Here is a 57671-nt window from a genome sequence, read left to right as displayed (position 1 = left end):
AGATTGGGTTGTTTCTACAGACTCTGCTGTTGTCTCTGCAGGAGTCGCCTGCTCTGTTGAATCCTCCGCACCAGCCTGTGGCAAAACAGGAGTGCTGATCTCTGCAGAATCCTTTGGAGTTTCAGGTGCTACAGTGTCAACTGGAACTACTTCAGAATTATCTATCATCATTTTGCTTGATGCAAATACGTTGCTTACTGAAACCATTACCATAGCTGCGATAGCTGCAAAAACGAACTTCTTCATAATTTTATCTATTTTAAATTGTTACTATTTATTGTTATTTACTCTGTTTTGTGGATTCATTATCGAACCCGCTATTCATAGTTGCAACCTACATGCCAAAAAATAACAGAAAAGATGATAAGCTTGATATTCAGATACTTATAGCTTGTGTGCCAAAAATTACCTCTGTGGAATCTGGGGAACAGGTGTAGAACGATTCCCCAAAAAACTGAGGAATAACAAGATTATGGCACCACGTAATATCATCTATAGCAATAATGCTTCCTTCGATTCAAATATTCCAGGTCTTCTTGGTGAGAATAGGCTTCCTTTTCAAACCTGATGTTGTAATATGCCAGCATCCAATCCCGATATTTGAGATATAAGTACAACCATTCTATGATGTACCAGAGGTAGAATGGGATATACAACAACTCCCTTGCTTGGGCCGTATGTATGAGCTCATGATAGAGTTCCTCTTTAGAAAGCTCTTCGCAAGTAACAATCATGCCAAAGAGATTGATTGCAATGAAGCTTTTCATGAAGGAACGTCTCTTGATTCTGACAATCTTAGTTATAAGCCATAAGATTGCTGAGTTCGTCGAGGAAGTTAATCATCATGCTACCATTGCCTCTAGACATGGAAGCCGCCTTTTCTCCAGCAATTCCCATAGCTTTCATGGCATGAACAGCTGCTTCCAAAGAATCGGAGTTCACAGCAAGGAATGCCCCAACGATACCGGTGGCAGTACATCCCATTGCAGTAACCTTGCTCATCATGGGATGTCCTTCATGAACATAAGCCATTCTTTCGCCATCCGTGATGAAGTCTATGGCTCCAGTTACAACTATGATACAGGAAAGTTGCTGAGCAAGTTTCTTAGCTTGTTTCTCAACCTCATAGGTTTCCTGGTGACTATCCACTCCCTGCATGCCTATCTGGTGAGAGTACAATGCCTGAATCTCACTGGCATTTCCCTTGATGACTGTAGGGTGACACCTGAGGATAATCTGTGATGCTATATCCATACGAAAGCGGGTGGCTCCTACTCCAACCACATCAAATACGATAGGAATTCTTTTTTTCATGGCAGCTTCCCCTGCCAGTATCATTGAGTGAGCAGTAGTGCTTTCCGGAACGCCCAGATTTAGAGCCAAGGCATTGCTCTTGCTACTGATTTCCTCAACTTCTTCCTCGGCACGCGCCATGATAGGTGATGCTCCAATAGCCAATAGGCTGTTGGCAACAAAGTTCATAGCCACATAATTGGTTATGTTGTGTATGAGAGGCTGCTGCTCTTGTATCAATCGTAAATCTGTCTTCATTTGTTTCACTACATTATTAATATATACTATAACCATTGTCCCTGCACCATTGTTTGGCATGCTCAAATCCTTGGGCAGTTGCTCTGTGAATCCATTTGAGTCCCTTGCGCTTGTCCTGTTTAACGCCTGTACCGGTCATATAGAACCATCCGGTAGAGAACTGAGCCTGTGGATCACCTTGCTGACCTGCCATTTCATACCAAAAGGCAGCCCAACTATTGTCCTTCTCTACTCCATCTCCATTCCAATAGTTGGCACCTACATTCTTTTGGCTCTGAAGATGTCCCCTTTGAGCAGCTTTCATCCACCACTGGTGAGCCTTTACGTGGTCTTCTTCAGTTCCTTGGCCCAGGTAAAATGCATTGGCTGCATTAACCTGTGATTGTACATCTCCTTTCTCTGCTGCAATCAGATACCAATGAAGAGCTCTTTCGAAGTCCTGTTCCACTCCATCTCCCTGGTAGTAGCATTCTGCCACATTGTAGCATGCGTAAATATCACCCAGTTCAGCAGCCTTCATGTACCACTGGAATGCCATCTCATGATTCTCCACAACACCGATGCCTTGCGCATAGCAGACACCCATGTTGTTCATCGCCATCAAATCTCCTTCAAGAGCTTGCTGACGATACTTGTTCGCCGTTTCACGTTCCTTTTTCATTTCTGTAATCTCAACTTGGGTGCAAAGGTACAACTTTTATTTTGAATTTCGACACCCTAAAGAAACAAAAAGAAAAGGCAGCTGCAAGCATCTTCACAAACGCCTGCAACTGCCATCTCTATATAATATATATGGAAACTTCTTTCTACAATTCTCTCAAATTTTCATGTGACATCGCCTGTTAAGCGAAGTTCTTCATGTTGGATCTTGCACCATACTCAGCGCATGCTGCAACGACCAAAGCTAAAAACATTCCTAAAATCATCATAATCTTATCCTTTCTCTATATCAATCTGTTATCCTAATCTACATCTTCTTTACCTCATCTAATATCCATTAGGGAAGCTTCATTGGAAGCATCCTATGGATGCCTCTCAAAGCTTGCTTACTTGCCGAGGCTAATCTTCTTGTTTACATTTACAACCTCTGCAAAAAGAGCAGCTACAACTGCTAATGTCATTCCTAATACCATCATAATGTTACCCTTTCTTTACTTTAATTATTCGTTATTCAATCTTTTCGAGTGCAAAGGTAATGCCTTTTTGTGTGCGCACACAATTTTTGGGGAAGAAAATGCAGAAAAGGGTATGATTTCTTGATTTCATTCAAAAACTGTCATGCCAATTGGAGCAAAATGGCATGTTTTCCTTTCAGAAGTCCGACTTTCAACTGCTGTTTCAGCAAAATGATACATCACCATTAAAACTTTTCCCTATTTCTCTTGCTGATTTCTGATGAATTGGCTATCTTTGCACTTGATAAGGTATTCATAACAGTATCTTTATAGAGGGCAATACCTCCGTGAGGCTTAGACGCTGCGGTTTGAAGGGTATTGCCCTCGTTTCTATTGGCAGCTTAATATCATAGTAACACTGCTATGACGAATGAATTCCGAAATCCCATACCATTCTTGCGGTAGTACAACAGTAAGGGGATTCCTTATGTGAATAGTGATTGCAGAGTAGTTGTATGTGTCTATATAATAGCAGTTTTTGTTAAAATTTGAAGTTTTTGTGCTCCTACGCAAAAATACTGCATACCGCTTTTGTAATTTTGCACTAAAAAAGATAGGAGATTAATACAATGAAAGAATTTGCAATGAATGGAACCCCTGTTAAGATGTGGGCAAAGATGTGTGATGCAACGGCTTGGCAACAAATATCGAACCTTTGTAGCCTGCCTTTCGTTTTTCATCATTTGGCATTGATGCCTGACTTACATGGCGGAAAGGGTATGCCTATAGGAACTGTCCTTGCTACCAGGAATGTCGTGATTCCGAATGCCGTGGGTGTGGATATAGGTTGTGGTATGTGTGCTGTTAAAACCAATATCCAGGTGGAGACCATTGAAATGGATGTTCTGAGAAAGAAAATCATGCGAGGCATACGCCACCAGATTCCTTTAGGAATGGAACACCACAAGGTGGCTCAGGATGAGAAGTATATGCCTGAAAATCATGATATAGATGGCATGACTGTCGTTAAGCGTCAATATATATCAGCTACTAAGCAAGTGGGAACTCTTGGTGGAGGAAATCACTTCATAGAACTTCAAAAGGACGATGAAGGATGGCTTTGGATCATGATTCACTCTGGGTCAAGAAACTTGGGCAAACAGGTCTGTGATTATTATAACAGAGTGGCAACCATTCTTGATGAGCGTTACTTTTCTTTGGTTAAGTCAGACCTTAATATGTCATTCTTGCCGCTGAATACCAAGGAGTTTAATGATTATTGGAATGAGATGCAGTATTGTATCGATTTTGGTCTGTGCAATAGAAGGTTGATGATGCAACGAATACAGGAAGTCATATCTGAAGCGATTCCCCATGTTGAGTTTGAGCCGATGATCAACATCGCCCATAACTATGCATCCTGGGAATCCCATTTTGGTGAGAATTGTATCATACACCGAAAGGGTGCAACAAGTGCCCGAGAAGGTGAAGTGGGTATCATACCTGGTTCACAAGGAACGAGTTCATATATAGTGGAAGGCCTTGGCAATCCTCTCAGTTTCATGAGCTGTTCCCATGGAGCTGGTCGTATCATGAGCCGAACTGAGGCAGTAAAGACTCTCAATTTGGCGGAGGAAATCCAAAAACTGGACGAGAAAGGCATCGTTCATGCCATTCGTAGCCAGGAAGATTTGGAGGAGGCCTCTGCTGTCTACAAAGATATAGAACTCGTCATGGCACAAGAATCAGACTTAGTTACAATCAAAACTCATTTGTCACCCATTGCCGTCATCAAAGGGTAGAAAATGAATTTATAGTTCTTGGTTCTCTAGTATTACTGATTGTGTAATGTTAGGGAACTAAGACAACTTTACCGAGATATTTTTACAGCACTTATGTATTTTGCCAAGCGTGGATCGGAATTCTTTTAAATCAGATTGCTTGATGAGTTCATATCCTTCGAGATATTCTGTTCCCCCATAAAAGAAGTCCATTTTAACATTGAGTATTTTGCATATGGATTCCAATAGGCCTGTCTTGATGTCTTTAGCTCTTAGCAGTTGACTAAAGCCACCAGGAGTCATGTTGAGCTGTCTTGCAATGTCTTTTTGCAGGATACCCTTTGATGCTAACAATTCTCTTAATTCTTTTCCGCTCATACTCTTACTTTTGGTTCTTGAATAACGTTGATAGTCTTAATCACCTAGCAATACTAAGGAAATACTAACGACTACATATTTCTGTTGCAAATTTAATAATAAAGAATGGTATTCCTTTTATATTCTTGAAACTTTTAAAATTATTTATGTATTCGTTTGTTCGACACTCAACAGATTTGATACAAAAAGAAGTGGGCTGCCCCCATATATGCACCTCGATAGGCATCGCCAAACGCCTGCAAACACATACACGGATGGCAGCCCATATGTTATGAGCTGCTCCGTGCCTCGTGTTTACATTCTTTTAAAATTTGGCGATTTTATCGAGATGTGAGGCACTTTACATTTATTCCCTCAAAAAACACGTCCCGAAGAACGATGGTGCAAAGGTACAAAAAATAAATCAAATTCTATCATATTTTGAGTTTTTTTATGGATTAGTTTATCTAAATACAGATTTTCTATGTTTTTGATATGCTATTTTACCCAAACTATAGAATATAATATTTTGGTGCAAGTTTACGGATTTATAATTATAAATGAATATAGAAAAAGTCGGAATATGTAGCAAATAAGGATGATAAACTTGTTTTTGTATATAATAAAAGTTAAAATATAGCTAAACTGTTAGTAATATCAAGAAATATTTGTTACTTTTGCAAGAAAATATAAGTTTAGGCTTTTATAGCCTTACTTAATGCGTAGTAGAAATACTAAAGAATATGATGATTAGTTTTAACCGTATAGTAATTTTAATGAAAAGTGACCGATAGAAGATTTATATCTAAAAGCGGCAACAAACTAAAGTAAAGTTACGGTAAATCTCATACATTAAATTTGGATATATAAAAGTCCATTCGTGTTATATGAAGAAATGGTAAAATGAATTTTGGTCAACATCTATAATCATGTATAAAGTAACAAGGAAAGTTCATAGTGAAGCCAAGCCTGATTGGATGGTTGGAGTTTTGTATCAGATACCACCGAAGGTCTATGATTGGCAGGAGTCTTTTGATGCTTGCATGAAGCACCTGATTATTATCAAGGACATATTGGAAAAGTCCTCGGTAAAGTGGCATCGTGGAAGTCGGAACTTGACTCAAATAAGAAATGTAAAAGTAAAAGGAGAGAGTCTGCTTGTTTTAACTAAAGCAGGAAGAAGTAGCCTTTCTTTTCGAATAATAGAGAAATAAGAGATAATAAATACACTATTTCGGGAGGCTTCAAGAGAGTCCCCTAGGGTGTCTTATATTCTCTTTTTTGATATGGAGTTTTAATAGACACAGGCGTAAATGCTTGTGTAAGTGGTCGTATTACCTATATAAAATTACATAAAATGATGAATTTCGCAAACAATTCATGGCTTAAACTTCCTCGAAGTTTTACTTCGTGGAGATGGTATCATGACTCTAAGATGGTACATGTCTATCTGTATTTCCTGTTACAGGCAAATGTAAGGAAGACAGATTATCTTTCCTTGACGGTATATCCTGGCCAGGTCGTGACCAGTCTTGCCATTATTGCTGAGGATACGGGCTTATCCCCTAGAAATATCCGTACTTGCCTTCAAAAATTATCGAAAACCGGTGATGTCAAGGTTCAATCAAACAATAAGGGAACCATTGTGACCTTATGTGACTATAGCCGTTTTCAGCAGTTTTCTGATGAAGATGACACTATTGGCTGGATCAAACTTTACCGTAAAATTACTGAGTGGGATTGGTATCATGATGCGGAAAAGGTCCATCTATTCATTCATTTGCTGCTCAATGCTGTTTTTCAACAACAGGTTGGCTCTTCTCTGAAGCGAGCTCAGCTTGCAGTAAGCAAAAATACTCTTCATAAGGAAACACGTATTTCCCCATCTAAGATAAGTACATGTCTCAATGACTTAGTGCGCACTGGTGAAATTGAGGTTTCCAAGTTCCCTACTCCTCGTCCTAACCTGATTACGGTTTGCAAGTATGAGCTTTATCAAGGCTTTACTTCCAAATCCAGTTTTTTTGATGGTAATTCGCCCCCACTTTCTACTGATTTCGCCCCCATTGTAAGTTCTTGTTGTAGAGAGATATATGGATTTAATGAAAATTTGACCGACAAGCAGCTGACAAACGAGAGACATGTAGTTGACATGCAGGTGTCAAACCATCGACAAGTTATCGGCATGCAAACGACAACTAATATAGAAGGATATAATGTAAAGAATGAAAGAAAATCAACATCAATGCGTGTGCGCACATGTGAAGAGATTTTTGGGGAGGTTGAGAATAGTGGAGCAGAAAAGAAAACAAGCAAAGAAAGCTATTTTTCTCTTCTCTCAAATTCAGACTCTTGGCTTGAAGTAATGAGACTGCGCTTTAAACTGCCTGATCGGTCTAACGTGAAAACATGGCTTGAAACCTTCGAGCTTGACATGACCTGCAGGGGAAAAGGCTCGCATAGGGATTTATCAGATTACCAGAGTCACTTTTGCGATTGGCTAGGCAAACAGGATTTGGAGCACCCCAGGTCGATGTATGGTTCAAAGTTTACACCTAAGTCTTCTCATGGAGGACAACTGTATGGCTCAACATTTTAGTTCTTATATTAATTTTTAAACAAATGGAAGCAGTAATGGATAATTTCCTGTTCAAGGAAGAGAAGGTGATTCACCATATCAAAACAGCCACCACTGGAAAGCGTTTCTTTAAATTGCCGTTGGACTATGTGTTCTGTTATAAAGCCTTATTGCAGGCTGTTATCAAGGCGGTCAATGATGTGAATATCAAATTTGTCTGTATGGAAGGGTTGGAGATGGTATTATGCAATATCTCTCTGGCTGGTAGGTCATAGCCATAAAACTGGCTTGTGGCTGAGTGGTGTAGGTGGTACAGGGAAAACCACCTTGGTGTATGCCATACAGAAGCTGATAATTTCCTTGCGATTGAAAGACCCCATCAAGTCCTCTTCCTGTCAGGTTACAATGGCTGGCCTTGTCATGAAGAGCGCTTGTGAGCTGTGTCACCTCTATGTGGACCACTATGAGCGTTTTTTGGAATATCGCAACGTGGCATTATTGGCTATTGATGATTTAGGCATGGAGCCTGAGCGTATTGTCAAATATGGTCAGGTATGTGATCCCATCAGTGAACTCATTGCCTACCGGTATGAATGTCGCTTGTTCACCATTGTCACGACGAATCTTCCTTCAGGTGATATTCGTCCACGCTATGGGGATAGAACTGCCGACCGCGTGAATCACATGATGCACGTTGTTGTCATGCCTGACTTCAACTTCCGCCTTTGTTCTGAAACCTATCATCACGATTGACATGAAAGAAAAAGATGAGATTTTGGCCAAGACAGATGGAGGACTCGATATCTTTGTCCACTATCTGGGAAAGGAATGCCTGAGGAAAAAGTTCAGAAGTCACATGAGAGAGGATGACAAGCATCCTTCCTGTAAGCTCTATCGTAACCAGGCGCTTGATGGCAGGTCCTACTACTATTTGCATGATTTTGGCGATAGTCGCTTTTCCGGAGATTGCTTTTTCGTGGCTTCGCAGGTCCTGAACATCAATCCTTCCACGGATTTTGTGCATCTGTTGCAAACGATAGATCAGGATATGTGTCTTGGGGTATTTGACCGGCAGACAAATCGCAAGGCGGTTCGTCAAGCATCTCCTATGCCAGGCAGGAAGAGCCCAGATGAAGAAAACCGGCAGCCTCATGGTGTGATTGCCTATCAAGCGCAGGTCAAGGAATTTTCTGACGAAGAGCTTGCATATTGGGCTTCTTATGGCATCACTGAAGATACTCTTGACCGTTTTCAGGTTAGGAGTTTGAGAAGTTGCCTTTTTACGAAGGCTGATGGTCGGCAGTATGGCATCTATTCCACTGCCCTGACGCCAAGCTATGGCTATTTCTTCCAGGAAGGAAAGGGCATCAAGGTGTATCGCCCTCGTGTGGAGAACCGTTTTCTTTATGCTGGAGTGCTGCCAAGTCCTTATATCTTTGGATTGGACCAACTTCCCAGTCGGGGGAATATGCTCTTGATCACTGGCGGTGAAAAGGATGTTCTTTCTCTGAGCAGTCATGGCTTTTCTGCCATTTGCTTCAATAGTGAGACGGCTAAAATCCCCCATTTGGTCATGGACCAGCTTGTGAAGAGATTCGGGCAGATAGTTTTTGTGTATGACGTAGATGCTACAGGAAGAAGAGAATCTGCCCAACGGGTGGAAGAACTCCAGGGGTGCTATCCGGTGAGTCGGATAGATCTTCCTCTTGCAGGCAGCAAGCAGGAGAAAGACGTGAGTGACTACTTCCTGCTCGGCGGCACAAGTGATAGTCTAAAGACATTGATTCTGCAAACATTAAATAACAACAAGAGATAAAAAACTAGTAATGACAACAATTATGAGAGTACAACAACCCGCATTTATCCACGTGGAAGATGGTATTCGTCTTGTCGATTTGAAGAATGATGATGAGAAATACCTCAAGCAAAACGGCTTTTCCAAATTGCCTTCCTGTATCCAGGGCGTTGAATTTTCATGTCTTGGTAAGTATTATCAAGGCTTTGGATTTAGAAATGACATCGGTGGCGTAGAGTTTTTCCATCAGCTATATACCCCGTTTCCTGTCACCTTGAAAAGCTATGCACCAACAACCCTGCGCAGTCCTAAGGCAAAGGAGTATCAGGCATGCTGCCTGTTTTATGATTTTATGGATTATCTGGCATTCTATACCTTGAAGGGTTCCAGGGAATTCCGCCTTCCTCAACATGATGCCTGCATCGTGATGTCTCATGTGAGCAACTACATGCATATGGTGGTGGACAGTGATGATTATGATGAGGTATATATGTTTTTCCCCAATACGGTGGTGGGAAGAACCATAGCCCTTACTCTCAAGAGACGTAACCCAGGAAAGGTCACGGATTACAGCATCATATACAAGGGGCACGCCAATCTGAGAGCGTTTGTACAGGATAAGAATGAAACAATTCATCATGTTTTCAAGTAGGATGAGTAGAAGTTCTATCCTTATCCCCCTGCTTGTCCTTGTCATCTTGATTGCGGTCCTTGCACTGGTCCTGTATTACGACATCAGGCATACGTATCGAGATGGAGACCTATGGAAAAAATGACAGCATGATATGCCCTCACCAATGACGTTGGCACTATCTGTAATGACGATATACTGGGACCTTCTGCTACTGCTGCTGAGGAATAGTTTTAGGGAAAGGTCTTAAAAAAACGATACAAGAAAAGCCCACCGGTCTTCTCACGAGGACCTGGTGGGCTGAGGAGTATATGAAAAATTGTTGAACTTTACCTACTGGCTTATTTATCTGGGTGAAAGGTATCACCGCTATGTCTCATGGCTTTGCCAAATCCCTTGAAAAGCCACATGAAAAACAGAAATAAGAATATTGCTCCCATAATCTTCAGTATTAAAAGTGTAACTTCTGTTTATTGTACAGAGAAGGTAGAGATATGTGTGAAATCTGCTGTGGTCACACCATACTCTCCGGGCTGCAGGTTCAAAATGGTTACCATATATGAACTGGCCCCAATCTTCTTTGCCTCGTAAGGAATGGTATTGAAGGATGTTGTTGCCTTCATGCCGGAAAGTAATCCCGCTTCGGCAAGCGTGAATCTGCGCACTTTCTTCTTGGCCTCAAACTGGAACACTCCAATGGAGTTCTTCGGATCTTCGTTGTGGTCCTTCACTCTTACAATGAGTTGTACCTCTCCCTTGGCTATCTTGTTAGGTGAAGTATCACCTTTTACTCTCAAGAAAGTTTTACCCTTGTCCAGCAAACTGCTTCCCGGAATAGGAATGTATCCAAATCCAGAGGTCTTGGTCTTCATTTCTGCCTCTTCCTTTACCAGGACTACCAGGCTGCTGTCTGATTGCACCAGTGCCACCTGACCGATATACTCAGGTTCCTGGATTCCTTGTGCCATGCTTGTTGTACAGGTGATAAGCATCACCACTGCCATCATTAGATTCTTCATATCATTCAATATTTTGTAAATGTTATTAATATTCTTTCAAAATCCTAAACTATCTGCAATTTCTTTTGCTTTTACAAGATATTTTCTGTATCTTTGCGCTGTGAAACTTCCACATTTCATCTCAAGGAAATTCCTTTGGTTCAGCCTCTTGTATTCCGAAAGGAGTCAAGGGGCTTTATTTGTATCCAACTCACCTAAAAGGCATACTCCGCCTTCAATGCTCTGTCTAAATCGCTCTGATTGATGAGTTTCACGAAACTCTTATCTCCCACATATCGGTATTTTCCCTCCAGGTGGTGTTTCTCAAGCAGTTTCTCTACGATGCTTACATCCTCGGAGTTCATTTCCGCTATGCAACATCCCATCTCTACAAAAGCCATAGCCTGGGCCTTACTGACGGGAAATACCCTCCCCATCATCATCTGTCCCTTATAGGGTTTTCCCTTTGGATATGCGTTTGCACTATGTGGCAAAACGCTTATCTCCTTCCAGATAATCTCTTTTGCTTTCATTCTTTCTATCCTTTTTTGTGCATGCAAAGGTAAGGGTTTTATTCCATATCAACCTCCTCTGCACAATTAAACTTATATTTTAACACTTGTGGAATATACCTACATCATGTGTACGGATGCATACATCATTGCCGTATATTCTCCTCAAAATCTGATGCCAATCCATTTTCGTCCACTCCATCAACCTGTTTGACCCCATATTGATTTCTCTGCCTCTGAACTGACCTCAAAAAGAAAAAATTCTGGATTTCCTGAACACAAGCCTTTTTTCAAACTTGTTCTTCCACAGAAAATCGAACTTTTTTTATGACATTCCGGCATAACCTTCACACCATAGCCTTTTTCGTGCCCCCCATTTGGCTGCTCACAGGCCAGAAAGCCAAGTAATGAAGCTGGAATCTTTCTTGGAATACCCCATTCCGACGGAATTGCGGAAGGCTGCCAAGAAAGATTCCTGCTTCATAGCTCGCATGGAGCGGTACTTGGTATCTGGCAGAGCGGCCTTACCTTTGCACGGAAAAAGCGTATCGGTGAAGGCATGCCACCAGGATATAAAGAGGGTGAGGTTCTCCATGTGGAAGAACAATAACATGATAGAAAAATCACATCACGCTGAGAGCTGCTTCAGTACCAAAATCTTGGTGGGCTTGCTGCCATCAAATTCGTAAATCTCCATTTCTCCCTCCTTGTAACCGACGAAATGCAGTTTTTGAACCCCTTCTCCTTCATCACAGGCAAATAACTCAATCTTCTGAAATCGGCAAGCTAGCAGAATACACCCCCATCTGTTGGCTATACCCTCCTTTCCTTTGCTCTGTATGATGGCAAGCCCACCCAGTTGCTGCCTGATACCGAAGGAACAAGTCTTTCTTAGATAGAACTCGTCTTCTCGTTCCCTCGTTCCTATAATCCTGAAGCCTAATGTCTTCCAGAACTCCAAACTTTCAGAGTTGGCAGCTAACTCGTAATGAGTCTCTTCTCGATGTGTGATAATCCTTGTCATGAGCGTCTATAATTTGTTGTGAATCAAACATATCATCAGAATGTTGCCTGATGAGTCCTATCTTTCTTTTCTGATCTTTGGGAACATAGAGGAGCCTGTTCCTGAAAACAAGAACCTGAATGTCACAAAGATTGGCACCATGCTTCTTCATGATCTTGTCCAGGGTGATACTGTTTATCCAATGGCTCTTTCTTGCATCCATTGCTTCCAGTACTTCCTTTTCAAACTTTTCCATGTCCTTCTTCTCCCATAACTGAAGCAACCATTTCAAACTGATACCCCTTTCCATGTCAAACAGTACGCATCCATAGCCATGAATCTTGCAATATTCCATCAGGGCATACCATTTGCGTTGTACGGTTTGTGTAGAGAAAAGATGGTAAGGCAGCAGCATCACCATCACTACACTTCCATCCTCCAAGACTATCATATAGTCGGGAGTGAATGTAAGCGTGAATTCCTCCTCATATACAATCTCCTCGGGATATTCTACAAACTGCTCAATCCAGCTGCTCTTCTCTGCCATCTTCAAAAACAGTTCCTGCTGCCTATTGTAGAATGGCACCTTTCTATCGAGCTTTTGAGATTCAAATAGCCCGAACTTCATCCAAGCTATTCCATCTTCCATGCGTGGATATAGATAGGAAATATCATACGCCCATACAGAACGCAGACTTCTTCTTTTCTCCCCTGTAAGATGTATGCACTTTCCCGGGAAGATGACCGACTCATACATTCTGAGCATGAGATCGGCCGACTTGCTGTCTTCTCTTTTCATACACTCCTAAAAATTTGATATACTCCGATTTTTGCCTGCAAATATAGACAGAATTCTTGAAGCCGCCAAATCTCATTAAGAGCTGTTATCAGGTACACTTATTGGTAACAGTAAGAAAGAAATAGATAAAGAAAATGTATAAAAGAAAGAGAAAAAGAAAGAAAAAAGTTCTGTTTATTTGACATATTTGCGTTATTTAACTGTTGATTTGTAGAAAAAGGCCATTCATACCCCTTAAAAAGGGCAAATTAATCAAAAAAATAATTCAATGGAGATACTGCATTCATATATTTTTCTTATCTTTGCCTCATAATCGCAACAAACACTTAACGATGAAAATGAAGAAATTATCATTCTTGTTGTTTCTGAGCCTTCAGATTGGGATGGCTCAGGCTCAGGAAAAGCTTGTGGCACTCAGCTTTGACGATGGTCCGAACACAACCACTACAGTTCATATGCTTGATGTGCTCAAGAAACATCAGGTAAAGGCATCCTTCTTCGTGATAGGAAAAAACATCACCCAGGAGAGTGCCAAGGTCATGATTCGTGCTCAAAAGGAAGGACATGATATCGAGAATCACAGTCTCACACATAGCCCCATGTCACAACTCTCTGCTGATTCCATCCGTTATGAAGTGAAGACTACTTCTTCTCTCGTTAAGAAATATGTTGGTAAATCGCCAGTCTTTTTCCGTCCACCCTATATCAATGTCAACCAAGCCATGTATGACAACATCAGTCTAGGGTTTATTTGTGGCGAAGGATGTGAGGACTGGGTATCTTCTGTCTCAGCTGATGAACGAGTAAGGCGAATGAACCAAAGTGTAAAGGACGGACTCATCTTCCTGCTCCATGACTTCGAGGGAAATGAAGCAACCGTGGAAGCAGTGGATCTAATCATCCCTATACTGAAGCAGAGAGGCTACCGATTCGTCACGGTGAGAGAACTCTTCAAGAAGAAGGGCATCAAACCTCAGAAGAATCTGATATATACTGATGTGGCCCATCCTTCTCACCTCATCAAATAAGACGATAAGTATAACGTATTCAATTAAATGCAGATATATGAAGAATTTCAATTTTTATGCACCCACTCAGGTGGTGTTCGGTCGTAACACCGAAACACAGGTAGCAGAACTCGTCAAAAAGTACGGAGGCTCAAAAATCCTGCTCCACTATGGAGGTCAGAGTGCCATCCGTTCTGGTCTTCTGGCAAAGGTAGAGCAAACACTTCAGGAAGCCGGGATATCCTATGTCAAGCTGGGTGGCGTGAAGCCTAACCCACGTTTGTCCCTGGTTAGAAAGGGTATCCAACTCTGTAAGGACGAAAACGTTGACTTCATTCTGGCTGTGGGTGGCGGTTCTGTCATCGATTCCAGTAAGGCCATCTCTTCGGGCCGCTTCTATGAAGGAGACGTGTGGACCCTCTATGAGCATAAGGACCATGCAACCAAATATCTGCCTATCGGCTGTATTCTCACCATCCCTGCAGCCGGTAGCGAGATGAGTGATGGCTCTGTGATTACCAATGATGAGGTGGAAAGCTGGCTCAAGAAGGACTATTGTACGGATGAATTCAGATGCAAGTTTGCCATCATGAACCCGGAGTTGACCTTCACTCTTCCTGCCTGGCAAACTGCCTGCGGTATCACGGATATGATGATGCACACCATGGAGCGTTATTTCAGTAAGGATGACGATATGGAAACGACAGATGCCATAGCCGAGGCAATTTTGCGCACCTGTATGCTGGAAGGACCTAAGGCTCTGGCTAATCCAACAGATTATGTCAGCCGAGCTAACGTCATGTGGGCTGGAACTCTTGCTCATAATGACCTGACTGGCTGTGGAACCTCAAGCGATTGGGCTACCCATGCCATCGAGCACGAGCTTTCTGGCCTGTTTGACGTAAGCCATGGTGCAGGACTTGCAGCCATGTGGGCTAGCTGGGCAAGATATACCTGTCATGAGAATCTGCCACGCTTTGCACGTTTCGCCAAGAACGTCATGGGCGTTGACACTGAAGGCATGACAACCCTAGAAGCTGCAGAAACCGGCATCAAGGCAATGGAGCGTTTTTTCGCTTCCATCGGTATGCCAACTGATATCCATACCCTTATCGGCAAGGATGTAACAGACACCCAGATAGAAGAAATGGCACAAAAATGCACCAATAATGACACCATCACTATCGGTGCCTTGAAGGTGCTCCATGCAGCTGATATCGTAAAGATATACCAAATGGCCAGATAATAACCTCAAAGACTCAAAACAAAAGATAATCAGAAACAGATTGCATCCTAAGCTTCTGTTTCTGATTATCTTTTTTAATTCTCCTCTATCTTCTTATTCGTTCAAAATCCGTTCTATCTTGCGTATCCAACGCTCATCGATTTCCACTTTCTCGGCATAAGACTTGAAGTTCATCACCACGTCTTCCACTTCTTCTATGATACTAGAAGCATTTCTGATATCCTGTCTTTGTGCAAAAAGCATCAAATCCTGCTTCGTTATATTCTTTCGCTTGCCAAGAACCGTAAGTTCATGGTAACGATAGAAATGTGAATCTGGATCAGCAGAAAACACGATGTCGTAAGCTGGTGATATATGCCATTCTCCGTTGGGATACATCACAAATGAGAAGTTCTTGGTATGGTCATCAACATTCTCTGCAAGAACATTAAACACCATTCTCCTATATTGCTGACTCTGCTCTTCTGCCGACAAATTCAGTTTTCTACCCACAACAAACAAATCTTCGTAAGCATCAGCCAAGGAACTCATGGCAGCTAAAGTCTGGGTATATATTTTTCTGCCCTCCACTCTATCAAAGCGTTGGGTCAGGAAATTCTGGGTTCCTTCAATCTCTATCAAACGTGAAGGCATCATGTTAATACCGGCATCCTTGGCCATTAGATAATAAGCCATTTCTACCCTGGTAAAAGGAAGTTCATTCTTCCTGCTTGTATCAAACTTCAATATATAATGTTTAAAGTTGGCTGGCAAATCGGCTTGACCAGAACGAATAATACCCGTAGTTTCATCCATGCCAATAATCGCCTTAGGACGCTGACCACCAGCGGAAGTTCCCACCTTGTACAGATCTTCCATGATAAGGCTGTTGCTCATATCAATGCTTACATCCTGCCTGTCCAGAAATATCTTATTGGCAAGTTCATAAAGCGAAGCCAATTCTATATTTACAGATGCATCCTCCTGGATATGAGCAGGCTGAAATTCCAAGGCACCCATTGCTCTCTTACCGATGAAAGACAGTCTATCCACTGCATTTACCATTTTGGATTGCAAATGATTGGCTTCCATCCATTTCTGGAAAACCACATTTCCCCAATTGTCAGGCAGAGAATCTGCTATGAACTCAGGCAAACCTGCATAAAGTTTTTCTCTGTTTCCAGACATAGGGAAAGTTCTTTGGACATAAACAGAATCCAACGGTGCTACCAATGGAGCAATATTCCAACCATATTGAATAAAATCCTGGTCGAATTGGAAGACAGAGCAGCTGCGCTTGTCATCCCAAGACAACAAGCCCACATTCTTATCCCACAAATTTACCAGCACAACATTATCTTTCATGTCTTACCCTTTCCTTCTTTTCCTTCATTTTCTTCACTTGGCTAGGCAGCATTGGCAGTGGCGGCAAGAGTTTCTCTGCTTCCTCCAGGAATCCGATACTCCTCAACAGAGAAAGAATAGTGCCAAAGCCTATGTTCTTAGCTTCGCCTTTTTCAAACTGGCTAATGGTGAAAATGCTCACACCAGCCTTTACAGCCACCTCTTTCTGAGTGAGATTGCTGAACAGACGATATTGCTTGAATCGCCCTCCCAATTCTGATATAATCTCAGAATTAGACTTTGCCTCTATACCATATTCCGTAATCATGATGCAAATATAGTTATTTCTTTATTTATCGCCAAATTTCAGGCTAAATATTTAAATATCTTTAGTTATTTAAAGGAAAATATGATAGAAACAAAGGAGTAAAACAGGCAAAATGCAAGTTTTAAAAATTATTAGGAAAAGAAGTGGCAATAGTTACATAAAAAAGTAGTATGTTTTCATTTCACAAAACATGTAACATAAAACATGTAATAGATATAAATCATTATGGAACAGCTGAATAACCCATTTGTTATCTACGGATATAAGGGAGCAGAATACTTCTGCGACCGCAAGAAAGAGACAGAAGTCATCATGAAGGCTTTGCAGAGCATGTGCATCACGGCATCAGCTCTGCCGATGTTACTCAAATGAATTGAGCAGTCCATCGCATACCTCCTTATTTGGAATGCCCGTCGTATATTATTGAAACATCGGTTCATATTTCTTGATGGTCAGGTAACCACTCTGGTAAAGCAAAGGCAAGGCATCCGTCATTTCCTCAGTAGATAGGTCGAAGGAACTCAATACCGCCTACTGCCTTTCCAGAGAAGCCAAAAGAATCTCTTCATAACTAAGTTCAATGGATTAAAAAGCAATATGAGCACATACCTCAGAGACAAAGAAAGGAGCAATGCTATGCACCGCTCCTCTATTATTTATCATTTGTAAGCCTTGACATATCCGATATTGACGATATAGCAGACATAAAATTGTTCATTTTTCTTGCAAAATCAGCGCCATTGGATTCTGTGACAATTTCTTCTTCTGATGTTATCTTTATGCCAAAGTTATTGGCAACCTTTTGTATGTAATCTTTACGCTTTTGAGAACGTAAAACATCTACTCCCGAAAGAAATAAATTTTCAATGGTTTCACCATCATCCGAAAGTAAAATTTTGGTCTCGGATTCTTTCTTGACAAAAATTTCTATATTGTCATTAAATAACCCCACAAAAGGTGTAGATACAGAAAACCATCCTGTACCTTTATCCTCTCTAATAGCTGTGTTATCTTTCAGCCATTGGTAGTATTCTGCTATTCTATTATCTATACATTAATTCACTTTCAAATGTTAGCTTTGTCTGTAAATTTATCACATCACTATTAGTTCTTATGGAAATGATAATCCTTCGTTAATCTTCCTTCACGATAGGATACAATTCTATGAATTCGCCATTATGGGACTGTCCATCATTGATGAGCTTTGCAAACTTTTCGCCTACTGTATCAATTGTATGGAAACCAGGCAAAGCCATGTTGCCATTCAGATCAGTGGTAGTTGGACCAGGGTGTACGCTGAAAATCTCAACAGGTATGTTGTTCTGCTCAAACTCCATTGCCATCACACCCATCATGGCATTCTGGGCAGCCTTGCTTGCCACGTAAGCCAGAGGATGCCAATACGGACTGATTTCACTAGGAACTGTGATGTTGACGATTCTACCCTTGTTGGCTTTGATGAGCGGAAGAAGGGCCTGAGTCACGGCCAAGGTGCCAAAGTAGTTTACGTCAGCAGTCTCCTTGATATCCTTCATGTCTGTCTCCCAGCTGGTCTTCGACATATCACCAGGAATACCGGCATTGTTCACAAGAAGATTGAGCGAAGGATAGTTATCATTGATCTCCTTTGCCGCCAAACTGATGCCGTCGAGATCACAGAGTTCAATTTTCACCCAACCAAGCACTGTACATCCTGCATCTTTCAACTTGTTCATAGCCTCCAAGGCTCTTGCTTCATTGCGCGCACCGATAATGATATCCCAGCCACTTAGCCCGAGATACTTACTGATTCCCAAGCCAATACCTTTATTGGCTCCTGTAATTAATGCTGTTTTGTTCATTTCAATCTATATTTTTTGTGTTAAATATTTCCTAAATATATTTTTCTAATCCCTTCTTCTTGTGCAATCCTTCGGGCAGTAAACAGAGTTTCAGTAGGTGTAGGTATAGAATCCTGCATCTTGTACTGTGGGAAAAACCTGCTAAAATGAAGAGGACAATCGGCCAAACCATTGTCTCTGAGCCAACTGCACATATCTCTTATCATGCCCTCGCCGTCGTTAACCCCAGGAATCAGCAGGTTTGTTATCTCCAGATGCACACCAGTTTCCTTCATTGTGAGAAGCGTATCCAGAACAGGCTGTAAATGACCGCCACATTGCTTCTGATACACATCTTCAGAGAATGCCTTGAGGTCGATATTGGCAGCATCAATGAGTGAAACTATCTCCCTAAGAGGCTCCGGGTTGATATAACCTGCAGATACCAGGATATTCCAAAGCCCCCTGGAATGAGCTTCCTTGGCGATGTCATAGATGTACTCATAATAGGTAAGCGGCTCCGTGTAGGTATAGGCAATGCCCGGCAAATGATGCTTGACTGCAATATCTACAATATCAGATGGAGACAACTCGTAGAAATCTACAGCAGACGGAAGTACCTGCGAGATATCATGGTTTTGACAGTTGAGACAACGGAAGTTGCAACCTGTACAGGACAGAGACAGACATCGGGTTCCGGGATGGAATTCATTCAGCGGTTTCTTCTCTACAGGATCATCTGCCAAAGCACACGGTTTACCGTAAACAACAGAGTAAAGCTTTCCGTTAAAATTCCATCTGCTGCCACATTTTCCATGCTTGCCTTCCAAGATAACACAACAGTGGGGACATAATTCGCACCTTACTGTATCAGAAGTATACTCACCTCCCCCATCAACTTTCTGATAAAAACAACATTCTTTCATACCCAAACCATTTCATGATTACACAATCATCTGAATATCGGCTACTAGAATACAATAGCCTCATAAGTATAAAGCTCAGCTGTCTTCCAGCCATCCCAACCTATTCCAGCCTTATCCTGAGAGCAATGCCCCAGGAATTCTTCCTTGGTCCATGATACTTCATCAGCCACCTGTGGAAGGAAAGTACCCGTATGATAGCCCTTGCGTATGAAAATACCCTGCTTGCCCAGTTCAAACTCATCTATACTTTGGATGCGTTTCATCGGTGTGAGTACTGAGATTTCGATATCAATATCATCCAGTTCCTCCATGGTCACCCCATAAAAGCGTGGATCCTCAAAGGCTGCCGCCTTTGCCATGTGCTCAACTACCTGATATAGTGGCATGTCTTCGCCAAAATGGCCGATGCAACCTCTGAGTCTTCCCTTTTTGTGCAGAGAGACGAAGGCTCCACACTTTGTAAGAAGAACATCAGATAACTTGCCTGGCTCATACTTCTTACCTTCAAGAGTAGCCTTGATGGTATGATAAGCGATAGACTTGAGCATCTTTCGGTCTTTAGAAGTTAAATCAAAACCACAGGTTTCGGCAGTAAAAACAAAAGAATGATACCCTACAACCTTGTCTTTTCCTCCATATGGGGAATCACCGGAGTTGCAGTACATAACATGATGTGGCTTGATCTTTGCATCATTTTCTGTCATCATCAACAATGTGGCAATAGGAGCCATGCCACATGCACTCGTTGCCAGATGGTCAATGCCAAGCTCCTGGTTGTGAAGGGTGGCGTTCACAAATGCTGCTACCTTTCCTGTCATGATGCTATCTTTTGTAAGTCCATCTACAATCTCAGCATCCTTGTATGCAGGATAGTGCGAGAAGTCGCTGCTGATAACGAAAAGATTCTTCTCATTCAGGTAGGGCTTCAGGGTATCAGCAATCTTCTTCAAGGTCGTCAATTCCTGCGTGGCAATGATGATAGGAACAATGGATGGTATCTTTTTCATGTGATATTGCAGAAATGGCAGTTCCACCTCCAGGCAATGTTCGCTCTCATGTGCTTCTTGAGCATAAGTAATAGCATCACTCTTTTTCATAAGGTCTTTACAGAGAGCGGTATCTACAGGAATATTTCCCAGAGGAGTGGCATAGGCAGAAGCACCTATATTTACTGATGCCTTCCCCAAATACACATGATGGCTAGGTCCCAGGAGAAAGATGTGCTCATATTCAGCATCCGGATTGATGGCAGCAAATGCCGATGCTGCAGTCACCCCAGAGAACACGTAGCCGGCATGAGGTACGATTACTGCCTGTACATTCTCCATTAAAGGGTTCTTGCACCTAGAGAAACAATTCTGAACATCCTGGCGGAGTTCTTTGGCATCGCCAGCATAAAAACTTCCTGCTACAGCAGGTTTGCGAATCTTAGCTTCCATCATAATACTTACTGTTATTAATACGATGAATATGATTTTTCTCATAACTCAAGATGATGATTCAGATGGCAAGATGCCACCTGTTTGCAAAGATACAAAATATCAGGTAGAAAAGAGTAAAATAGGATAAGATTTATATTAAATTTAATTTCCTCCATATCATCTGAACCATGATGCTCTCATTAGATGGTATTTGACTTACCCCCACAGTCAGTGCTTCCCTAAATCATCCAAGTCAAGTATAACTTAAAGGTTATTTGATACGGAAGTATGTAAAACGATGAGAAATATTTGGCTGTTAGGACAAAAATATGTATTTTTGCAGTGTCTTTGTGAGGCGTTGTCATCTCTGTCTTCATCATAAGATTCGTTTGCCCCCTACGACTTGCAATGCAGTGCAGATTAAACATCAAAATAACCGGTATGAGAGGGGCATCTCATATCAAAAAAATGAAGAGTCATGAAGAAAACTCTACTAGTATCAGCATTCTCAGCCATTGCCATGGTTGCAGGAGCACAAACAGAAGTGGCAAGTGCTGTCGGTGAATTTGATTTCATCACCAAGAATTTTACAGTAGGTCAGAAGACAATTCCGTATTCCTTGGTAAAAGATGAACAGAATGGTAAGTATGAAATTACCTTCTACAACACTGTTTTCAACAAAGAGAGAACCATTCAGGTTCCTCTTAAGGAGGTAAAGTATTATCCAACTAAGACATATACCGCATCTCTCCCAGTCAATAAGTTAACAATGAAGGAATCATTAGATAATGGAGACTCGTTTACACCTGACAAGCCTTTAGAAACCTTTGATGATTTCGCCACATTTATAAAGGAAAAAGTATCCCACTATGGCTATGGTCCTGAATTTGTTCCGTTTGCAGATGCTCAGGGAATTTGGTATTTTGTGGACGATTATGATTATCATAGCAATGAATTTGATGGTTTGTCCAAAGTTTTCAAATATTTTGGATATTATGACAAAAAGTCCAATCAGGTGTATATGCACTTTGTAGCTAGAGTAGATTTTGAGGTAGATGATTCCAATATTGAATGGAATGAAGGCAGTGCTCAAGGTGAGGTGTTCACTCCTATACTGAAGAAAATCTCCCTGAAGGATTATGACGCAAACTGTGCTGAGAGTTTTGATAGCTATGTTACTCAAAACCTCTTTAACCAGGATGAAAAGTTTGAGTTTGTTACCCAATCTTACAGAGAAGTTGCATCCGATGGCAACAGTGGAGTACAGAATTCTGAATCTCCTTACCAAATTAATGGCCTGTCAGGAAACACTCCTGTAGCCATTTCTATCAGTAGAGAAAACAAGGCCTACGAAAGCTATATCTCAGTTATAGGAGAGGATGGCGAAGAAATTGTCAACCTGCCAGATGGCAGTTATGACCTCCATTTCATCAAGTTGGACGGAAAACTCTATATGACAGTGAATACTGCTAAAGACGGTCAGGAACAGACTATTATTTATAGTGTAGATAATGTAAATACAAGCATTACCGAATTGGCCCGCACCACTCCTGTGAAGGCTCGTAAGTTGTTTAATTCATTGGGAATGCAGGTTAGTAAGAATGCCAAAGGCTTGGTGATTCAGCAAGGCGGAATCAAATATTTTAATAAATAGGAAAGGGCATATTTAAAATAGAAAAGACTCGCATAAGGTTCACCTAAGCTACCATGTCTTTTCTATTCGTCGTAGATACAAAAAACGTGCTGCCTATATACCACTTGAAAGTATATAGGCAGCACCGCCCATAAAAAGGGGCAGGCGCTTCTCACCCTGCCCCTATATCTGAATATCAGATTCTCTGATAGATAGCATCATAAACCGAGTCAATGCAACCAGCTAATATATTGTCCGTGACATCGAATGGTATCCATTCTTCATCTATCTCCCAAGCACTCTCGCCTTTGTAGAAAAGGCTATTGCCATAGAGCTTGATGTATGCCACCTGTACTTCTTCAAGTTCACTGGCGTTTTCAACTCTTCTAATCACCCATCCCGCATCATAGTGCTCCTCATCCTGTGTGAGGTCAATTTCCGTTACACCCTTTTCCGCCATCATGTTCTTGATGGCATTTTCAATTTCTTTGTGAAGTTCAATCTTCTTTTTCGTAAAATCGATGTATTCCATACCTTATTATATGTGGAGAGGTGGTTAACCTCTCCGTTACCTTTTTTATGCTACAATTTTGTATTGATTGAAATTCATGTAATCATCCCCATTCACGTGGCATTCCTGCCATGTTGCCAGCTGCTCGGTGGTGATGGAATCAAGTTCCAAGCGTTCTGCGATGTACTGGAGTGCTTCCTGTTCCGTATTGAAATACTCCCACTCATATGAACCATCGAGACATGAGTTCACCACGAAACGGCAACTGAAATACTTGCCTTCGGAGTCATTCGTGGCATAAACTTCGTTTCCTTCCTCTTCCACCATGAAATAAACCTTCATGTCCTCATAGTGCTTTTCAAGAATATGACGGAAATCCGAAGTTCCCCATGCCTCCTCTGCCTCGATGGTGAGTAACCCCTTCTCTATTTCACAACTTTGGATGAAACCTCTGAGATAGTAATCCTTGATGTCTTCTCCCAAAGCCCATGCGATGTTACCTTCCCAATTCTTGGCAGAAAGCTCATCAAATGGCTTTCTTTCACCCTTGTCAAACTCTCCGAAAAGCTCATAAATCTCCTGGAGGTCCTTTTGCTTACCTTCAATTCGGTATCCGACCTGTGCCCAATTCGCCATAGTCCTACTGATTTTCTATTTGTGAATAATAAAGCTGCTTCTCCTTCAAATCCTCCATGATGGATGCCGCCAATGTACATGCCCACTCATCACGTGGGTCATACCATCCGTGCTCGTGGCATTGTGCGAGCTTGTCAATGAATGCCATTGCCACCTTGAATTTCTCATTCACTAAGTAACGATGGTCATTAGCCAACTCTTCTCCGGTGAGCTGAGCACTACCCATCTTGCCATTAACGAAACGTGAGAACACGTCTGCAAACTCCTTGTCATTTGGTGAAATTACTTTTCCCATGATTTCTACTATTTAAAAGTTCAACATTAAAAATATATTCTAGATTTCCTGAAACCCAGCCTTTTTAGGACTTTTGTTTTGGGAAAATCCGAGATTTTTTTAAAAATTACATTCCAGCGTAACCTTTACCACTATGCCTTTTTTCGTGCATAAAAGATGGCTTGTCCACCAAAGGCAGAAAGCCAAGCAAGAAACATCAAACTTTTTCGGAATACCCAATCTCTGATTGCGGAAGGCTGCCGAAACAAGTTTTATGCTTCTAATCCTTTAGGTGGTGCTTGGAGTCTGCCAGGACAACCATACCTTTGCAAAGAAAAAAGCCTGCGGTGAAGGACAGCCTGGAGATGGTATTGAAAAATTGAGGTTTTCCCGCATGACAAAAACGAAGTAGTTAAATAGAAAAATCTCAAATCAACCAATCCGGTTATCGAAAATTCCATCCTTATGCCAAAATAGCTGCTAAATAAACACCTTAATTTTAACACTTCATAGCCCGTTTTTTTACATAAATGCCCATATTTTAGTTAAAAAATAAGTTTAATTTTTTTTATCCCCTCTATCTCAAAAAAACTCTGTTCCTTTGCAGCCGATTCAGGAATTTAACAATAAAATAAAAATGGGAACATTTAGCATATTTGCTTTAGTATTGACCTTCATTCTGGTGTTTTATTATGCCGTGGTCATTTTCATGGATCTGAGGAAAATCAATCCAGGGATCAGGAAGGATGATGTAGAGTTTATCAAAACTGCTGAGGAGCAAGAAACTCAGCATGAAGAAGAGGAACAACCTGTGGATGTGGACGAGGACAATATCCTTCATCCTTTATCACATGAAGTTGGTGACTCTCAACCGGCATCTGGCCAACCTCATAATGAAGGCACCTATATGACTGTTGAAGATATCAAGAACATGAAGACGAGTGAGGTGTATGAGAGAATTCGCAATGCCAAGAATGAGATGATCACCTATCGTGCCGATGCCGAGCATGAATTGGCATCCGAGGATTTCCGTCAACACATGATAGAGGGTGAAATGCTGTTGGATCAAATGTCAGAGAGTCTTGCCAACATGTCTTTATAAATATCATTTCGTATGAAGGATAAAGTCAAGATTCTAGCCATGTTTCTCCTGTTGCTGTCCATTTCCCAACTGGGGATGGCCAATTGTGGAACAACCGATTATAGCGGAAGCACCGGCAGGCTTTACGATATGGTGACTTATGTACTCACCATGTGTTCCTACGTGGCACAGCTTACGTATGTCATAGCCACTCTTTTGAGCTTCTACTGCGCTATCAACATCTACATCAAGCTGCAGACAGGTGAGGATGGATTTGCCAAGAGTGTTCTGATACTCATCGGAAGCCTGATATTCCTGGCTTCGGCAACATTTGTATTCCCTGCGTTTTTCGGTTTCCGATATGGAGTAACAGACCATTTATGGTAGAAAAAAATATAACATATATTCATTTAATTATTCTAAGACAAACAATGAACAAAGTAATCAGTAATTTGGTTAGTGGCGCAAGAAATGGTGCCGCAGCCACAGTTAAGAAAGCCAAGGCTTTCGTAGTGAACCCTCGTATGGGTATGCTTTCAATGATGCTCCTTTTTGTGAGCGTGTCAACTTTTGCTCAGGATGTGGATGCAGGTCTCGCTGCTATCGAAACCTCCACTGAGAGCTTGAAACGATATGTACCTGTTGTGACCAACTTGTGCTACGCCATTGCCGGTATCGTGGCCATGATTGGTGCCATCAGTGTGTATGTGAAGATGAACAACGAGGAGCAGGATGTCAAGAAGAGCATCATGATGATTGTAGGTGCTTGTATCTTCCTCATCGCAGCAGCTCAGTGTCTGCCTTTGTTCTTTGGTCTCTAATCCTTGGATATGAGTAACATAGACCAGGAAAGATTCCAGGATTATCCAGTTTTCAAGGGGCTTCAAAAGCCCCTTGAATTCATGGGTTTGAAGGGAAGATACATCTATTGGGCCGCAGGTGCTGTAGGAGGGGGCCTTCTGGGCTTTCTCATTGGCTATATCATATTCGGATTCATTGTTGGACTCATCCTGCTTACCACTTTCTTGTGTGTGGGTGGAGGGATGATTTTCATCAAGCAGCATAAGGGCCTGCATAGTAAGAAGTCTCCCAAGGGCATCTTTATTTATGCCCGTTCTAAAAGCTATTAGGTATAATAACAAAATAAATTGATTCAATAACATGGTAGCAATCGCAGTGGTAACGCTTTTTGTCGCCATACTGGCAGGCATGGGCATATCCGTTTGTGCCTTTGGCACTGGAGGAAAGAGACCTAAGGTCTTCGAAGACATTTATTTCAGTGTGGAAGATGTAAATGGTATGGGAATAGTTTATACAAAAAGTGGTGATTATTCTGCTGTCCTCAAAATCAAGAACCCTATCAGAAAGTATTCTGCTTCAAAGGCCAGCTATTATGAATTCACGGATCTCTTCACTTCTCTACTGCAATTGTTGGGTGAAGGATATGCCTTGCATAAACAGGATGTTTTCGTACGCAAGCAGTTTGACATGAACAAGATTGCAGCTCATGAGGATAAAACTGCAGCCAAACGTTTTCTGTCCGATTCCTACTTCCGTTTTTTCAATGGCCGCACATATGTGGCACATGAAACCTATCTGATTATTACACAGAAGGGTAAAAGTGGAACAATACATAGTTATGACACTGCCAAGTGGAAGGATTTTCTAGTGAAGCTCCAAAAGGTTCATGACCGTTTGAATGGCTGTGACGTGGAAAGCTCATTCCTTGGAGCTGAGGATTGCAGAATCATTGCAGACCGTTTCTTTGCCATGGATTTCAATCATTCTCGTGTATCCATGAGTAACTTCAGGGTTACCGCTGAGGAGATTGGCATGGGAAACAACCATCTTAAGGTTTACAGTCTCCTGGATGTGGATCAGGTAGGCCTGCCTGGCATGATTCGTCCCTATTCCGAGAATCAGGTGGGTAACAGCATCCTTTCAGAGGATTTGCTCTCAGCTTTGGATTCTCTCCCGGATGTAGATACCTTGGTTTATAATCAGGTTATCTTTTTGCCAAATCAAAAGAAGGAAGTCATGAAGCTTGACAAGAAAAAGAACCGTCATGCTTCCATTCCCAATCCCAACAACCAGATTGCCGTTGAGGACATAGAAAAGGTTCAGTCTGAAATCGCCCGAAACGGCAAGATGCTTGTTTATGCTCATTATAATATGGTGATCAAGATAGCTGGTGATAAAGACTTCCAGAAGATTACAAATTCCCTGGAGAATATGTTCTCTAGGCACAGTATCCATATATCGAAGAGAGCCTATAACCAGTTGGAACTCTTTGTAGCCAGTTTCCCTGGCAACTGTTTCAAACTCAATGAGGACTATGACAGATTCCTCACGCTTTCGGAGCCGGCTCTTTGCCTGATGTATAAGGAGCATCAGCAGCAGGGTGATAATTCGCCTCTGAAGTGTTACTATACTGACCGACAGGGACTGCCTCTTCCCATTGACATTACTGGAAAGGAAGGTAAGGTGAAATATACCAATAACTCCAATTTCTTTGTACTGGGACCAAGTGGAAGCGGCAAGAGCTTTTTCATGAATTCCGTGATGCGACAGTATTATGAGCAGGATACAGATGTGGTCATCGTGGATACGGGCGACAGCTATGAGGGAATCTGCAACTATTTTGAGGGAACCTACATTTCCTACAGCAAGGAAAAGCCCATCTCAATGAATCCCTTCAAGATAACAGAGCTGGAGTATGAGGAGAATTTTGGCGAGAAGAAGAACTTTCTGAAAAGTCTTGTCTTTCAGCTTTTCAAGGGAACAGATTATCCCACAAAGATTGAAGATACCATTATCAATCAAACCATTACGGAATATTATGAGGCCTATTTTCATCCCTTTGAAAAGTTCAGTACCAAGGAAAGAAGCCAGCTGAAAGAGATGCTGCTACTTGAGGATAAGAAGAATGGTAAGTATGACCAGTATGAGCAGGAAATGGAGGAACGCTATGATCGTGTCATGGAGGAAAAGGAGACTTCTTCCAGAAATGCACGACTCATTGATAAGCTCCAGGCTGTTTTGGACGATACTGCTGCCACTGAAGGAGAGAAGAAAGCTGCCCTTCATCAGCTTCAGCGCCTTACTCCAGAGTTGATAGAGAAAAATTATCTCCTTCGCATTGAGCGTAAGATTGATAAGATGGAGAGACAGAGAAAGAATCTCAGAGTGCAGGAACTTTCGTTCAATTCCTATTATGAGTTTGCCCTTGAAAGAATTCCGCAGTTGATTGTCCAGCAGAACATTGAGTTCGCAATCCATGACTTTGCGGCCATTCTGAAGCCTTTCTATCGCGGTGGTGAGCAGGAACACATCCTTAACAATGACTTGGATGCATCCCTGTTTGACGAGAAATTCATTGTCTTTGAGATCGACAAGGTGAAGGATGATCCTATCCTTTTTCCTCTTATCGTTCTCATTATCATGGATGTCTTCACTCAGAAAATGAGAATCAAGAAAGGCAGAAAATGCCTGGTCATAGAAGAGGCATGGAAAGCTATCGCCACACCCGTGATGGCCAACTATATCAAGTATCTCTATAAGACGGCCCGCAAACATTGGGCAATGGTGGGTGTGGTCACCCAGGAAATCCAGGATATCACCTCCTCTCCCATCGTCAAGGAAGCCATTGTCAACAATTCAGATGTGTTCATGTTGCTGGACCAGAGCAAATTCAAGGATAAGTTCTCGGAAATAAAGGCAACCCTGGCTCTTACAGAGAATGACTGCCAGAAGATTTTCACAATCAATGGCCTTGACAACAAGGAAGGCAGGTCTCCGTTCAAGGAGGTCTTTATCAAGAGAGGTCTGGTGGGCGATGTCTTTGGAGTGGAGGAACCTCCTGAGTGCTATATGGCCTACACGACGGAGAAGCAGGAGAAAGAAGCACTGAAGTTCTATAAGAGACGCTTGGGTTCCGACTATAGAACCGCCATCGAAACCTTTGTGAGCGATTGGCATTTGAGTGGTATCCAGAAATCCCTGGAATTCTCCCAGAAGGTTCTCAAGGAAAGAAAAGTATTCAATTATAAACAGTCATCATAAAAGAACCATGCAAAGAATCTTAGCATCGATCATCTTATCCTTTCTTATTTGCTCTCCTCTTTGGTCACTGAGCTGGAGCAGTGTGAATATAGACAAGGTGACGGCCGCGGCTATGTCTGCTGCCTATGAAACGGAAACATTGGTGGAAGGGAATACGGCCAGTAACATCAATAAAATCTTTGATCATTATCAGTCTGCAGGCTTGGCATCTGCCGGTATCTTCCAGAGCATGAAGAAGTTGAGGGACGCTAGACGTAACCCGGGACTCTTTGCCTCAGAGGAGAATTATTATTACCAAAGAATCTTCCGTTTGGTGAAGGACGGTATCATGCCGAAGTTCATTACTGTGGCAGGAAAGATGCTAAAGCAGCCGGATAATGCCATCCATTGGGGTCCTTACCTATTAAAGACCACAACGAATGTGGAGAATCTTTGCAAGCAATTTGAGGTGGTGGTTACTCATGGTAAGCTTTCCTTCAAGGACATCAGGTTCTTGGTTCTCAATGAAGATCTCCAGAAAATATTCGATTTGACGCAGCTCGGAGAAGTGGACTGGAAGTCGCTTCTGGGAAAATTGGGGGAATTTGGAACAGGCATCACCCAAGAGGAAATCGCTGAGGATTACAAAAATCTGGGAAGTATCATTGCGCAGGCAGGAAAAGCCGCCTATGACAGCAACCTGGAAAGTGCCAGCAAGATTGGTGCTATATTCAAGGCTAAGCCCAAGGAGATTACCAAGCTGTATAAGTCCTTCAAAAACCACTATAAATCCTTTAAGGATGCCGGTAACATCAAGGAATTGTTGTTTGCCGTGGTGGGAGAAGGCAATGAAGATGCAGTGGAAAAACTCTTTCAGACAAGTGGCTATAACCTTACGGGATATATCTCTTCCTACATCAAGGAACTACAGGGACAGTATTACACTGAGAGATGGTATATCTACAAGCATGATTCCGGGTCGGAAGTTAAATGTGAATATAGTCCATCTAGCTATGAGGGATATGGTGATGCCAGATGGAAAGAAGCATGGCACATTCATACCAGTGGTAAAAAACGTGAAGCCTATGAGAAGATTCCATGTTATAAATCCCTTTCTCAGGATGAGGACAAGGAAGTGAAAGATAAGCTTTTCCAAATCACAGGGTGGAATGCAGATAAATGTCAGGAATATAACCAGGCGCATCCTGGTCACCAGTGTATGATACTCTATACTAGGAAGCATGAGGATAGAAAGCGCCATTATGGAGGCGGACTTTTGAAACATTCCTATGACGAACGCTTCTGTTTTAACTCCTACAAGGTAAAGGTGACAGACACTTGGGACATCAGAGAGGAGATTTATGAGGAAACCTTTGATTCTCAGACAATGGACAAAAAAACTTTCATCCAAAAGATGAAGGCTCGTCTCAATGGCTTGATTGATGAAAATGAGAAATTCTTGAAAGAGCATCCAACCATTTCAATAGAGATGGGTAGTGATCATCCAAGATATTATACCATGGCTGATGAGAAGAAAATGGAAGGCTGTAATTCTGTGAGTTTTATCGCCCAATGTGAGGATGGAGCCACCCTTGGAGAAGGCTCGTTCAACTGGAAGGAAAATGGCAGCCAGGGAAATAAGCTGGAATGGCCGAAGTCCAAGGACTTTGCCATGTCCAATTCTCCAACGGCAGATGATGGATCCAAGGCATTGCTTCAAAAGCAAAAGGAATTCTCAGATGAGGTCAATGCCCTGAAATCCGAAATCAAGGGCAATGATACCAAGATGAGAAATCTGGTCAAGAGAATCAATCAGGCCAAGATGAACAGGAATTTGCCCCTTGCAAAAAAACTTCAAGGCGAGTATGATACCCTGTCCTATGAAACGGCACTTCTCAAGGAACAACTCAAAGAAGCTGAGGGGAAACTCTCCCAAGCCACTCGTGCGCTGGATGAATACTACAAGGATATGAGTGACAATTTGGATGGTCCCTATCGGATACCCAACAATATGGCCAGCCTGGCCTCCATGTATCAAATCCAATGGCTGGATGAGGGAGAATGGGTACAAGGGAGTGACGCCTATGTCTTTGTAAGACATGGCTATTGTGCAGATGCCAAAACCAATGTCACATATACTGCTTCTTTGAAGTTAAGTCGCAAGCCTACCTATGTGCTTGGTGTACGCATACACCGCGCAGTTCTGTCAGTGGATTTCAAGCTTACCTCCAGCAGTAGTTCTGAGAATGTCATCGAAGTCATGAAACTCAATATGAACCAGAGCGAGAAATTAAGGGCAGAGGAGGTCAACATGCGACTTAAGCAATGGATGGAAGACCTTCCAAACTGTGCTGTCTCAGTGAGATACAATTATGCTTCCAATCCGACAGAAGAGGATGATGATGAAGACGGTATCCACCTTCTCCTTGCAGGTGACCGCCTACAGGTTGCAAGATATGTAGAACAGGAACTGACCAAGATCTTTGCCCAGCTGGTTCTTATCGAAAAAGTGATGACACAGAGGGAATGCATCTTGGACTTTCTCAAAAGACAGATCTTTGACGTGGTCAGCAGAAGCGGCAGAAACGGTATTGCCGAATATGCCCTCAGACGTTGGGAAGGTGCAGGCTTGGAGGCTATGAAAAAATCCTCTCTTGCCCATAAGACAGAGCAGCAGGATAATGGCAGTTCTAATGATCAATAAAATTGTAGTGTATGAATAGATTCTTCATGGAATGCCTTTTCAAAAGGTATATTTTACTCTTGGTGATATGTATCCTACCCTCCTCTATCCGGGCACTGAATGATCCGGCTTCCCTGGAGGCCATGATTGCCAACCATAAGAAGGTGAGAACCCTTCTGGAGGTGAGAGCTATCGCAGAACTGGGTGTTTATGAGTATCATAAGCAAAGCAGTAAGAAAATCACTGACCATCGCAAGGTGGCAGAACAGCTTGACAAGTACAAGCGCTGTTTCGATATCATGGACTTGGTGCTTCAGGGAACGGCAACAGCCTTCCATGGTGTCAACACCTATACGAGTATCAAGAGAAATATCACCAGATATTGGAAACTCATCGATACCTATCATGACAAGATCCTCTCCCATGGCGCAGTGTGGTCATCGGATACTTTGATTCTGAATACCACCAACAGGGCGGTGGAAGATATCAGAGACGAGGTGGGTGAACTCTATAAGTCCTATGGAGAATTGTCGCTCATCGTAACAGGAGCAACGGAATGCACCACTGCCAATCTGATGATGATTCTAAAGCACATCAATGAAAGCATGGACCACATCGATAGCAGTATATACCATGCCTATTTGGATATACACACTTATATGACCATCCGACTTGGGTATTGGAAAAAGGAAATCTTCATGGCTAGAACCATCAAGGAAATCGTAAGGGATTCCTATACCAGATGGCTGAAATCCGGTCACCGGGTCTTCAACCATCTTCAGGCGAAAAAGTCATTCACCCATAAGCCCTTGGGAGGTGGCAGCCTTATTGGAGGAAGAAATGAACATGTTCAACTAATAGAATAAAGTATGAAACGAAATCATCTGAAAGGTCTCTTGTCCATGCTTCTGAGCTTGGTGAGCCTGTATGGTCAGGCACAGGAGGTTACTTATATCCACGAAAGGGATATCATGAACCAGTTCACCACCATGGAAACGGGTGCTGGTGTCCTCTCTCCTGCCTGGTATTACAATTCACTGCATAAGAATTACCAGAGAGATGCCAATCTAAGAAACAAGCTTGCCTATCGAACGGATGTCATGGCCAATACGTCCAAGGAAGTCAATGAGGCAGAGAAGGTGGATTCCGATTATGTGGAACGAGCCAAGGTGGAGGCGTTGAATATCGTTTCCCGTTCCTCTGCATCTGATTTGTCGTGGGTTCTGGAGAAGAAGAAACTGGACTCCAAGATGCTGCTCTTCGATAAGAACATCAACCATATCGTTTCCTGTGGCGGAAGTTCCAGAGATTACCGGAATTGGCGCAACATCTACAACTGTTTTGAAACAGCCATCAAGATCACTCATGAATCCTACCAGGATTTGGGTATGAGGAAAAGAGAGTATCTGGCTATCTATCAAGACATCGTGAAGAGAAATGTGACATTGGTCAAACAACTCCTGTATTGGAACTCATTGAAAAAAGGAAAGAGATTCTCTGAAAATAACACCAGGGTTGAAAGAAATACTTCCAACACGGTTATTGCCTCGGATGCCTACAGAAGATGGCAGGCTGCTATGGCTGTGGATGGCTTTTCTGGTGCAAAACCCTGATAAAAGCTAGAAACAAAAAATAGAAAAAGAAATATAATGGCATTTACATCTTTATTTTTAGACACCTCCACAGGCAGTGTCACAAGTGGTATGGGAAGTTATATCTCTGACCTCTCAAAAACCATCGGAGTGGACCTGTTTGAGGAAGACATAGACAATGTTGTGTTTAGAACCAACGAGTTTCTATGCAGTGCCGATTTTATCGGTTCGGATGGTCCCTTCTGGTACATTCTCCAGATGAGCATGGCACTTGGAGCCTTGTTTTCCATCATTGTGGCCGGTTCCATGTCCTACAAGATGCTCGTCAAGGGCGAACCCATCGATGTGGTCAAGATCATGAAGGTACTGGGTATATCTCTGGTCATGTGCTTCTGGTATCCATCATCCACCAACAATAATGGAAGTATTTTGGATGCACTGGCCTTCATTCCCAATTGTATCGGTTCCTATACCCATGATCTCTATGAGGCAGAGGCGATTCAAGTGAGCGAGAAGTATAATGAACTCATGCCCCTGATACAGAAGCGAGACTCCATGTATCACAAGATTGCCCCTACTCAGAAGGTTGCCAAGGAAATCATCCTGAGTGAAATCGTCCAGGATGCTTCCATGCAGATAGAAGATATCGAGCAGAAGCAGGAAGGTGAGCAGCTGGCACAGGAAGCAGCAGACAGGTCTATTTTTGCAGGCCTGATTATAGGTTTGGACAAAATCGTTATGTTCCTGGCACTGGTCATCTATAGAATCGGATGGTGGAGCACCATATTCTGCCAGCAGATTCTCCTGGGTATGCTCACAATCTTTGGTCCTATCCAATGGGCTTTCTCCGTGCTGCCCAAGTGGGAAGGTGCATGGGCTAAGTGGATTACCCGTTACCTCACGGTGCATTTCTATGGAGGCATGCTTTACTTCGTGGGCTTTTACGTCCTCCTTCTCTTTGATATTGTTATCAGTGTACAGGTGGAGAACCTCACTGTTATCACGGCAGGAAAAGGAGAAATTACAGGATATATCCAAAATGCCTTCATGACCTGCGGTTACCTGCTGGTGGCTTCCATTGTGTCGCTGAAGTGCCTGAATTTGGTGCCGGACCTGGCAGCATGGATGATTCCTGAGGGTGATACGGCTTTCAGTACCAGAAACTTTGGTGAAGGTGTGGCAGCTTCTGCCAAGCAAAGTGCCATGAGTCTGATGCCGAAATAGTCTTAACAACACTATCAAATAATAAGAATATGGCAGTTTTACAGAATTTGGAAAACAAGATCAAAATGGTGATGATCATCAGCAGCCTCTTTTTGGTGGGCTGCGTGGTTATCAGCCTGGGCAGCATCTTCATAGCCAGAGGCATGGTGAGTGATGCCCATAAAAAGGTATATGTACTGGATGGTAACGTCCCTATACTCGTGAAGCAGACCACGATGGAAGAGACCTTCGATGTGGAAGCCAAGAGTGACATAGAGATGTTTCACCATTTCTTCTTCACACTGGCCCCGGATGACAAGTATATCCGTTATACCATGGAAAAGGCCATGTATCTCATTGATGAGACCGGTCTGGCACAGTATAACGCATTGAAGGAAAAGGGATTCTATAATAATCTGATTGGAACCTCCACTATCTGCAGTATTTTCTGTGACAGTATCAGGCTGAATAAGGATTCGCTGACCTTTACCTATTATGGCAGGCAGAGAATAGAGAGAAGAACCAACATCCTCATGCGCCAGATTGTGACAGCAGGTAACCTGAAGAAAGTACCAAGGACGGAAAACAATCCGCATGGTATCCTGATTACCAATTGGCGTACCCTTTTGAATAAGGACCTGGAGGAGAAAAAGAAGTCAGAGTATTAACACTATACATTATTATATATATGAGTTTGAAGAAAATGATCATAGGTGAGGAAATGCCAAGCAAGGATGATCCTAAGTATAAGGAACGTTACCTCAGAGAAAAAGAGGCAGGAATGAAGTTTGCAGAGAAGTCGGGCATCAATTTCCTGGTGGCCAGAATTCAGGCTTTTGCCAACAATCATCGAATTGCCTTCATCGGCCTGGTCTTTACCATAGTGATAGGTTGCCTTGGCATCAATGTGGTGAATATGATAAGATCATATAAGAAACACGGTTCAACCAGAACTACCGCAGTGGAGAAGGTGGATTCTGCCCTTCTGAAACGTCAACAAATTAAAGAACGCCCATAAGATGAAGACAAATAAGATTAATTTCAAACAGCCCAAGTATTACATGCCTCCGGCATTCTATATGATATCCTTGTTTCTTGGTTACATCGCCATTGATACATTTAATATCGAGCTGGGTGAAGCAGGAAACGGTCATCTCAAAACTACAGATTATCTGTCCAGTGCCTTGCCGGATGCCAAGACGGATAGCCTCTTGGGAAGCAAGATGGATAATACGGAAAGAAAGTATGGTAAGATTACAGACCTTTCCGGATTGGCCAGTGTGGAAAGTGACCGTGACTCAGTGAATAAAAAGGAAGAATATGAGTCTCAATACAATAAGAAAGAGGCAGCACTTATCAGACAGCAGGAGGCTGAACAGGAGGAACTCAAGAAGTTGCGCGCTATGCAAAGCCGTGTAAGAGAGAACTCCCAGCGACAAACTTCTGCTTCCAATGCCTTTGTGGCACCAGTGAGTGATTCCGAGATAGCGCGCCTTCAAAGAAAACGCAGAAAACAAACCTGGGAGGAGATGAATCGGAACCTTGCAGGATTCGCCTCACCAGACGAAATGGAGGATGAGCAGGATAAGTCTGTCCACTATCGCTTATCAGATACGAATCGAGTGAGTGAGAGACGGGAAACTACGGAAGGCGGAAGCCTCAAAAGTGGCCAGTCTCCAACACCACCCGACAGTGAAACTCCTGGGAAAGTCACCAAAAAGACAAAAGAGGTTTCTTCCTATTTCAACACGTTGGGATTGGAAAAGAATAAGAGTCATCTTATTTCCGCCATCATTGATGAGGAAGTCAAGGCCGTGGATGGCAGCAGGGTTCGTCTTCGCCTCTTGGATGACATTGAAATCAATGGCATAACAGTAGGTAAAGGTACCTATCTCTATGCGTCGATGAGCGGCTTTGGAAAACAGAGGGTGAAGGGTAAGGTGGAAAGTATCTTCTTTGATGAGGAAATCTTCAAGGTCAATCTCTCGCTCTATGATACGGATGGCTTGGAAGGTCTTTATGTTCCTATGAGCAGTTTCAGAGAAACCACACAGGACATCGCTTCCTCAGCCACACAAGGAGGAAACAATCTCACGGAGAACTCCACTGGAGGTACTGGCATTAAAAGCTGGGCTTCACAAGCCATGAGCAATGCCACCCAAAAGGCAATGAATGCTTTGGGTAAGAATGTCAAGAAGAATAAGGTCAAGCTGAAATACGGCACGAAGGTTTATCTCATCGACTCATCTTCTGCTCATGGTAAGACAAAATCATAAATCATTTAGAAATCAGTAAAATAATTGATATGCAAAGACTTAAAAAGAAGGTGGTGGCACTCATGATGATGTGCCTTGCCAGTATAGGAGCCAACGCTCAGAAAACGTTTTATGATATGGAACGTCTCACGGTGAATGAGAATGTATCCTCCATTATCACTGCATCGGAACCTATCCGTATGGTGGATATTTCTACGGATTCCATTGTGGGTGACAAGCCGCTGGATAACGTCATTCGACTCAAGCCTATCTCCTCTCATCATCAAGATGGTGAGGTGATGGGTATCGTTACCATCATCACAGAGCGCTACAGAGTCCAGTACGCCCTGGTCTATACCAGTAAACTGGAAGAGGCAGTAACAGACAAGGAGGTGGAACTCGTGGAGAGAAATGCCTTCCATAATCCGGAAGTAAGCATGTCCACCACCGATATGGTTGCCTATGCCATGAAGGTCTGGAACTCTCCTGCCAAGTATAGAGGCATTATCACGAATCATCACAAGATGAAGATGCGTCTCAATAATATCTACGTGGTGGGTGAATATGTTTTCATTGATTTCTCGGTGGACAACTATACCAACTTGCAGTTTGACATAGATGAACTCCGCTTTAAACTGCAGGATAAGAAACTTCAGAAAGCCACCAATCAGCAAACCGTGGAGCTGAAGCCAGCGCTTCTTTTGGATAGAAGCTTGTCATTTAAGAAAGGTTACAGAAATGTCGCAGTCTTGAAAAAGATGACTTTCCCTAATGACAAGGTCCTCTCCATAGAACTCAGTGAGAAGCAGATCAGTGGCAGAACCATCTCCATGCAGTTAGATTATGAAGACGTTCTCTCTGCAGATTCTTTTGACTCTCTTCTTCTGCGTGAACAATAAATGATAAAAGATGAAGTACAATATGACAATATTAAAGAAGAGCATCGGTATGCTGGCATTGGCATGGGGCATCCCATCATCCATGGTGGCACAGAACCAGGGTAGCCATCTCATGATAGCCGTGGGCGGTTCTTACCCAAGAACCCTGGAGTCAACCATTTCCTATGAAAAGGAAATGCTGTATCATAACGCTTGGGAATACTTTGCCACCTACTCTATCCAGTATGATGAGGATCCTGAGGCAAAGCATATTACCAGAAAGTCGTTCTGGCATAACCATAACACCTGGGGTGTAGGAGCCGTCTATAAGCCCTGCGTTGGAAGAGGAAGAAATCACCACGGCAGTCTCAGAATTGGCGCCAGTGCAGGTAGCGATTTCCATAAGGCCATAGGAGCTGTCCATGTAGGCTATGAACATACCTATAATCTCTATGACGGATGGAGTGTGTTCTTTGCCATCAAGGAAGATATATCCATCAGGGGTAAGGACCGGTTCAAAACCGGAATTAATCTGGGCGCAAAAATTCCATTGTAACATTTTAAGCAGCAAGACAATGAAGAAAACATATATTTCTATTTTTTGTGGACTGTTGGCCATCTTATTCCAAGGTCTGTTGGTTTCATGTGACGAGCATGAACCAATGGACTATGGTATTCATGTTGGGTATGTCCTTTGTGACGACCACAGTTGTATGGATACGACCACCTACTTCTCCCAAACTTCCAAAAAGGCAGTGGGTGTGGTGTTTACAGAGGCTACAGAAGAACATCCTGCCATGGCAGTGATGCTGAATGAATTCCAGGAGGCCTTCTCTGATTCTTTGGGAGTGAGCCAAGGAACGAGCATGAATATTGAGTCTTACGATGGATTCACCAATACCATCGCCATGTTCAATAGTACCGACCAAGATACAGGAACAGGCTCACCTATTGCTCAGGAAATGTTCCATTTTCATTCTAAAGGGCAAAGTGATTTCATTCCTAGCGTAGCAGAACAGAGAGTCCTGATAAGAAATGCCCCTTCTATCAATCCTTTGATCATGCGGCTGGGAGGGCAACCTATCGACTTATCTGAGGATACCTGGTACTGGACATCCACAGAGGTGAAGGAAAACCCCGGCTATCAGGCTTGGCTTTGCTCTTCCGTGAATGGAGGTATCATAGAAACGCCCAAGACCATGCGCCATAAGGTGAGAGCCATCGTGAATTTAAATTATCCAGATTAACTGATAAAAGCAATATGATATGGGATTTTGGAAAGAATTGGGCGTAACAGCCCTGGAAAAAGGAAAGAATCTCTTTCGTGGAGGAAAACAAGCTGTAGAAGGAGCAAAACATGTTGAAGGCATCGTTAAGGATGCCAAGGTTTCCATTCCTGCTACGACAAAGCCAACCAGCTATCGTGCTTGGGAGAAATCCCTTTCACCACCCAGTTTTACCCCTGCCTTTCATCAGAGCAAGACAGGATGGAAAACTCAGATGAAGGATTTTTGGGGAGGTCTGTGGAAGCAATCACCAAAAGAGGCTAAACCTGCAGTGGCAAATTCCACGTCTGGGCCTTCTTTTACAGAACGAGTCAAGAATTGGTTTTCCCGTCACTTCTCCAGACAAACAACCTCGCCTTCAGTAAACCCGGCTATTCCTGGAAAGCCAGTTGTCCCAGTAAGTCCTGTTATACCGACAAGGCCAGTAAGACCTCCGGTTTTCAAGGATAGCGGCTACCTGGCATGGGAAAAATCTCTGCCAACTCCGTCCTTTAAGCCAAGGTTTAATGTGATTTCCAAGGAAAAGGAATCTGTTAAAACTAGCAAGGAAACTGTAGAGCAGGTTATCAAGAAAGAAAAGAAAACAGTTGAAACTGTAAAAGGTGAAACTAAAACAGGCAAGGAAACACCGAAAGAAACAGCTCATAGTACAGAACAAGCTGCAGAAAAGGTGAACGAAAGAGCAAAAGAGTCTGCAGAGCAAGCAGGAAAAGCAACAAAAGAAGCAGCTAAGGGGGAAAATTCCTTCAAAAAAGCAGCGAAGTTCTACGCTAAGAATCCAAAAGTTCTTGGTTGGCATGCTGCTCTTGGTCTGGGTGGATACAGTTTAGTTTCCGGAGATGGTGTCATCAACCCTCTTCTCTACTTCATTGGAGGTAAGAATGCTACAGAAAACGGCCTTGGTGGTATGGTTGGACAAGCAGTCGCTGGTGAAAAAGCGCCGGGTATTTATGATTCGGTTACAAATGCAGCTGATTCAGTAGTAAATGAAGGAGTTGACCTTTACCAATTCAGTAAGAATACTCTAGGCAACGTGGTGGGTGAAGGTACCGACCTTTACCAAATGGGTAAGAATTACGTGGGTAATGGTATGGTCAGCAATGGAAGTGGTGGCTACTATGATCCCACGACAGAGCAAACTCCTAATCTTTACCAGGCCAGCAATCCCGACATGGGAAGCCAGGATGGCATGTTGAACAATGTGATGGGAGGTATGAACCATCTTGTGAATCAGGTTTCAGGCGGTGCTGTAACAAAGATGAATATTCTTTCTTTGGCATTGTCTGCCTATATGATGTTCGGACGTTTTGGGTGGCTTGGAAGAGCAGCCAGTCTGCTTCTGGGAGGTATGACCTTGAAGAATATCAACAATCGTCAGCTCCCAAATCAGCAGGTTCAACAACAACAGCAAAATCCTTCTCAGCAATATGTGCCGCAAGTTAAGCAGCCAAATGCTTCCATGGAGCCAGAGAATAGGTATAAGAGTTTGGAATATCCAATTGCTGCAGAGGACGGAGAAGTGGTAAACCGTCCAAGAAGTATGAAATTGTAATCCACAAACAATAATAGTAAGATTGAATGAAAAAGAACTATAAAGATATGCTCCTTGAGTCGGGAAGTGGCTTCATGATGCCATTTCCCCTCAGGGATGATGAGGAACTGCAGACCACGTTGGGATTTGGGTTGCAGCAACATCCAACTGGTGGGCAGAAATTTGAGCACCATGGTGTGGATCTTCTAACCAGTGGGAAACCTCTCTACTCAATTGCCACCGGTACAGTCATCGGTGCAGGTCATGACAGTATTCATGAAGATTACATCATAGCCAAATATGGCAAATACGAGGTGAAGTACGGCCATATCACCGAGGCGTATTGTCCTTACGGAACCAGTATCAGTGCCGGACAGGAAATCGGCAAGAGTGGTCAATTCCTTCATTTGGAAGTCAGATTTGATGGTGTCACCATCGATCCCATGGAATTCCTGGCCATGATTTGGGCTAATATCCAGCAGCTGGCAGCAATGGGTATCAACAAAGCTCCTACTACAGAGCAATTGGGTAGCAGAAAGCCCAAGACTCACTATGATAAGGAGCAGGATGAAATTCTGATGATGATGATGCGTTGGCTCCCTGCCTACATGAATGAACTGAGATTGGGCAGCTATACTCCCTCAGATAGACTGCAGACCACCCTCAAACATGTCATATACGAGGCTGCAGAACGCAATTATTTCTTCGAAAAGCTTCCTGATATGGCTAATCCTCTAGGTCTCACCGGTAGAAGCCTGCCAGTGGCTGAGAAAATCCAGAATCTTCTCATTGAAGATTTCCTGAGCTATGCCTGGCTTCGCCATGATGCTTGTCCTGCTTCCTGGAACGAGGCTCAAAAAAAAAACTTTCTCATCAAGTTGCCCAAGACGGCCTAGTGGTAGACCCTCTGTCAGATTTGAGCATACACGTTGAGAGTTATGATGTCAAACATGAAGCCTATGTTTATTTTGATGCCTCAGGAAGAAGATCCTGGACCAAGGCTTGGTTCAATGGAAGAGACAGGGGAGAAAACGCCATTGAGGTAACTCGTCAGCAAGCCATCAAGTTCATCAATGATGAGATCTCTCATGATGATTGGCTAACAAGGTTCTATCCCAAGCAAATGACAGTTTATCATAAGGCCATTGAGCAGGCACGACAGCAGCTACTGGGCTTTTAATATCATTTTTATAATGGCTAAAGAGAACAATTATCAGAATTTGGCGCAAGTTGACTACTGTATCCGCCAATATTTCAGCAAATATATGGCGCCAACGCTGGTAAAGGAGGTAAGAAATCTCCGAGAAAAGCAAACCGAGGAATTTATCAATCGTTTGGAGAAAAACGAGTCTCCATTCGTGCCAGTGGATGTACAGCTTCAAAATGCTGACAATCAGCTGAAAGTGTGCGGAAAATGGTACAAGAAATCATCAGATGACATAATCAGGCAATGTAAGCACAGATGGGGAAAAGATACCAAATTTGCCAAGGATTATCAGACATTTCTTGATTCCTTCTATAAGGAACTCATCAGACAAAATGGGGGTAAATCTTCAGAGAAACTCGCAGCCTTTGCAGAAAACTATGTGGCAAATCGATTTCAGGGACTTATCATTGAGCAGCTGGCCAGAGAGAAAGTTCCCAAGAACAGTGCTACCTACATTGCAAGAAAGGCATTTGATGACAGTTTATTGGGACTGCTTCCAAAAATCGGTCCCAAAGAAGGTGAGCATGATTCTCTCATCGCTCAAAAAGCAGATGACCTGTATAATCCCAATATCTGGGAACAGGGTGCAGCCATGGGAGGTTCCATGGTCATTGATGCTGCGGTGACAGGAGGTTACGGCTCCGGTAGTTCCCTCATAGTAAAAGGTGCAACTAAGGCTGGAATCAAAGTGGTGCCAAAAGCCGCTGCTTTCCTGAATTCTGCCTGGAGTGGTGTAGCCATTGATGGCGGTCTGAGAACAGGCTTCGCGCTGAATCATGCCAGAAACTGGGAAAATGAGAAATATGCTAAGGAAGACAGTAAGTTAGTACTTAAAGATGAGGATGCCATCAAGAAGATTCAAACAGCCAGCGATTCCATCAAAAGGGGAAATTCTGAGCTGATTTATCAGTTGAATGGGCAGTTGGAGCGAAAGATAAAAACATATAGTCCTTCATTCACAACACGAAGCAAGAAAGAAATGGACTCCTTCTATGCCGCAAACAAAAATCAGGCAGGTAAATTGCTGGCTCAGATAAGGGAAAACTTTTCGAAGCAAACCGTTCCATTTCGTGCCAATAACCATCCGCCGGAATGGATGATTAAACTGGGGAAGAAACGCTGTGAACAATGTGCCTCCGGGTTTTATGCCATTGCCATGGAGATGTCGAGGGAGGAAAAAACATGGATGAGTATTGGTGGTAAACGCATGACCCTTAAAGAGGTTAGTCAAAGAGCCATGGATTATGCTACGGCTGCTGTAGCTTGTGAAAAGAAACGGGCGTCTGGTCAGGCGAAAGCTCCCAAGAAAGACACCTGGGATTCTAATATGGATAAGCTCAATAGCTTTATCAATCAAGCAAATCCATCATCCACAGATTCTTCTCCATCATCAGCTTACCATTCTTATAGTCCTGTGGAAGAAACTCAAAGACAAGATTCCTCTAGGTATGAGATGACAAGTAATAAGGCCTCTTTTCAAGATTTAAATGCCGGTTGGGCTGATGCCTTGGATAAGATGGGACTTTCCGGTTTCAGTGATGTCACCAAGAACATGGGCTACGTTTTGGCCATGCTGCCAGACATGATGATAGGCCTGTTCACGGGCAAAAATCCTAACTTACAGGTGAATGACAATTTGCTGCCACTTGCTGCCATCTTTGGTGGCATGTTTGTCAAAAGTCCCCTTCTCAAACTCCTTCTGCTTGGTTTTGGAGGTGCCAATTTGCTCAACAATGCTGGTCATGCAGCATTGGGACTGGCCAAACCGGCTTCACCACAGCGGGTTTCTTACAGGCAATATGAGGAAGAAAAGCTGAATCCGAGAATCTCAAATCCGGCCATCAGCGGAACAAGTATGATTGCAGACATTGACGGAAAGCCATGTGTCATAGAAATCTCTGATCATGCAATCGATGCTTACGAGAGAGGAAACCTCCCCTTATCCACATTGGCCAATGCCGTTTTGAAGAAATACGATGAGAATAATGCCTTCGCAGAACGAGAATATGAAAGAGGTATTCATCAGGAACTTCAACAGCAGCATTCCTTAGGCATCAAATAGACTGAAAGAAGATGAAAAGACAATGAAAAGGAAACTATGCATGAATCTTGCCAACACTTCTAAGAAGGTAATTGATGGTATTTCTTGATGGAAATTATCGCCTGATAGAGCCCCAATTCCACAAAGCTTTAATGGTTAATATAAGGAATATGAACATAATATCAGAAAAAGTCATGTCAGATAGAGGTGCTAAATTTAACACATTTCAAGGCAAAAACTTTGAATTGAAGAGGATTTAAGTTAAAAATAAAAATCAATTTAGTTTAGGGTGTTCAATCCAAAACTTTTCTTTTATTTTGCCATCAGATTCAGCGTTATGGGACAGCTGAACATTACATAGATTAATAACGATCATATATATCATTTATGGATTTCGAAGAATTGAATAAGGCTGCCTCACAAGAGGACGGACCTACTCGTATTGACAGAGCATTGTACAAATTTGCCAATATGATGATTGAGCGTTTGGAAGCCTGTAAAACAAAGAACTGGGAACAAGGATGGACTTCTGGTGATAGCCTGGTAGGACTTCCTCAGAACATCAATGGAAGACCTTATGTAGGAGGAAATGCATTCCTTCTGCAGATGCATACCATGATAAAGGGTTACCATGTTCCTGTTTACATGACCTCCAAGCAAGCACGAGACAATGGAGCCTTGATTAAAAAGGGAGAGGCTTCTGTGCCGGTGTTTAAATGGGGACTGAGTGTGAAAGACGAAAACGGAAAGCGCATCAGTGAAGACAAATACCTTGCCATGGATAAGGAGGACCAGGCTAAATGCCAGGTTCGTCCCTATCTGATGGTCTATAACGAGTGGAATCTTGACCAAACCACTTTGGAAGAAGTGAATAAGAAAAAGTATGATGCCATTATTTCCCGTTTCAATCCTACCACATTGAGTGACGATGTGGGGATGTATAAGAATGAACCACTTGACAGAATGTTTGAGAAGCAGGAGTGGGTGTGCCCTATTCATGTTAATGAGGAAGTGCCTGGTGCAAGCTATAATAAGACCCGAGACTTCATTAAGGTACCGATGAAAGCACAGTTCAAGATTCATGAGGGAGAGGATGAGATCTTCAAGGATGGTCAGGAATACTATTCGTCTGCCCTGCATGAAATGGCCCACTCTACCGGTCATCCCTCGCGACTTGACCGTCTGCCAAAAAGCAAGTTTGGTTCTGAGGAATACGCCAAGGAGGAACTTGTTGCAGAGACCACTGCATTTGTGATAGGCAATGCACTAGGCTTCTCTAGCAGAATTTCTGATAACAATGCCGCCTATATAGACAGCTGGATTCAAACGCTGCGTGAAAAGCCAAAGTTCATTACAACGCTTATGTCGGACGTGAATAAGGCATCGCGCATGATTTTGGAAGAGATTGACAAGCAAAAAGTGGCATTGGGTGAAAAGCCGCTCATGGAGGGCAACCTCGATGGCATTGAAGAGCAAATCAAGAATGAGGAACAGTTGGAGAAGATCAAGCAGCAGAACGTGATGAAGGAGGAAAATGTATCTGATTCCATCACGAAGCCACTCTCCTCTCCAGAAGCTTACTTTTCATCCCTCATAACCCAGATTACGTCTGATAAAGATAGCGAGCATACAGTCCTTGCATTGGAAAGTCTTCCTGAACTCAGAGCGTATTTCCAGGACAATGAGGTACTAGGCAGTTGGATTGAAGAGGTGAGTGATGAGAAACTTCTCTCTTTAGGTGCTTCCCTTCTGCCCAATATAAAAGCGCAAGAAACAGTGGATAGTTCACAAAATACAGATAATAACATGAAGGATTCTAACGAAGAAGGCAAGACAGGCCAGGATAGTGTGACAAAGCCAAAGAATGAGTATTATTTCTCTTATCTGTACCTGCAGAGCGTGGATAATACACAAGAGTTTGATGATCTCTCCAACAAGGAAAAATGGGATGAACTCCTCACTTTGACCCAGCAATATGATCAAGGTGATAGTCTCTCACAGCATAACACCAGAAAAAATGCCACCAGTCAAAGTGGTGATGACCTGCTTGTTGAAAACGACCATTATGCCCTGGTTTATAACAATTCATTGGGTGGAACCTATGAACTCCTACGCAGAGTTAGTGAGGAAGATATTAAACTGTCTATAGAGCAATATGGTTTGGAGAATGATGCCAGTCAGGATGTGAAGGCCATAGCCCAGGACATGGTACAAAAGGAGTTGGATACGATAAAGGCCAGTATTCCTGCCTTTTCCATGCCTAACGGAGACGTTCTCTATTTTGAATATAATAAGGAAAAGGATTCGCTAAACGTGGGAACCCTTACCAACATTGGCTTGTCTGTTCATTACAGTTTCCCGTACGACCATTCGGCAGGTTTAGATAAGAATTTGCAGCATGTTGAAGAGCAACTCTCGGAAATGCCTGAATATCAAATACAGGAGGAAAATGAGGAGGTAGAAGACTCGGTTGTTGATACTCAACAGCAAAATGAGTATGCTTCCATTGCTAAGAAATTTTCTGAGCAGATTAATCCGGCATATCATATGCCTAATGGTGAGATTCTTGCTTTCCAATATGATTCTGCCACCAACCTTGTTCAGGTTGGCAAAAAGGAAGAAGAAGCTTTCAAGGAAGTTTATAGCCAGGCTTATAACGTCAATCTGTCCATGGCAGAAAATATGACGCAAATTTATAAGGTATTGGCAGAAAAAGATGAATATAAGCTTCCTCTACAGAATGAAACTCCACATGAAGACAGCAACATCCAAACAGATGTTGTAGGCGTTGCTGAGCAAATCGAAGCCACCGGTGTTCCTATGTATGAAGCAGAGAAAGAAGCAAAGACGATCGTGGATGATGAGCAACATGTGAAATATCATGAAGAAAAGGCTCAGGAACAGGAGACGCAAAAGCACAAGGAAGACAATGAGGAAGTCAAAAAGGAAGACAAAGCTTCTGTAGAGAGCGACCATGAAGATAAGGAAGAGAAGAAAAGTGAGAGCAAGGCAGCTTCACATGCAGCCCTTCTTCTTGCAGCATTGGAGATGGCAAAATCACATGAAGGCGTCTGGATGAATGAAAAGGGTAAGAGCAATGCTGAGTTTTTGGCCTCCAAGAAGCCAATCACAGCATTCAATAACATCATGATGAACCTGCATAGTGATCAGCAAGGCTATAAGACCAATCTTTATTCCACCTATAACCAGGCAAAGGAAAATGGCATGTCAGTCAAGAGAGGTCAAAGCTCGCTTCCATTCAACTGGACCAAATGGGAATACCAGAATGTCACGAACCATAATGACACCATTTCAAAGGAGCAGTATAATGCTCTCCCAGATATGGAAAAGTCCAATTATGCAGTACATGCCCATCGCCAGCGTCATCATGTTTATAACATAGACCAAACGATTCTTTCTGCCAGTGATTCTGAGCAATATTCGGCATTACTCAAGGCCAATGGGCAAAAGATTGAGAAATTCGTGGAGACAGCTAAGAATGCATCTAGTCCCCAGTCTGCTCTCCAGTTTATCAAGGATCAGGAACAAAAGCATCCTGAGGTTGTTGTCTTTATCAAGAAAGGCAGCTCCTATGAAATCTATGGAGATAAGGCTAAGACGATTGCTCCCGTAATTGGTATCCAGGATAAGGAAAAGGAAATTGATGGTAAGAAAACATCCTACTTATCGTTTCCAAGCTATGCGCTTGATACGGTGCTCCCTAAAGTAATCAGGGCTGGAAACCGAGTCGCTATCTGTGACAATCCACTGGAGACGAAAATCAGTAAGGAGGTAGTACCTGCCACCAAGATTCTCTCCCATGCCTACCAGATAGCTGATGCTGTTTGTAAGGCTTCCGGTATTAAGAATGAGCGAGTTCATGTACTACAAGATGCCAAATTCGATAGCAAGGAGAATACGCTTTTCATAAGTGGCATGAGCAAAACGGAAGGAAATGAGCAAGTAAATGCCATTATGAAGGCAAATGACATATTCCGTTCCGTAGTAGCAACCACTGGTGATGCAAAGCGTCTGGACCGCTCAGGGCGAAACAGCCTTTTACCAGCGGATGATGCCAAGCATGAATTACTCATTAGAGAACTTTCCGCCGGTGTGCTGATGGCAAGACAGGGACTCCCTGCTACATTGTCAAAGGAAAGCCAGCAACTTATCCCCTACTGGGAACGAGAGTTGAGAGAAAATGGGAACTTAATGGGTATGATTGAGCGTGACGTGAACAATGCCATCGAGACGATTGACAACCTTGTAGAAAAAAGAGAAGTGAACTATGATGCCATCCGAGGTCAGTTGCCAACAAAAGATGTTCTCTTAACAGGTAAGGATTATTCCATCTCGGCAGACCTCAACAAACTTCCTTCCATGGAGGCAAAGGAAATGGTCGTAGTACTTGACAGAAAGCAGCAAACTGCAGATGTCATCCTGCCATCGGGGGCCTCCTTGCTTGTGAATAACGAGGTGCAAGGTATGAGTAAGAAGAGAATTGGTATAGCTCTGAAGAAAGAAGACGTAAAAGAGGTAAGCTTCTATAATGCAGGTGGTAGTCTTGCACTAAAGGAACCAAACAGTTATTATAAGGACAAGGAGGTGACTGTCAGCAAGCTCAAGCAGTTTACGCTAGAAATTCATCAAACCATCGATGTATCAAGCCAGCTTACAGAAAAGCAGGCAACCAAGATTGAGAAATTTCAGGCTATCCAGGACTCTGAGGGAAAGTATGCCTTCTTCATCAAGCCAGAGAATGAAAAATCATTCTCTATCTATCCGATGAAGGAACATCTCAATGCCTATTTCAATGTCATGGGCAAGGACAACAAGCAGGAAATGCATCAGGCTCTGGCTCAGAAATATTATGATATAGGTTACAGGTATCCAGAATCCAAGCAGCAACTCATTGTGCCAAATACCGAGGGTATTGATATGAGCCGCATTGAGAAGGTTAGAATCTGTGCCGACAAGGATGACCCGAAGGTGAAGGTAGTCATTGCCACAGTGGATGGAGAAAGAATGCAGAAGCCAATAGCCAAGCAACAGTGGTACAATCTCTGGCTCGCTGATGACATGGCTGAATATAAAAAGGCTGTAGCTGCCGTTACATTTATTCCTCAGATACAACAAACTGTTGGAAATAATCAGCAGCAGGTTCTTGAAAATGAGGGAAGAAATGTGGCCGAAAAAGAGCCTGGAGAAAAGGAGGGCTCCCATCAGGAAGCAAGTTCACATAGAGGATTTCATCGATAATAACTAGCCATGGGGAATACCCATGGCTATCACCAACCCAAATGATATGGCAATAGATAAAAATGCATTTTATGCAAAATATGCCCAGGTGGCCATTGAACAACAAATCAAATATGGCATCCCGGCATCCATCACCCTTGCTCAAATGGGATTTGAGAGTACTTTTGGTACATCGCGTCTTGCACGTGAAAGTTCCAATTTCTTTGGAGTGAAGCAGGGTGGGTCATGGAAGGGGCCTGTCAGCTACCATGTGGATGATCATGGTTATCCGGAAGCATTCAGAGTGTATTCCGGGGTAAATGCCAGTGTGGAGGATCATTCCAAGGTTCTTCTGTTGGACAGATACCAGAAATATTGTGCCTCAAAAAGTTCCCAAGACTATAGAGGCTGGATTAATGGCATTGTAAAAGGTGGATATGCGAGCAGTCCTACCTATAAGGAAGACCTGCTTGATGAAATTCAACGTTACCATCTTGAACGATATGATCAGATGGCAGTTCTGCAAGCCCAGAAACAAGGTGTCAATATCGGGTATGCAAGGAAGGGTGAACAGTCTCTTCCTAGAATGCCCACCACCCTATCCCTCCCCATTGATTTCAGAAATCTCAAAGTAACAGGTATGTTCCATGAAGATAGAGGAAATCATCTGCATGGAGGCATAGACATCGCAACAGGAGGCAAGAATCTGCCAGTGTATGCGACAGAAAATCAGGGCAAGGTCATTTCTGCCTGCTATGGAAAGGATACCGGTAATATGATTAAGATCGCATATGACAAGGACGATGGAACTCAACTCCAGTGTATCTATATGCACCTGAGCCAAATAAATGTCAAGGAAGGTCAGGTCGTTCAGGCTGGTCAACAGATTGGAATATCGGGCAATACAGGTCGATCCACAGGTCCACATTTGCATTTTGAGACAAAAATCAAGGATGCTTCCGGCAAAATAGAGGCATTCAATCCGATTCATTATCTCGCAGCAATAGAAGGTAGAACCAGTAACGATACACCTCTTTTGAGAAATGGGCAAGACCTTCTGGCAGAGGAAAGAAGCAAATATTCACCAGTCGCTCATCCTATATCCCAGGAAGATAAGGCACAAAATCTTCTTGCCAACATTACTCAGTCCAATGATCCAACCAAATGGCTAGGATATTTGATGAGTCAAAATAGTGAAACTGGTATGGATAATAACAAAGATGCCTTTTCTGAGCTGATCTCCACTCTCTTTTCAGCAGCTCTTGTCATGGCAGCTAAGATAAAGGCCAATGAGATGCAGGCTGTAGTTAATAGGGAGGCCAGATTGACTGAGAATGACGAGGAAAAGACGGAATGCCAACTGGTAAAGAGAGAGAGGGAGAAGGTGGATGCATCAAAGCTGCACGTCCTCGCAAGTACTATTTTTGAAACCGAATGTCCAGAAAATAAGCAGACTGTCGGTCTCAAACAAGCATAAATTTAAGAATTGTATCATCATTAAAACAAGAAAATATGATCAAATGTAATGTTACCGCGTGCGGCATCATTGTCAGCAGCGCAGTTGAAAAGCAGAATAAGGAAGGTGGAAAATTCCTTGCTTTTACCATCATCGTTCCTATTGAGGGAAAGGACAAGAGTGTCAAGGAACTTCATATTGGAGTAGCGGCTGAAGGTGACCAGACTACAGCTGCCAACTATCAGGCAGGACGCCGTGTCACTGTTCATGGAAATCTCTTTATCAAGAAGGTGGAAGAGAATCTTTATTTCAATCTCCGTTCGGAAGGAGCCATTGAGCAGAACGACTCCTCTCTCCCAGACCGTCTGGAAGGAGTTATGGAGTTTAAAGGCAAGATCGGAAACAAGGGTATTGAAACCATGACCAGTAAAAAGGGCACTTCGTTCAAGGTATTCTCGGCCTTTTCTTCTGATAAGGATGGTGAGAACAGAGCCTTTACATGGGTAAAGTTCATTGTAGGCAAGCCCTTGGACATCAATGTTAATGCCGGTGAGTATGTGGCAGTACATGGTGACATGCAACTGGATGTCTATAAGAATAAGCTTCAGATCGGATGTCGTACCACCTCGGTATCACATTGGGATTTGAAAGCCAATACGTAGTCCAAATGTCATGTACTGAGAAGGAAATAAAAGAACAGATAGGAAAACATTGCCATATATGCTGGGCAATAACCTTGTATCTAGCAATGTTTTCCTATCTAATCATTCATAATAGAAAAAAGAATTAATGAATTATCAAACAAGTCAGAGCAAAGGAGACCGTTTCATGAAGGGATGGCAACCCCTTTTCTCTAAAAGTCAGCAAACAGGCAAGAAGCCGTTTCCTAAGGACCGTTTTTTCTCGCCAGAGGAATTGGAGTTCTTGGATACAACTCAAAGCGAACTTTCATTGCTGGAGAAATGGGCTTTACAGCTTGGTAAGTGGGCCCGGGATAAGTCAGAAACGTCCCATTTCCCCCAAGTGAAATGGCAAGCAGGAAGATTTTCAACCTGGGTAGATAACATCGAGGAAATAGATTCCAAGAATAAACAGATAGAGCGCTTTCGCCAGTTAAAGGCAGATGGTTACGTTCTTCCTTCTGCCTATGAATCCATGATAGAAAATAAACTGGGTAAGGATTTGGTAGGAATGTTTTTCAAGCAGGGACATGGTAACAAGGAACGAATCTGTACAGTGGATGCCTATATTGGCGGTAATTATGCAGGAGAATCACATATAGCATATTCCACTTTCCTTTCTCCTTCAACACAACCAGAGCTTCATGAAATTCCTCTAGCGAGGTTTCAGCAACTCATTCAATCCAAGGAACTGGTGCAATTGACACCAGAAGAGACAAAAAGTTGGGTAAAGGGAAGAGAACAGGTGGAGGCCGCTCGTAAGGATTTTATGGCTTTGCAAAAAGATATAGGCAAAACTTACCCTTTGAATTTCGGAGGAGACTTTCCCGCAGTCTCGCGTAAGCAAATCTTCTCTCAATTTCTGCAAAAGAACATCACTCCATTGTCATGGAGTTCGAATGCAAAAGATGATATGAAGGTGAACTTCTATGTCAATGATAGATGGGAAAAAGTGCAGCAACTTGATATTACCCCATTGAATGCCCACCAGCACATGGAACTTTTGAGAGCTGTCAAAACGCAACTGGAAAGTGATAATTTGAATGCCCACTTGGAGAAGCTCATGTCCTGTTTGGGAAATAAGATAGGTGATAGCATCTTGTTCACCCCAAATTCTCCTGGTGGCATTCAAACTACCGATGACCATGCTGATGGGGTACTTTTATCCAACAGTGGCAAATTGTCTGCTTTCAAGAAGCCAAAGAATGTTGAAATACCTCTCAATACGGATGATCTCAAGCTCATCAAGGAGGGGTTAATCAAAGAAGGTGTGACTAAAATTGCCCTGCTGCAATCCAAATCACCTGAGGAAACTGAGCAACTTGCTCAGCTCACCAAGGAATTGACCATGATTTTAGGTAGTAAGCAGGCTTTCAATCAGCATCTTAGCCATGTGCTCAGTTCTCCAGAACCATCTCAAAAAGAGTTCAAAGAAACCTCTAAAGAAAATCATGTAAATGACCAGCAAGAAGTTGCGCTCATGAAAGACTATGTTCAATCGATGAAAGATGCCAATAATCCTTTTTCTGGAGATATGATGCTTCTTCCAGACGACACCGAGATCAAGACTCTGTTTCAAAAGCAAGAGATTTTGGAAGATGATTATGAAAGAAACGTCTCTTCCATGGATCTAAAGGCAAGAAATCAGATGGAAGTTCAAATTCAGAAAAGTGTGGATCATTACGAGAAAAAGCTATCTTCCCTGATTGGTGATTATTTCTCACAGGAGAAGCTTCAACAGAAGAAAAATGCTCCAGAGAATGAAGAAAAGGTTTATATGTCTTCAGAGGATGGTTTTTTCGAGCCCATTAAAGGTAGGTGGCATACTGAGGAACACCTTCATACGCAGGCGTACTCACAGTATGGAAAGCTTATTGCTGACCGATTGAGTTTGCAGGTTACCTATCCGGAACTTCCATGGATTAAAAGCAATGCTGCTCTTCCTCAGGGTATTAATGGAGACAAGTTTGACAGCAAAACATCCTTGCTTCTTTCCATCCTGACGGAAAAGGAGGGATACGAGGTTCCTATCTACATGACGCTTGATGATATTAAGAGAGAAAATCTCAAGGTTGATATCAGCAAAGAAGGTTTCTGTCTGTCAGATGGGAAGACTTTGCAAACAGTATATAATATTGAGCAAACCAATTTTTCTATGGAACATCCCCAGAAATGGGAGCAACTTAGAAAATCATGTAAGGTTTCTGCATCGAAACAAACTTCTGTGATAGGCATGCTTACCGAAAAAGGCAAATATCCTGCACAGGTAATTTTTGATGGCAGAAAAGGTCTGGTCAGCTATAGTGCTAAGGAAGATGCCATTCACCTTGCACCTCATCAGTTATTTGAATCAGAGGATGACTATATGAGAGACCTTTCAATAGGCCTAGTGCGTAGTACTCGCAAGGAAGCTGCTAAACTTACCAGATATGAACATTTGGTAAAGGAAGAACTTCTAGCACATATGGGCGGAGCCATGATTGGTCAAAGATGTAAGTTTGACGTGAAAGGCCTGGACTACAACAAATACTGGAAAGACCTTCTCAAACAAGATCCAGGATTCACAAAACATGCCTTGACATCTGCAGAACATGCTGTGAATATCATCTTCCAGTATGTAGAAAAAGCCAATCAAGCAGAATCCCCAGATAAGGGTATTGATTTAAGAACCTCAACCCCCATCGACATGGATGTAGATGGCAATGGCATTATTGAAAGCCAGGAAAACATGGCTGCCGATACCAAGCAAGGTGAGAATGAGCAAGCTCATGATCATAAAGAAGATACCATGCTGCCACATGCATCCAAAAGTAAATATGCAAGATAAGAAGAGCCCTAGGAGTACAAATCCTGGGGCTTTTTTCCTAGAAACAAACCCAAAGAATTCAAAAATCATAAGTTGACCTGAGTTATTTCATGATTTTTTTGTAATTTTGCACAAAAAAACAATACATCATGATAGAACCTCTTCGACCATCACCAACAGATAGGATCCTTTTTGTAAACATTAAGAACTCCTTTAATTGTACAGATAGGCATAGTGAATACTATCGTCCATCCAGATATGAAGCTACTAGAAAATATTGGAGGGTATCCAAGAATAGAATCTCCAAGGTCAATTTAGTAATTGGGCATGTGGATGGTATCGTAAAGGAAGTGATAAGCCCCACAGTTTGGATACCTGCTACCGATTCCCGTTATCATGGTAGATTTGAATGTAAGGGGAAGGAACAGGATGACTCACCTTATCTTGAAAAAGATATCCGACATCTTGTAAATCTTGGTCAAAATCCAGTATCCTATTATCAATGTGATTGAAATCAAAAGTAGAAAATGAATGATGCAAGAATATTAGTTCCAGGTAGTTATTACCAACCATCGGAACTGCTCAATATCTTTAGAAATTTCCTCACGCACAAGGAAATCAACATGACGCTTGTATGTCTCAAGGGTGTATATGTCAAATCAGACAAGATATACGGACCAATAGCATATGACCATCTGAAAGACGAAACCGGTTCAGATGGCATTACCATCATTGTTCCTGTTGCGCTGAGAGACACCCTTAAAAATGGCAATCTCATCACGGTATATGGTACATTGGACAGAAAGGTCGTTCCAAATGGGTACATACAAATTCTTTTGAATGTTTCACGTCTGGAAAAAGTGAAGGACATAGCTATTTCTGAGGATGAGATTAAGCGGGCAGAATTCAGAAGAGTGAAGGAGCAAAAGGGCTACAAGAACGTCGATAGCATCCTGGAGAATATACTCTTTACAAATAACCGACCAAAAGTAGCACTGATTTACGCAGATACATCCATTACCAATGCGGACTTTGAAAAAGGATTGGTGGCAGCCAGATCACATATTGATTTCATTGATATTCGGGTAAGTTTCGCCAATACGCAAGCTCTAAAGAATGTCCTTCTTCAAGCTGATTCCCAGAAGTATGATGTGATTTCCATCGTGAGAGGCGGAGGTTCCGGCATCGAAAAACTTGATGAAATATCAATCATTGAGACTCTTGCTAACCTCACGACAGCTTGGATATATGGCGTGGGACATGAGAAGGAAAATCTTTTCATTAAAAATATCGCAGATAAGGTCATTCCCATTCCATTTGCTTTAGGTACCTATTTCAGAGATATAGTAGAAGCTGTAAATGAAAAGCGAAATAATTCACGCGCTGTCCTAATCCAAGAGGTGAAGAAACAATATGAGCAGCAGATCATTGATTCCAACAAGAAAAATCAGGATCTCACCAAGCAGTTGGAGGCAATGCAGAAGTTACACAAGGAACAAACAGATGCATCTAATAGGCAGATTGCTCAACTCACCAAAGCGCAAAAGGACAATCAGGAGCAACTCAAATTGCAAACAGAGGCTCTCAGAAAGGCAAATGAACAGACCCAAAGACAAGCCAAGGAGCAGATGAACGCAGCCTCAAAGGTCAATGCAGATCTCCAAAAACAGCTGGAACAACAAGGCAAAACACTGCTTGATATGCAAAATCAGCAAAAGGTACAGCAAACAGAGTTTAACAAAAGGCTTGAAAAAATGCAAGAGACGAATCATAGCCTGCAATCGTCATTGGGGAAACTCACTGTTCAAAATACACAAGCTGTAAAAGAGTTGTCAGAAGTCAAGCAACGAAATTTGGAGTTGTCAGAGCAACTTAATAATACTGTTAAGAATAGCCCTATGTATATGGTATTTAAAACTGCAACAATAGTTCTTGCAATCTTGCTCTTTATCTTGATCATATTCATATGCAGATAAAGAGCACGAGAATCAAGGAGAAAAGAATCAACCAGTGTGATTCTTTTCTCTCCTATTTCCCCATCTGTAGCATAAGTGTAGAAACAATCAAAATGAGACACAACGAACTGAAAAATAAAGGTTTAAGCCACAAATAGTTATCATAAAATTTGGTGCTTTCATTTATTTTTAGTATTTTTGCGCAAATATTTTAATTAACTTGAATCTTCGAAATAAATATGTATCAAGAATATTACGATAATGACAACTATCAGGATGATATGAATTATTACCCAGTTGAAGAATACAACTGGAGTCCTAATTTATTTGCCAAGCTTGTATCCTACTTGAATGAGTCTGTCTCACCGGATGTAATCAGATTAGGCATTATTGCTGGAATAAGAAAATGTTCATCCGCAGAGGACGCCCCTACCAATTGGGATAAGGTGGAAACCATGCGCCGTTATGTGGATAGCGTTAACAGAGGACTGGGCTTGCCAGAGGATGCGACTCTCATGTCTCTTCTCCATTCAACCCAATGGACGGGTTATGGACTTTTCTCAATGAGTTTTATCTCAGAAATGAATCTGGACTATCAAGGAATCTGCATGGATGAGCAAACTTCCCTATCCTACCCAAGTATGGTATTTCTCATCGCATTAGTGAAGGGAATGAGTATGATTAATCTTAAAAATCCGTCTTCAACTGAAGAAACTGCTAAAACATATACCTATCTTGTTCCAAGCCAATTCTCAACATTTTCATACGCATCATTCCTCAATGTAGCCAATAATCGCCTCTTTAATAAAGAGGAAGTCACCCCACAGGACATAGAAGAACTTACCGGCCTTGCATTCAAAAGTCGCTATTGGAAACAGGGAACCTCTTTAAAAGGTAAAGATAGCGAACTGTTTATCAATGTTCTCAAAAGTATCATGTCCGATATCCTGGGACTCACGCTCGATGTTGATATGGAGTCTTTTTCCAAACAGGCTAAGCAGGTTGAACTGATTGCTGCCACTCCAAAGGAGGTCACTCTCACAGAAAAGGAGCTTTCTACCCAAAAGTTGAGTGTTGCAAAAGCAGTGGAAATTGTACTCAACAGATGCTCTCTCCCTCTTGAAAGAGACCAACTCCTCTTAGAAATTCAGGAATTAAGACCTTCTACAAGAGAAGATACCTTCAATACCATGCTTTCAAAACTTCATAAGGACGATGTTATCAACTTCTTCGAAGGTGGCTTAATTGGTGTCAAAGGAAAACGATACGGAAGAGGCTATAAAAAAGTTGATCGTTTTAAGAAAAAAAGTTAACAATATAAAATAACAGCGGTTTTCCATTAAGGAAAAACCGCTGTTGTCTTTTGCAGAATAATTAAAATCGAGAGTGTAAACTAAACTGTGTCAAGCTACAATAAAAGTAGTTTAACACAGTTTTTATATTATGGACAACTTAGAAATTGATTACAAGAAAGCTGCTCAGCAGTTGCGTAG

55 protein-coding genes (1 of these 55 running past the window's edge) are annotated in these 57671 nt (G+C 42.4%); 36 read left to right on the top strand and 19 right to left on the bottom strand.

Annotated elements, in window-relative coordinates:
- The 4 genes from ACTQ53_RS03820 to ACTQ53_RS03805 all read right to left on the bottom strand — a co-directional run.
- On the bottom strand, positions 1 to 246 hold the 5' portion of the coding sequence (locus ACTQ53_RS03820) for a hypothetical protein (protein WP_441932099.1). Its footprint begins 99 nt before the window's first position; the window shows 246 of its 345 coding nt (coding positions 1-246); it begins with the start codon at positions 244 to 246; the stop codon falls past the left edge of the window.
- A 242-nt stretch (positions 247 to 488) separates the two neighbouring features.
- Positions 489 to 767 (bottom strand): hypothetical protein, encoded by a 279-nt coding sequence (locus ACTQ53_RS03815; RefSeq protein WP_441932098.1) that lies wholly within the window; start codon positions 765 to 767, stop codon positions 489 to 491.
- Between the two features lie 28 nt (positions 768 to 795).
- Complete coding sequence (gene thiM, locus ACTQ53_RS03810; RefSeq protein ID WP_441932097.1) at positions 796 to 1551, bottom strand: hydroxyethylthiazole kinase; 756 nt, start codon at positions 1549 to 1551, stop codon at positions 796 to 798.
- Between the two features lie 16 nt (positions 1552 to 1567).
- Positions 1568 to 2212, bottom strand: a complete 645-nt coding sequence (locus tag ACTQ53_RS03805; protein WP_441932095.1) for a tetratricopeptide repeat protein — start codon at positions 2210 to 2212, stop codon at positions 1568 to 1570.
- Positions 2213 to 3295: 1083 nt separating this feature from the next.
- Between ACTQ53_RS03805 and ACTQ53_RS03800 the strand changes: the two genes are divergently transcribed.
- Positions 3296 to 4468, top strand: a complete 1173-nt coding sequence (locus ACTQ53_RS03800) for an RtcB family protein (protein ID WP_441932094.1) — start codon at positions 3296 to 3298, stop codon at positions 4466 to 4468.
- A gap of 57 nt (positions 4469 to 4525) precedes the next feature.
- Here ACTQ53_RS03800 and ACTQ53_RS03795 read toward each other — a convergent pair whose 3' ends face one another.
- Positions 4526 to 4825 (bottom strand): helix-turn-helix domain-containing protein, encoded by a 300-nt coding sequence (locus tag ACTQ53_RS03795; protein ID WP_441932093.1) that lies wholly within the window; start codon positions 4823 to 4825, stop codon positions 4526 to 4528.
- Positions 4826 to 5733: 908 nt separating this feature from the next.
- Between ACTQ53_RS03795 and ACTQ53_RS03790 the strand changes: the two genes are divergently transcribed.
- From ACTQ53_RS03790 to ACTQ53_RS03765, 6 genes are all read left to right on the top strand, one after another.
- Positions 5734 to 6018 (top strand): hypothetical protein, encoded by a 285-nt coding sequence (locus ACTQ53_RS03790; RefSeq protein WP_441932092.1) that lies wholly within the window; start codon positions 5734 to 5736, stop codon positions 6016 to 6018.
- Positions 6019 to 6161: 143 nt separating this feature from the next.
- Entirely contained in the window at positions 6162 to 7403 is a 1242-nt protein-coding gene (locus ACTQ53_RS03785) for a DUF7833 domain-containing protein (RefSeq protein ID WP_441932091.1), read from the top strand.
- A 23-nt stretch (positions 7404 to 7426) separates the two neighbouring features.
- A complete protein-coding gene (locus ACTQ53_RS03780; protein WP_441932090.1) occupies positions 7427 to 7657 on the top strand; it encodes a hypothetical protein in 231 nt (76 codons plus the stop codon).
- Positions 7596 to 8135, top strand: a complete 540-nt coding sequence (locus tag ACTQ53_RS03775; RefSeq protein ID WP_441932089.1) for a hypothetical protein — start codon at positions 7596 to 7598, stop codon at positions 8133 to 8135. Before ACTQ53_RS03780 ends, ACTQ53_RS03775 begins: the two co-directional genes overlap by 62 nt.
- Position 8136: 1 nt before the next feature.
- Positions 8137 to 9198, top strand: a complete 1062-nt coding sequence (locus tag ACTQ53_RS03770) for a toprim domain-containing protein (protein ID WP_441932088.1) — start codon at positions 8137 to 8139, stop codon at positions 9196 to 9198.
- Between the two features lie 22 nt (positions 9199 to 9220).
- Complete coding sequence (locus tag ACTQ53_RS03765) at positions 9221 to 9829, top strand: hypothetical protein (protein ID WP_441932087.1); 609 nt, start codon at positions 9221 to 9223, stop codon at positions 9827 to 9829.
- Between the two features lie 449 nt (positions 9830 to 10278).
- On the opposite strand, the gene ACTQ53_RS03760 is transcribed toward ACTQ53_RS03765, so the two are convergent.
- The 5 genes from ACTQ53_RS03760 to ACTQ53_RS03740 all read right to left on the bottom strand — a co-directional run bounded on the left by ACTQ53_RS03760 (position 10279) and on the right by ACTQ53_RS03740 (position 13120).
- Positions 10279 to 10827 (bottom strand): hypothetical protein, encoded by a 549-nt coding sequence (locus tag ACTQ53_RS03760; protein WP_441932086.1) that lies wholly within the window; start codon positions 10825 to 10827, stop codon positions 10279 to 10281.
- Positions 10828 to 11021: 194 nt separating this feature from the next.
- Positions 11022 to 11339, bottom strand: a complete 318-nt coding sequence (locus ACTQ53_RS03755) for a hypothetical protein (RefSeq protein ID WP_441932085.1) — start codon at positions 11337 to 11339, stop codon at positions 11022 to 11024.
- A 364-nt stretch (positions 11340 to 11703) separates the two neighbouring features.
- Complete coding sequence (locus tag ACTQ53_RS03750) at positions 11704 to 11931, bottom strand: hypothetical protein (protein WP_441932084.1); 228 nt, start codon at positions 11929 to 11931, stop codon at positions 11704 to 11706.
- 15 nt (positions 11932 to 11946) lie between these two features.
- Positions 11947 to 12342, bottom strand: coding sequence for a hypothetical protein (locus tag ACTQ53_RS03745; RefSeq protein ID WP_441932082.1), 396 nt, complete (start codon positions 12340 to 12342; stop codon positions 11947 to 11949).
- Positions 12284 to 13120, bottom strand: coding sequence for a hypothetical protein (locus ACTQ53_RS03740; RefSeq protein ID WP_441932080.1), 837 nt, complete (start codon positions 13118 to 13120; stop codon positions 12284 to 12286). The genes ACTQ53_RS03745 and ACTQ53_RS03740 overlap by 59 nt, the downstream gene beginning before the upstream one ends.
- A 338-nt stretch (positions 13121 to 13458) precedes the next feature.
- Here ACTQ53_RS03740 and ACTQ53_RS03735 point away from each other — a divergent pair, with 338 nt between their 5' ends.
- Positions 13459 to 14148, top strand: a complete 690-nt coding sequence (locus tag ACTQ53_RS03735) for a polysaccharide deacetylase family protein (RefSeq protein WP_441932079.1) — start codon at positions 13459 to 13461, stop codon at positions 14146 to 14148.
- 37 nt (positions 14149 to 14185) lie between these two features.
- Complete coding sequence (locus ACTQ53_RS03730) at positions 14186 to 15373, top strand: iron-containing alcohol dehydrogenase (protein WP_441932078.1); 1188 nt, start codon at positions 14186 to 14188, stop codon at positions 15371 to 15373.
- 93 nt (positions 15374 to 15466) lie between these two features.
- On the opposite strand, the gene ACTQ53_RS03725 is transcribed toward ACTQ53_RS03730, so the two are convergent.
- A complete protein-coding gene (locus ACTQ53_RS03725; RefSeq protein WP_441932077.1) occupies positions 15467 to 16717 on the bottom strand; it encodes a type II toxin-antitoxin system HipA family toxin in 1251 nt (416 codons plus the stop codon).
- A complete protein-coding gene (locus tag ACTQ53_RS03720; RefSeq protein ID WP_441932075.1) occupies positions 16707 to 17024 on the bottom strand; it encodes a helix-turn-helix domain-containing protein in 318 nt (105 codons plus the stop codon). Before ACTQ53_RS03720 ends, ACTQ53_RS03725 begins: the two co-directional genes overlap by 11 nt.
- A gap of 225 nt (positions 17025 to 17249) precedes the next feature.
- Here ACTQ53_RS03720 and ACTQ53_RS03715 point away from each other — a divergent pair, with 225 nt between their 5' ends.
- Positions 17250 to 17396 (top strand): hypothetical protein, encoded by a 147-nt coding sequence (locus tag ACTQ53_RS03715; RefSeq protein WP_441932074.1) that lies wholly within the window; start codon positions 17250 to 17252, stop codon positions 17394 to 17396.
- Positions 17397 to 17676: 280 nt separating this feature from the next.
- Here ACTQ53_RS03715 and ACTQ53_RS03710 read toward each other — a convergent pair whose 3' ends face one another.
- The 4 genes from ACTQ53_RS03710 to amrB all read right to left on the bottom strand — a co-directional run bounded on the left by ACTQ53_RS03710 (position 17677) and on the right by amrB (position 21254).
- On the bottom strand, positions 17677 to 17976 hold the full coding sequence (locus tag ACTQ53_RS03710; RefSeq protein ID WP_441932073.1) for a DUF1828 domain-containing protein: 300 nt from the start codon (positions 17974 to 17976) through the stop codon (positions 17677 to 17679).
- A gap of 181 nt (positions 17977 to 18157) precedes the next feature.
- Complete coding sequence (locus ACTQ53_RS03705; protein WP_441932072.1) at positions 18158 to 18865, bottom strand: SDR family NAD(P)-dependent oxidoreductase; 708 nt, start codon at positions 18863 to 18865, stop codon at positions 18158 to 18160.
- 20 nt (positions 18866 to 18885) lie between these two features.
- Positions 18886 to 19770: an AmmeMemoRadiSam system radical SAM enzyme gene (amrS, locus tag ACTQ53_RS03700; protein WP_441932071.1), complete on the bottom strand. Its 885-nt coding sequence runs from the start codon at positions 19768 to 19770 to the stop codon at positions 18886 to 18888.
- A gap of 44 nt (positions 19771 to 19814) precedes the next feature.
- Positions 19815 to 21254: an AmmeMemoRadiSam system protein B gene (gene amrB, locus ACTQ53_RS03695; RefSeq protein WP_441932070.1), complete on the bottom strand. Its 1440-nt coding sequence runs from the start codon at positions 21252 to 21254 to the stop codon at positions 19815 to 19817.
- 415 nt (positions 21255 to 21669) lie between these two features.
- Here amrB and ACTQ53_RS03690 point away from each other — a divergent pair, with 415 nt between their 5' ends.
- Complete coding sequence (locus ACTQ53_RS03690) at positions 21670 to 22845, top strand: hypothetical protein (protein ID WP_441932069.1); 1176 nt, start codon at positions 21670 to 21672, stop codon at positions 22843 to 22845.
- 175 nt (positions 22846 to 23020) lie between these two features.
- On the opposite strand, the gene ACTQ53_RS03685 is transcribed toward ACTQ53_RS03690, so the two are convergent.
- From ACTQ53_RS03685 to ACTQ53_RS03675, 3 genes are read right to left on the bottom strand one after another with little or no spacing between them, the layout of a single operon-like run.
- A complete protein-coding gene (locus ACTQ53_RS03685; RefSeq protein WP_264949525.1) occupies positions 23021 to 23356 on the bottom strand; it encodes a hypothetical protein in 336 nt (111 codons plus the stop codon).
- A gap of 45 nt (positions 23357 to 23401) precedes the next feature.
- A complete protein-coding gene (locus tag ACTQ53_RS03680) occupies positions 23402 to 23971 on the bottom strand; it encodes a hypothetical protein (RefSeq protein ID WP_441932068.1) in 570 nt (189 codons plus the stop codon).
- 4 nt (positions 23972 to 23975) lie between these two features.
- Entirely contained in the window at positions 23976 to 24266 is a 291-nt protein-coding gene (locus tag ACTQ53_RS03675) for a sulfide:quinone reductase (protein WP_441932067.1), read from the bottom strand.
- 616 nt (positions 24267 to 24882) lie between these two features.
- Between ACTQ53_RS03675 and ACTQ53_RS03670 the strand changes: the two genes are divergently transcribed.
- The 25 genes from ACTQ53_RS03670 (at position 24883) to ACTQ53_RS03550 (ending at position 57491) form a co-directional block, all read left to right on the top strand.
- Positions 24883 to 25347, top strand: coding sequence for a hypothetical protein (locus ACTQ53_RS03670; RefSeq protein ID WP_441932066.1), 465 nt, complete (start codon positions 24883 to 24885; stop codon positions 25345 to 25347).
- A gap of 12 nt (positions 25348 to 25359) precedes the next feature.
- Positions 25360 to 25713, top strand: a complete 354-nt coding sequence (locus ACTQ53_RS03665; protein ID WP_441932065.1) for a DUF4134 family protein — start codon at positions 25360 to 25362, stop codon at positions 25711 to 25713.
- A gap of 44 nt (positions 25714 to 25757) precedes the next feature.
- On the top strand, positions 25758 to 26147 hold the full coding sequence (locus ACTQ53_RS03660; RefSeq protein ID WP_441932064.1) for a DUF4134 domain-containing protein: 390 nt from the start codon (positions 25758 to 25760) through the stop codon (positions 26145 to 26147).
- Between the two features lie 9 nt (positions 26148 to 26156).
- Entirely contained in the window at positions 26157 to 26456 is a 300-nt protein-coding gene (locus ACTQ53_RS03655; protein WP_287596232.1) for a DUF4133 domain-containing protein, read from the top strand.
- Between the two features lie 31 nt (positions 26457 to 26487).
- On the top strand, positions 26488 to 29388 hold the full coding sequence (locus ACTQ53_RS03650; protein ID WP_441932063.1) for a TraG/VirB4 family ATPase: 2901 nt from the start codon (positions 26488 to 26490) through the stop codon (positions 29386 to 29388).
- Positions 29389 to 29470: 82 nt separating this feature from the next.
- Entirely contained in the window at positions 29471 to 32071 is a 2601-nt protein-coding gene (locus ACTQ53_RS03645) for a hypothetical protein (RefSeq protein ID WP_441932062.1), read from the top strand.
- Positions 32072 to 32082: 11 nt separating this feature from the next.
- The gene (locus ACTQ53_RS03640) at positions 32083 to 32916 is read left to right on the top strand and encodes a hypothetical protein (RefSeq protein WP_441932061.1); all 834 of its coding nucleotides are present in this window, start codon (positions 32083 to 32085) and stop codon (positions 32914 to 32916) included.
- 3 nt (positions 32917 to 32919) lie between these two features.
- A complete protein-coding gene (locus tag ACTQ53_RS03635) occupies positions 32920 to 33663 on the top strand; it encodes a DUF5045 domain-containing protein (RefSeq protein WP_441932060.1) in 744 nt (247 codons plus the stop codon).
- 90 nt (positions 33664 to 33753) lie between these two features.
- Complete coding sequence (locus ACTQ53_RS03630) at positions 33754 to 34866, top strand: hypothetical protein (RefSeq protein WP_441932058.1); 1113 nt, start codon at positions 33754 to 33756, stop codon at positions 34864 to 34866.
- A 29-nt stretch (positions 34867 to 34895) separates the two neighbouring features.
- The gene (gene traK / locus ACTQ53_RS03625) at positions 34896 to 35513 is read left to right on the top strand and encodes a conjugative transposon protein TraK (RefSeq protein WP_264949515.1); all 618 of its coding nucleotides are present in this window, start codon (positions 34896 to 34898) and stop codon (positions 35511 to 35513) included.
- A 20-nt stretch (positions 35514 to 35533) separates the two neighbouring features.
- Positions 35534 to 35863, top strand: a complete 330-nt coding sequence (locus ACTQ53_RS03620; protein WP_427879770.1) for a hypothetical protein — start codon at positions 35534 to 35536, stop codon at positions 35861 to 35863.
- Position 35864: 1 nt separating this feature from the next.
- Positions 35865 to 37121 carry a conjugative transposon protein TraM gene (traM, locus tag ACTQ53_RS03615; RefSeq protein WP_441932057.1) on the top strand — a complete coding sequence of 419 codons (1257 nt, stop codon included), beginning with the start codon at positions 35865 to 35867 and terminating at the stop codon, positions 37119 to 37121.
- Positions 37122 to 37150: 29 nt separating this feature from the next.
- Complete coding sequence (gene traN, locus ACTQ53_RS03610; protein WP_441932056.1) at positions 37151 to 37999, top strand: conjugative transposon protein TraN; 849 nt, start codon at positions 37151 to 37153, stop codon at positions 37997 to 37999.
- Between the two features lie 22 nt (positions 38000 to 38021).
- Entirely contained in the window at positions 38022 to 38534 is a 513-nt protein-coding gene (locus tag ACTQ53_RS03605; RefSeq protein ID WP_441932055.1) for a hypothetical protein, read from the top strand.
- 19 nt (positions 38535 to 38553) lie between these two features.
- Positions 38554 to 39225: a hypothetical protein gene (locus tag ACTQ53_RS03600; RefSeq protein WP_441932054.1), complete on the top strand. Its 672-nt coding sequence runs from the start codon at positions 38554 to 38556 to the stop codon at positions 39223 to 39225.
- A 19-nt stretch (positions 39226 to 39244) separates the two neighbouring features.
- Positions 39245 to 40816: a hypothetical protein gene (locus tag ACTQ53_RS03595; protein WP_441932053.1), complete on the top strand. Its 1572-nt coding sequence runs from the start codon at positions 39245 to 39247 to the stop codon at positions 40814 to 40816.
- 26 nt (positions 40817 to 40842) lie between these two features.
- Positions 40843 to 41691: a M23 family metallopeptidase gene (locus ACTQ53_RS03590; protein WP_441932052.1), complete on the top strand. Its 849-nt coding sequence runs from the start codon at positions 40843 to 40845 to the stop codon at positions 41689 to 41691.
- Positions 41692 to 41702: 11 nt separating this feature from the next.
- Positions 41703 to 41975: a hypothetical protein gene (locus ACTQ53_RS03585; RefSeq protein ID WP_264949584.1), complete on the top strand. Its 273-nt coding sequence runs from the start codon at positions 41703 to 41705 to the stop codon at positions 41973 to 41975.
- Between the two features lie 13 nt (positions 41976 to 41988).
- A complete protein-coding gene (locus ACTQ53_RS03580) occupies positions 41989 to 44064 on the top strand; it encodes a hypothetical protein (RefSeq protein WP_441932051.1) in 2076 nt (691 codons plus the stop codon).
- 366 nt (positions 44065 to 44430) lie between these two features.
- On the top strand, positions 44431 to 49302 hold the full coding sequence (locus tag ACTQ53_RS03575; protein ID WP_441932050.1) for a zincin-like metallopeptidase domain-containing protein: 4872 nt from the start codon (positions 44431 to 44433) through the stop codon (positions 49300 to 49302).
- A 46-nt stretch (positions 49303 to 49348) separates the two neighbouring features.
- Entirely contained in the window at positions 49349 to 50758 is a 1410-nt protein-coding gene (locus ACTQ53_RS03570) for a glucosaminidase domain-containing protein (protein ID WP_441932049.1), read from the top strand.
- A gap of 35 nt (positions 50759 to 50793) precedes the next feature.
- Positions 50794 to 51399, top strand: a complete 606-nt coding sequence (locus ACTQ53_RS03565) for a hypothetical protein (RefSeq protein WP_427879779.1) — start codon at positions 50794 to 50796, stop codon at positions 51397 to 51399.
- 127 nt (positions 51400 to 51526) lie between these two features.
- A complete protein-coding gene (locus ACTQ53_RS03560) occupies positions 51527 to 54244 on the top strand; it encodes a hypothetical protein (RefSeq protein WP_441932047.1) in 2718 nt (905 codons plus the stop codon).
- A gap of 506 nt (positions 54245 to 54750) precedes the next feature.
- Positions 54751 to 56199: an exodeoxyribonuclease VII large subunit gene (locus tag ACTQ53_RS03555; RefSeq protein WP_441932046.1), complete on the top strand. Its 1449-nt coding sequence runs from the start codon at positions 54751 to 54753 to the stop codon at positions 56197 to 56199.
- A gap of 218 nt (positions 56200 to 56417) precedes the next feature.
- Positions 56418 to 57491 carry a hypothetical protein gene (locus ACTQ53_RS03550; RefSeq protein WP_441932045.1) on the top strand — a complete coding sequence of 358 codons (1074 nt, stop codon included), beginning with the start codon at positions 56418 to 56420 and terminating at the stop codon, positions 57489 to 57491.
- Positions 57492 to 57671 lie beyond the last annotated feature (180 nt).

This window comes from Prevotella sp. Sow4_E9_plate, assembly GCF_052116205.1.
Taxonomy (GTDB): Bacteria; Bacteroidota; Bacteroidia; order Bacteroidales; family Bacteroidaceae; genus Prevotella.
This window is presented reverse-complemented; position numbering and strand designations above follow the sequence as displayed.

Coding starts and splice junctions, on each gene's coding strand:
- ACTQ53_RS03735 (WP_441932079.1), top strand. CDS start 13,459: ATGAAGAAATTATCATTCTTGTTGTTTCTGAGCCTTCAGATTGGGATG.
- ACTQ53_RS03725 (WP_441932077.1), bottom strand. CDS start 16,717: ATGAAAGATAATGTTGTGCTGGTAAATTTGTGGGATAAGAATGTGGGC.
- ACTQ53_RS03620 (WP_427879770.1), top strand. CDS start 35,534: ATGAGTTTGAAGAAAATGATCATAGGTGAGGAAATGCCAAGCAAGGAT.
- ACTQ53_RS03575 (WP_441932050.1), top strand. CDS start 44,431: ATGGATTTCGAAGAATTGAATAAGGCTGCCTCACAAGAGGACGGACCT.
- ACTQ53_RS03635 (WP_441932060.1), top strand. CDS start 32,920: ATGAAACGAAATCATCTGAAAGGTCTCTTGTCCATGCTTCTGAGCTTG.
- ACTQ53_RS03685 (WP_264949525.1), bottom strand. CDS start 23,356: ATGGAATACATCGATTTTACGAAAAAGAAGATTGAACTTCACAAAGAA.
- traN (WP_441932056.1), top strand. CDS start 37,151: ATGCAAAGACTTAAAAAGAAGGTGGTGGCACTCATGATGATGTGCCTT.
- ACTQ53_RS03690 (WP_441932069.1), top strand. CDS start 21,670: ATGAAGAAAACTCTACTAGTATCAGCATTCTCAGCCATTGCCATGGTT.
- ACTQ53_RS03570 (WP_441932049.1), top strand. CDS start 49,349: ATGGCAATAGATAAAAATGCATTTTATGCAAAATATGCCCAGGTGGCC.
- ACTQ53_RS03670 (WP_441932066.1), top strand. CDS start 24,883: ATGGGAACATTTAGCATATTTGCTTTAGTATTGACCTTCATTCTGGTG.
- ACTQ53_RS03595 (WP_441932053.1), top strand. CDS start 39,245: ATGGGATTTTGGAAAGAATTGGGCGTAACAGCCCTGGAAAAAGGAAAG.
- ACTQ53_RS03765 (WP_441932087.1), top strand. CDS start 9,221: ATGAGAGTACAACAACCCGCATTTATCCACGTGGAAGATGGTATTCGT.
- ACTQ53_RS03805 (WP_441932095.1), bottom strand. CDS start 2,212: ATGAAAAAGGAACGTGAAACGGCGAACAAGTATCGTCAGCAAGCTCTT.
- amrS (WP_441932071.1), bottom strand. CDS start 19,770: ATGAAAGAATGTTGTTTTTATCAGAAAGTTGATGGGGGAGGTGAGTAT.
- ACTQ53_RS03560 (WP_441932047.1), top strand. CDS start 51,527: ATGAATTATCAAACAAGTCAGAGCAAAGGAGACCGTTTCATGAAGGGA.
- ACTQ53_RS03745 (WP_441932082.1), bottom strand. CDS start 12,342: ATGACAAGGATTATCACACATCGAGAAGAGACTCATTACGAGTTAGCT.
- ACTQ53_RS03665 (WP_441932065.1), top strand. CDS start 25,360: ATGAAGGATAAAGTCAAGATTCTAGCCATGTTTCTCCTGTTGCTGTCC.
- ACTQ53_RS03650 (WP_441932063.1), top strand. CDS start 26,488: ATGGTAGCAATCGCAGTGGTAACGCTTTTTGTCGCCATACTGGCAGGC.
- ACTQ53_RS03785 (WP_441932091.1), top strand. CDS start 6,162: ATGATGAATTTCGCAAACAATTCATGGCTTAAACTTCCTCGAAGTTTT.
- ACTQ53_RS03705 (WP_441932072.1), bottom strand. CDS start 18,865: ATGAACAAAACAGCATTAATTACAGGAGCCAATAAAGGTATTGGCTTG.
- traK (WP_264949515.1), top strand. CDS start 34,896: ATGGCAGTTTTACAGAATTTGGAAAACAAGATCAAAATGGTGATGATC.
- ACTQ53_RS03780 (WP_441932090.1), top strand. CDS start 7,427: ATGGAAGCAGTAATGGATAATTTCCTGTTCAAGGAAGAGAAGGTGATT.
- ACTQ53_RS03590 (WP_441932052.1), top strand. CDS start 40,843: ATGAAAAAGAACTATAAAGATATGCTCCTTGAGTCGGGAAGTGGCTTC.
- ACTQ53_RS03720 (WP_441932075.1), bottom strand. CDS start 17,024: ATGATTACGGAATATGGTATAGAGGCAAAGTCTAATTCTGAGATTATA.
- amrB (WP_441932070.1), bottom strand. CDS start 21,254: ATGAGAAAAATCATATTCATCGTATTAATAACAGTAAGTATTATGATG.
- ACTQ53_RS03770 (WP_441932088.1), top strand. CDS start 8,137: ATGAAAGAAAAAGATGAGATTTTGGCCAAGACAGATGGAGGACTCGAT.
- ACTQ53_RS03600 (WP_441932054.1), top strand. CDS start 38,554: ATGAAGAAAACATATATTTCTATTTTTTGTGGACTGTTGGCCATCTTA.
- thiM (WP_441932097.1), bottom strand. CDS start 1,551: ATGAAGACAGATTTACGATTGATACAAGAGCAGCAGCCTCTCATACAC.
- ACTQ53_RS03715 (WP_441932074.1), top strand. CDS start 17,250: ATGGAACAGCTGAATAACCCATTTGTTATCTACGGATATAAGGGAGCA.
- ACTQ53_RS03790 (WP_441932092.1), top strand. CDS start 5,734: ATGTATAAAGTAACAAGGAAAGTTCATAGTGAAGCCAAGCCTGATTGG.
- ACTQ53_RS03760 (WP_441932086.1), bottom strand. CDS start 10,827: ATGAAGAATCTAATGATGGCAGTGGTGATGCTTATCACCTGTACAACA.
- ACTQ53_RS03605 (WP_441932055.1), top strand. CDS start 38,022: ATGACAATATTAAAGAAGAGCATCGGTATGCTGGCATTGGCATGGGGC.
- ACTQ53_RS03660 (WP_441932064.1), top strand. CDS start 25,758: ATGAACAAAGTAATCAGTAATTTGGTTAGTGGCGCAAGAAATGGTGCC.
- traM (WP_441932057.1), top strand. CDS start 35,865: ATGAAGACAAATAAGATTAATTTCAAACAGCCCAAGTATTACATGCCT.
- ACTQ53_RS03800 (WP_441932094.1), top strand. CDS start 3,296: ATGAAAGAATTTGCAATGAATGGAACCCCTGTTAAGATGTGGGCAAAG.
- ACTQ53_RS03640 (WP_441932061.1), top strand. CDS start 32,083: ATGAATAGATTCTTCATGGAATGCCTTTTCAAAAGGTATATTTTACTC.
- ACTQ53_RS03740 (WP_441932080.1), bottom strand. CDS start 13,120: ATGAAAAGAGAAGACAGCAAGTCGGCCGATCTCATGCTCAGAATGTAT.
- ACTQ53_RS03675 (WP_441932067.1), bottom strand. CDS start 24,266: ATGGGAAAAGTAATTTCACCAAATGACAAGGAGTTTGCAGACGTGTTC.
- ACTQ53_RS03795 (WP_441932093.1), bottom strand. CDS start 4,825: ATGAGCGGAAAAGAATTAAGAGAATTGTTAGCATCAAAGGGTATCCTG.
- ACTQ53_RS03680 (WP_441932068.1), bottom strand. CDS start 23,971: ATGGCGAATTGGGCACAGGTCGGATACCGAATTGAAGGTAAGCAAAAG.
- ACTQ53_RS03580 (WP_441932051.1), top strand. CDS start 41,989: ATGGCTAAAGAGAACAATTATCAGAATTTGGCGCAAGTTGACTACTGT.
- ACTQ53_RS03730 (WP_441932078.1), top strand. CDS start 14,186: ATGAAGAATTTCAATTTTTATGCACCCACTCAGGTGGTGTTCGGTCGT.
- ACTQ53_RS03555 (WP_441932046.1), top strand. CDS start 54,751: ATGAATGATGCAAGAATATTAGTTCCAGGTAGTTATTACCAACCATCG.
- ACTQ53_RS03550 (WP_441932045.1), top strand. CDS start 56,418: ATGTATCAAGAATATTACGATAATGACAACTATCAGGATGATATGAAT.
- ACTQ53_RS03630 (WP_441932058.1), top strand. CDS start 33,754: ATGGGAAGTTATATCTCTGACCTCTCAAAAACCATCGGAGTGGACCTG.
- ACTQ53_RS03655 (WP_287596232.1), top strand. CDS start 26,157: ATGAGTAACATAGACCAGGAAAGATTCCAGGATTATCCAGTTTTCAAG.
- ACTQ53_RS03815 (WP_441932098.1), bottom strand. CDS start 767: ATGAAAAGCTTCATTGCAATCAATCTCTTTGGCATGATTGTTACTTGC.
- ACTQ53_RS03750 (WP_441932084.1), bottom strand. CDS start 11,931: ATGTTATTGTTCTTCCACATGGAGAACCTCACCCTCTTTATATCCTGG.
- ACTQ53_RS03755 (WP_441932085.1), bottom strand. CDS start 11,339: ATGAAAGCAAAAGAGATTATCTGGAAGGAGATAAGCGTTTTGCCACAT.
- ACTQ53_RS03565 (WP_427879779.1), top strand. CDS start 50,794: ATGATCAAATGTAATGTTACCGCGTGCGGCATCATTGTCAGCAGCGCA.